The 57,289-nt window shown below is 70.8% G+C and carries 46 protein-coding genes, 1 tRNA gene, 3 rRNA genes and 2 pseudogenes (1 of these 52 cut by a window edge); 21 read left to right on the forward strand and 31 right to left on the reverse strand.

Annotated elements, in window-relative coordinates:
* From ABD54_RS02400 to ABD54_RS02410, 3 genes and pseudogenes are all read right to left on the reverse strand, one after another.
* Positions 1–337 (reverse strand): annotated as a pseudogene (locus ABD54_RS02400) (succinate--CoA ligase subunit alpha); the annotation flags it as partial.
* A gap of 14 nt (positions 338–351) precedes the next feature.
* On the reverse strand, positions 352–1,533 hold the full coding sequence (gene sucC / locus ABD54_RS02405; RefSeq protein WP_047867793.1) for an ADP-forming succinate--CoA ligase subunit beta: 1,182 nt from the start codon (positions 1,531–1,533) through the stop codon (positions 352–354).
* Positions 1,534–1,946: 413 nt separating this feature from the next.
* Positions 1,947–2,357: a cobalamin B12-binding domain-containing protein gene (locus tag ABD54_RS02410; protein WP_047867794.1), complete on the reverse strand. Its 411-nt coding sequence runs from the start codon at positions 2,355–2,357 to the stop codon at positions 1,947–1,949.
* Positions 2,358–2,504: 147 nt separating this feature from the next.
* Between ABD54_RS02410 and ABD54_RS02415 the strand changes: the two genes are divergently transcribed.
* The 4 genes from ABD54_RS02415 (at position 2,505) to ABD54_RS02430 (ending at position 6,473) form a co-directional block, all read left to right on the forward strand.
* On the forward strand, positions 2,505–2,834 hold the full coding sequence (locus ABD54_RS02415; protein WP_047867795.1) for a hypothetical protein: 330 nt from the start codon (positions 2,505–2,507) through the stop codon (positions 2,832–2,834).
* A 156-nt stretch (positions 2,835–2,990) separates the two neighbouring features.
* Complete coding sequence (locus tag ABD54_RS02420; RefSeq protein WP_152691974.1) at positions 2,991–4,592, forward strand: AlkA N-terminal domain-containing protein; 1,602 nt, start codon at positions 2,991–2,993, stop codon at positions 4,590–4,592.
* Positions 4,589–5,206, forward strand: a complete 618-nt coding sequence (locus tag ABD54_RS02425; protein ID WP_047867797.1) for a methylated-DNA--[protein]-cysteine S-methyltransferase — start codon at positions 4,589–4,591, stop codon at positions 5,204–5,206. The genes ABD54_RS02420 and ABD54_RS02425 overlap by 4 nt, the downstream gene beginning before the upstream one ends.
* 199 nt (positions 5,207–5,405) lie before the next feature.
* Positions 5,406–6,473, forward strand: coding sequence for a M23 family metallopeptidase (locus tag ABD54_RS02430; protein WP_082166643.1), 1,068 nt, complete (start codon positions 5,406–5,408; stop codon positions 6,471–6,473).
* Between the two features lie 127 nt (positions 6,474–6,600).
* Here the strand turns inward: ABD54_RS02430 and rrf are convergent.
* From rrf to acs, 9 genes and pseudogenes are all read right to left on the reverse strand, one after another.
* Positions 6,601–6,716 (reverse strand): 5S ribosomal RNA (rrf, locus tag ABD54_RS02435).
* A 103-nt stretch (positions 6,717–6,819) separates the two neighbouring features.
* A 23S ribosomal RNA gene (locus tag ABD54_RS02440) occupies positions 6,820–9,917 on the reverse strand.
* 337 nt (positions 9,918–10,254) lie between these two features.
* Positions 10,255–11,787 (reverse strand): 16S ribosomal RNA (locus tag ABD54_RS02445).
* Together the 16S, 23S and 5S rRNA genes form the textbook arrangement of a ribosomal RNA operon.
* A 571-nt stretch (positions 11,788–12,358) precedes the next feature.
* The gene (locus tag ABD54_RS02450; RefSeq protein ID WP_082166644.1) at positions 12,359–12,832 is read right to left on the reverse strand and encodes a histidine phosphatase family protein; all 474 of its coding nucleotides are present in this window, start codon (positions 12,830–12,832) and stop codon (positions 12,359–12,361) included.
* 200 nt (positions 12,833–13,032) lie between these two features.
* Positions 13,033–15,453 (reverse strand): sodium-translocating pyrophosphatase, encoded by a 2,421-nt coding sequence (locus tag ABD54_RS02455; protein WP_047867800.1) that lies wholly within the window; start codon positions 15,451–15,453, stop codon positions 13,033–13,035.
* A 607-nt stretch (positions 15,454–16,060) separates the two neighbouring features.
* Positions 16,061–16,594 (reverse strand): DUF309 domain-containing protein, encoded by a 534-nt coding sequence (locus ABD54_RS28745; RefSeq protein WP_235431946.1) that lies wholly within the window; start codon positions 16,592–16,594, stop codon positions 16,061–16,063.
* Between the two features lie 96 nt (positions 16,595–16,690).
* A pseudogene (locus ABD54_RS28750) lies at positions 16,691–17,440 on the reverse strand (alpha/beta fold hydrolase); the annotation flags it as partial.
* Between the two features lie 114 nt (positions 17,441–17,554).
* Complete coding sequence (locus ABD54_RS02465) at positions 17,555–18,031, reverse strand: phage holin family protein (protein WP_047867802.1); 477 nt, start codon at positions 18,029–18,031, stop codon at positions 17,555–17,557.
* A gap of 235 nt (positions 18,032–18,266) precedes the next feature.
* The gene (gene acs, locus ABD54_RS02470) at positions 18,267–20,237 is read right to left on the reverse strand and encodes an acetate--CoA ligase (RefSeq protein WP_047867803.1); all 1,971 of its coding nucleotides are present in this window, start codon (positions 20,235–20,237) and stop codon (positions 18,267–18,269) included.
* 229 nt (positions 20,238–20,466) lie between these two features.
* Between acs and ABD54_RS02475 the strand changes: the two genes are divergently transcribed.
* The 5 genes from ABD54_RS02475 to ABD54_RS02495 all read left to right on the forward strand — a co-directional run bounded on the left by ABD54_RS02475 (position 20,467) and on the right by ABD54_RS02495 (position 26,518).
* A complete protein-coding gene (locus ABD54_RS02475) occupies positions 20,467–21,279 on the forward strand; it encodes a hypothetical protein (RefSeq protein WP_047867844.1) in 813 nt (270 codons plus the stop codon).
* A gap of 1,036 nt (positions 21,280–22,315) precedes the next feature.
* Positions 22,316–23,683: a septum site-determining protein Ssd gene (gene ssd, locus ABD54_RS02480; RefSeq protein ID WP_047867804.1), complete on the forward strand. Its 1,368-nt coding sequence runs from the start codon at positions 22,316–22,318 to the stop codon at positions 23,681–23,683.
* Positions 23,680–24,831: a TadA family conjugal transfer-associated ATPase gene (locus ABD54_RS02485; protein ID WP_047867805.1), complete on the forward strand. Its 1,152-nt coding sequence runs from the start codon at positions 23,680–23,682 to the stop codon at positions 24,829–24,831. The genes ssd and ABD54_RS02485 overlap by 4 nt, the downstream gene beginning before the upstream one ends.
* Complete coding sequence (locus ABD54_RS02490; RefSeq protein WP_047867806.1) at positions 24,816–25,496, forward strand: type II secretion system F family protein; 681 nt, start codon at positions 24,816–24,818, stop codon at positions 25,494–25,496. The genes ABD54_RS02485 and ABD54_RS02490 overlap by 16 nt, the downstream gene beginning before the upstream one ends.
* A 311-nt stretch (positions 25,497–25,807) precedes the next feature.
* A complete protein-coding gene (locus tag ABD54_RS02495; RefSeq protein WP_047867807.1) occupies positions 25,808–26,518 on the forward strand; it encodes a type II secretion system F family protein in 711 nt (236 codons plus the stop codon).
* A gap of 44 nt (positions 26,519–26,562) precedes the next feature.
* Here the strand turns inward: ABD54_RS02495 and ABD54_RS02500 are convergent, their stop codons facing one another.
* The 5 genes from ABD54_RS02500 to ABD54_RS02515 form a co-directional block, all read right to left on the reverse strand.
* Positions 26,563–26,745, reverse strand: coding sequence for a hypothetical protein (locus tag ABD54_RS02500; RefSeq protein ID WP_235431941.1), 183 nt, complete (start codon positions 26,743–26,745; stop codon positions 26,563–26,565).
* Between the two features lie 464 nt (positions 26,746–27,209).
* Entirely contained in the window at positions 27,210–27,566 is a 357-nt protein-coding gene (locus ABD54_RS02505) for an Rv3654c family TadE-like protein (protein WP_047867809.1), read from the reverse strand.
* Between the two features lie 5 nt (positions 27,567–27,571).
* Positions 27,572–27,922, reverse strand: a complete 351-nt coding sequence (locus ABD54_RS02510; RefSeq protein ID WP_082166646.1) for a TadE family type IV pilus minor pilin — start codon at positions 27,920–27,922, stop codon at positions 27,572–27,574.
* Entirely contained in the window at positions 27,900–28,037 is a 138-nt protein-coding gene (locus ABD54_RS26905) for a DUF4244 domain-containing protein (protein WP_071623111.1), read from the reverse strand. Before ABD54_RS26905 ends, ABD54_RS02510 begins: the two co-directional genes overlap by 23 nt.
* Before the next feature lie 299 nt (positions 28,038–28,336).
* Positions 28,337–30,631 (reverse strand): DEAD/DEAH box helicase, encoded by a 2,295-nt coding sequence (locus ABD54_RS02515; RefSeq protein ID WP_200904027.1) that lies wholly within the window; start codon positions 30,629–30,631, stop codon positions 28,337–28,339.
* A gap of 232 nt (positions 30,632–30,863) precedes the next feature.
* Here ABD54_RS02515 and ABD54_RS02520 point away from each other — a divergent pair, with 232 nt between their 5' ends.
* A complete protein-coding gene (locus ABD54_RS02520; RefSeq protein ID WP_013156307.1) occupies positions 30,864–31,211 on the forward strand; it encodes an STAS domain-containing protein in 348 nt (115 codons plus the stop codon).
* A 13-nt stretch (positions 31,212–31,224) separates the two neighbouring features.
* Positions 31,225–31,773 (forward strand): ATP-binding protein, encoded by a 549-nt coding sequence (locus tag ABD54_RS02525; RefSeq protein WP_013156306.1) that lies wholly within the window; start codon positions 31,225–31,227, stop codon positions 31,771–31,773.
* Between the two features lie 297 nt (positions 31,774–32,070).
* Here the strand turns inward: ABD54_RS02525 and ABD54_RS02530 are convergent, their stop codons facing one another.
* The 3 genes from ABD54_RS02530 to nth all read right to left on the reverse strand — a co-directional run bounded on the left by ABD54_RS02530 (position 32,071) and on the right by nth (position 35,046).
* Positions 32,071–33,249, reverse strand: a complete 1,179-nt coding sequence (locus ABD54_RS02530) for a MarP family serine protease (RefSeq protein ID WP_047867811.1) — start codon at positions 33,247–33,249, stop codon at positions 32,071–32,073.
* Positions 33,250–33,270: 21 nt separating this feature from the next.
* Positions 33,271–33,924, reverse strand: coding sequence for a CoA pyrophosphatase (locus ABD54_RS02535; protein WP_047867812.1), 654 nt, complete (start codon positions 33,922–33,924; stop codon positions 33,271–33,273).
* A 375-nt stretch (positions 33,925–34,299) separates the two neighbouring features.
* Positions 34,300–35,046, reverse strand: coding sequence for an endonuclease III (nth, locus tag ABD54_RS02540; RefSeq protein WP_200904028.1), 747 nt, complete (start codon positions 35,044–35,046; stop codon positions 34,300–34,302).
* Positions 35,047–35,347: 301 nt separating this feature from the next.
* Between nth and ABD54_RS02545 the strand changes: the two genes are divergently transcribed.
* Positions 35,348–36,022 (forward strand): Crp/Fnr family transcriptional regulator, encoded by a 675-nt coding sequence (locus ABD54_RS02545; RefSeq protein ID WP_200904029.1) that lies wholly within the window; start codon positions 35,348–35,350, stop codon positions 36,020–36,022.
* A gap of 198 nt (positions 36,023–36,220) precedes the next feature.
* Here ABD54_RS02545 and ABD54_RS02550 read toward each other — a convergent pair whose 3' ends face one another.
* The 4 genes from ABD54_RS02550 to ABD54_RS26910 form a co-directional block, all read right to left on the reverse strand.
* A complete protein-coding gene (locus ABD54_RS02550) occupies positions 36,221–37,027 on the reverse strand; it encodes an MBL fold metallo-hydrolase (RefSeq protein ID WP_047867814.1) in 807 nt (268 codons plus the stop codon).
* A gap of 81 nt (positions 37,028–37,108) precedes the next feature.
* A complete protein-coding gene (locus tag ABD54_RS02555) occupies positions 37,109–38,002 on the reverse strand; it encodes an NUDIX hydrolase (protein WP_047867815.1) in 894 nt (297 codons plus the stop codon).
* 71 nt (positions 38,003–38,073) lie between these two features.
* Complete coding sequence (locus ABD54_RS02560) at positions 38,074–38,535, reverse strand: RidA family protein (protein WP_047867816.1); 462 nt, start codon at positions 38,533–38,535, stop codon at positions 38,074–38,076.
* Positions 38,535–38,708, reverse strand: a complete 174-nt coding sequence (locus ABD54_RS26910; protein WP_013156298.1) for a DUF4177 domain-containing protein — start codon at positions 38,706–38,708, stop codon at positions 38,535–38,537. Before ABD54_RS26910 ends, ABD54_RS02560 begins: the two co-directional genes overlap by 1 nt.
* 151 nt (positions 38,709–38,859) lie before the next feature.
* Here ABD54_RS26910 and ABD54_RS02565 point away from each other — a divergent pair, with 151 nt between their 5' ends.
* Positions 38,860–39,906: an ArsA-related P-loop ATPase gene (locus tag ABD54_RS02565; RefSeq protein WP_047867817.1), complete on the forward strand. Its 1,047-nt coding sequence runs from the start codon at positions 38,860–38,862 to the stop codon at positions 39,904–39,906.
* Entirely contained in the window at positions 39,903–41,048 is a 1,146-nt protein-coding gene (locus ABD54_RS02570) for an ArsA family ATPase (RefSeq protein ID WP_047867818.1), read from the forward strand. The genes ABD54_RS02565 and ABD54_RS02570 overlap by 4 nt, the downstream gene beginning before the upstream one ends.
* 14 nt (positions 41,049–41,062) lie before the next feature.
* Here the strand turns inward: ABD54_RS02570 and ABD54_RS02575 are convergent, their stop codons facing one another.
* Positions 41,063–41,386 (reverse strand): WhiB family transcriptional regulator, encoded by a 324-nt coding sequence (locus tag ABD54_RS02575; RefSeq protein ID WP_047867819.1) that lies wholly within the window; start codon positions 41,384–41,386, stop codon positions 41,063–41,065.
* A 440-nt stretch (positions 41,387–41,826) separates the two neighbouring features.
* Between ABD54_RS02575 and ABD54_RS02580 the strand changes: the two genes are divergently transcribed.
* On the forward strand, positions 41,827–44,196 hold the full coding sequence (locus tag ABD54_RS02580) for a penicillin-binding protein (RefSeq protein WP_047867820.1): 2,370 nt from the start codon (positions 41,827–41,829) through the stop codon (positions 44,194–44,196).
* A 106-nt stretch (positions 44,197–44,302) separates the two neighbouring features.
* Here ABD54_RS02580 and ABD54_RS02585 read toward each other — a convergent pair whose 3' ends face one another.
* The gene (locus ABD54_RS02585) at positions 44,303–44,758 is read right to left on the reverse strand and encodes a GatB/YqeY domain-containing protein (protein WP_047867821.1); all 456 of its coding nucleotides are present in this window, start codon (positions 44,756–44,758) and stop codon (positions 44,303–44,305) included.
* A 158-nt stretch (positions 44,759–44,916) separates the two neighbouring features.
* On the opposite strand from ABD54_RS02585, the gene ABD54_RS02590 reads away from it, so the two are divergent.
* Positions 44,917–45,837: a metallophosphoesterase gene (locus tag ABD54_RS02590; RefSeq protein ID WP_047867822.1), complete on the forward strand. Its 921-nt coding sequence runs from the start codon at positions 44,917–44,919 to the stop codon at positions 45,835–45,837.
* Positions 45,838–45,910: 73 nt separating this feature from the next.
* Positions 45,911–45,984, forward strand: a tRNA-Pro gene (locus ABD54_RS02595).
* 229 nt (positions 45,985–46,213) lie between these two features.
* Here the strand turns inward: ABD54_RS02595 and ABD54_RS02600 are convergent.
* Both ABD54_RS02600 and ABD54_RS02605 read right to left on the reverse strand, forming a co-directional pair.
* Complete coding sequence (locus ABD54_RS02600; RefSeq protein WP_047867823.1) at positions 46,214–47,755, reverse strand: serine hydrolase; 1,542 nt, start codon at positions 47,753–47,755, stop codon at positions 46,214–46,216.
* A 250-nt stretch (positions 47,756–48,005) separates the two neighbouring features.
* Positions 48,006–48,524 (reverse strand): lytic polysaccharide monooxygenase auxiliary activity family 9 protein, encoded by a 519-nt coding sequence (locus ABD54_RS02605; protein WP_047867824.1) that lies wholly within the window; start codon positions 48,522–48,524, stop codon positions 48,006–48,008.
* 863 nt (positions 48,525–49,387) lie between these two features.
* On the opposite strand from ABD54_RS02605, the gene ABD54_RS02610 reads away from it, so the two are divergent.
* A complete protein-coding gene (locus tag ABD54_RS02610; protein ID WP_047867825.1) occupies positions 49,388–50,257 on the forward strand; it encodes an oxygenase MpaB family protein in 870 nt (289 codons plus the stop codon).
* 9 nt (positions 50,258–50,266) lie between these two features.
* Here ABD54_RS02610 and ABD54_RS02615 read toward each other — a convergent pair whose 3' ends face one another.
* Complete coding sequence (locus tag ABD54_RS02615; RefSeq protein ID WP_235431942.1) at positions 50,267–53,185, reverse strand: BTAD domain-containing putative transcriptional regulator; 2,919 nt, start codon at positions 53,183–53,185, stop codon at positions 50,267–50,269.
* Positions 53,186–53,385: 200 nt separating this feature from the next.
* Positions 53,386–53,565: a hypothetical protein gene (locus tag ABD54_RS02620; protein WP_047867826.1), complete on the reverse strand. Its 180-nt coding sequence runs from the start codon at positions 53,563–53,565 to the stop codon at positions 53,386–53,388.
* An 865-nt stretch (positions 53,566–54,430) separates the two neighbouring features.
* Between ABD54_RS02620 and ABD54_RS02625 the strand changes: the two genes are divergently transcribed.
* The 3 genes from ABD54_RS02625 (at position 54,431) to ABD54_RS02635 (ending at position 56,451) form a co-directional block, all read left to right on the forward strand.
* Positions 54,431–54,943, forward strand: a complete 513-nt coding sequence (locus tag ABD54_RS02625) for an NUDIX hydrolase (RefSeq protein ID WP_047867848.1) — start codon at positions 54,431–54,433, stop codon at positions 54,941–54,943.
* 197 nt (positions 54,944–55,140) lie between these two features.
* Positions 55,141–55,560 carry a hypothetical protein gene (locus ABD54_RS02630; protein ID WP_047867827.1) on the forward strand — a complete coding sequence of 140 codons (420 nt, stop codon included), beginning with the start codon at positions 55,141–55,143 and terminating at the stop codon, positions 55,558–55,560.
* A gap of 87 nt (positions 55,561–55,647) precedes the next feature.
* Positions 55,648–56,451 carry a DUF2786 domain-containing protein gene (locus ABD54_RS02635; protein ID WP_047867828.1) on the forward strand — a complete coding sequence of 268 codons (804 nt, stop codon included), beginning with the start codon at positions 55,648–55,650 and terminating at the stop codon, positions 56,449–56,451.
* 212 nt (positions 56,452–56,663) lie between these two features.
* Here the strand turns inward: ABD54_RS02635 and dnaN are convergent, their stop codons facing one another.
* On the reverse strand, positions 56,664–57,289 hold the 3' portion of the coding sequence (gene dnaN / locus ABD54_RS02640; protein ID WP_235431947.1) for a DNA polymerase III subunit beta. It continues 517 nt past the right edge of the window; only the last 626 of its 1,143 coding nucleotides appear in the window; its start codon lies beyond the right edge, outside the window; it ends in the stop codon at positions 56,664–56,666.

The raw sequence follows: 57,289 nt of genomic DNA on the forward strand, positions 1-57,289 counted from the left end.
AGAACGCGGCCGTGTCGTGCACCGGGATGCCCTCGGTGATGACCACGGCCAGCCCGATCCCGGCGTCCACGGCCTCGAAGACCGCCTCACGCGAGAACTTGGGCGGCACGAAGATGACGGTGACGTCGGCTCCGGTGGCGGCCATGCCCTCGGCCACCGAACCGAAGACGGGCACCTCGGTGCCGTCGAAGTCGACCTTCTGACCGGCCTTGCGGGGGTTGACCCCGCCCACGACCGTGGTGCCCGAGGCGAGCATGCGCCGGGTGTGCTTGGTGCCCTCAGAGCCCGTCATGCCCTGGACGAGTACCTTGCTGTCCTTGTTGAGGAAGATAGCCATGGTGTTTGTTTCCCCTACTTCGCCGCGAGCTCGGCGGCCTGAGCGGCGGCGCCGTCCATCGTGTCGACCTGTCGCACGGCCGGGTGGGCCCGCTTGGTGAGGATCTCGCGGCCCAACTCGGCGTTGTTGCCGTCCAGCCGCACGACCAGCGGCTTGCTGACGTCGTCGCCGCGGCTCTCGAGCAGCTCCAGGGCCTGGACGATGCCGTTGGCCACCGCGTCGCAGGCGGTGATGCCGCCGAAGACGTTGACGAACACGCTCTTGACCGAGGGGTCGCCCAGGATGATGTCCAGGCCGTTGGCCATGACCTCGGCCGAGGCGCCGCCGCCGATGTCCAGGAAGTTGGCGGGCTTGACGCCGCCGTGGGCCTCGCCGGCGTAGGCGACCACGTCCAGGGTGGACATGACCAGGCCCGCGCCGTTGCCGATGATGCCGACCTCGCCGTCGAGCTTGACGTAGTTGAGGCCCTTGGCCTTGGCGGCGACCTCCAGGGGGTCACCCTCCTCGGCGAAGGTGAGGCTCTCCAGGTCCTGGCGGAACTCGGCGTTCTCGTCCAGGGTGACCTTGCCGTCCAGGGCGACGACCCGGCCGTCCTTGGTCAGGATGAGCGGGTTCACCTCGACGAGGGTCGCGTCCTTGCCGACGAAGGCGTCCCACAGCTTGGTGACGACCTCGGCCGCGCCCTCGGCGGCGGCCTCGGGCAGCTTGCCCGCCTTGACGATCTCCGCCGCGATGCTGGCGGGAGCGCCGGTCAGGGCGTCGACCGGGAACTTGGCGACGGCGTCGGGGTTGGTCTCGGCGACCTCCTCGATGTCCACGCCGCCCTCGGCCGAGCAGATGGCCAGGAAGGTGCGGTTCGCGCGGTCCAGCAGGAAGGAGAAGTAGTACTCCTCCGCGATGTCGGAGGCCTCCTCGATGAGGACGCGGTGGACCGTGTGGCCCTTGATGTCCATGCCGAGGATCTGTTCGGCCTTGGCCTGGGCGTCCTCGGGGCCATCGGCGACCTTGACGCCGCCGGCCTTGCCGCGACCACCGGTCTTGACCTGCGCCTTGACGACGACGCGGGGCTTACCGGCGGCGGCGAACTCATCAGCGATGGCACGCGCCTCAGCGGCCGTGCTCGCCACCTTCCCCTGGGGTACGGGAACCCCGTACTCTGCGAAGAGTTGCTTCGCCTGGTATTCGAACAGGTCCACGAGGGTCCGTCCTTGTAACTCGCTGGCTCAGGATGTCTACCGGGGTGGCCTCGTCCGGATCGGCTGTGACCCACTGACACGTGTCACACGGGGCGCACGAGGCACAACCCCGCGGGCTGCGCCGCTTACAGAAGATCGAGATCGCCGCGGCGTTGCCACCCGCGACATGCGCAAAGCTTAGTCGCCCGAAATCCGGCCGCCAGACACCGGGGGCCGGGTTGACCGGCCCCGGCCCGTCCCAAAAGCCGCTCAGGCGGCGTCGCGGAAGCACCCGCATGGGAAAATATGTGACCAGGGACACGACATAACACCACGGGGGCGCCTTTCGCCCGGATACGCACCCCGCAACGGGTGCGACCAACATCACCCGGCGGAGGCGGGGCCGATCGGAACTCCGCTGGCGCGTGAGGGGCTCAGGCCGCGTGCGCCGGGCGGACGTTCTCCCGCACCCAGTCGGCGATCTCCGAAGTCGGAGCGCCCGGAGTGAAGATCTTGGCGACGCCCAGGCGTTCGAGCTCGGCGACGTCGGCGTCGGGGATGATCCCGCCGCCGAACACCCGGATGTCCTCCGCGCCGTTCTCCTTGAGCAGTTCCAGGACCCGGGAGAACATGGTCATGTGGGCGCCGGAGAGCACGGACAGGCCGATGGCGTCGGCGTCTTCCTGGAGCGCGGCCGCCACGATCATCTCGGGCGTCTGACGCAGGCCCGTGTAGATGACCTCGACCCCGGCGTCACGCAGCACGCGGGCCACGATCTTGACACCGCGGTCGTGCCCGTCCAGCCCCGGTTTGGCTACGACGATCCGTGCTGCGCCCTCGGCCATGGCAAACCCCTCACGAGTGTTCCCCCCGACCGCCCGGCCCTCCTTGTGGGAGGCCCCCGGGCGCGCGGGGACGAGACGATGAACTCGGATGAAGGGTAACGCAGGTCACTGTCGGGTGGCGGGTGCGGGGACGGGTATCGTCCGAACATGGGAGACGATGTCACCGAATTCGACCAGACCAGCACAGAGGACCTGCGGGACCGCGCCGTCGAACTGGCACGGCAGCGGTGGGACCTGCGCTTCTTCTGGCGGCTCCTCAGACTGATCCCGGCGGCCGAGGCGGCGGCGGGCAACGAGGAGGCCAGTGAGGCGAGCGTCGCCCAGTTGTCCGGTTTCGTGTACGAGGCGCTGTCCGCCGAGACCGACACGGGAGTCCAGGAGGCGTTGCGCCCGGTGTACGTGCAGTACCTCCTCGACCACGGTGAGACCGCCGAGGACGTGGCCGAGGACGGGGACGGGGACGCCGGGGCCACCTGAGCCCCTCGTAGGCGGCGGCCATCCGGACCGGTGAGCCCGCGGGGTCGTCCGTCCCGGAGGCGGCGGGCCCCTCCGCACCGGAGCCGGGGAGCACGCGCGTCGATGTCCGAAAACCGCCAGCTTCGGTGTGGCGTGTCGGCGAACATGGATGGCGTGATGGACGATGACCAGCGCTACCGCGCCGTACACAGCAGGGACGCCCGCTTCGACGGCGTCTTCTACACAGCCGTGCGCACCACGGGTATCTACTGCCGTCCGAGCTGCCCGGCCGTCACCCCCAAACGCGCCAACGTCCGCTTCTTCCCGACCGCCGCGGCCGCCCAGGAGTCGGGGTTCCGCGCCTGCAAGCGGTGCCGCCCCGACCTGACCCCCGGCTCGCCGGAGTGGAACCTGAGGGCTGACGTGGTCGGCCGCGCGATGCGCCTCATCCAGGACGGCGCCGTGGACCGGGGCGGCGTCAGCGCCCTGGCCTCGGCGGTCGGCTACAGCGAACGCCAGCTCAACCGGCTGCTGTCGGCCGAGGTGGGCGCGGGGCCGCTGGCCCTGGCCCGGACCGAGCGCGCGCAGACGGCGCGGGTGCTGGTGGAGACCACGGACATGCCGATGGCGGACGTCGCCTTCGCCGCGGGGTTCGCGAGTGTGCGCCAGTTCAACGAGACGATGCGCGCGGTGTTCGGCCGCTCCCCCACAGGGATGCGGGCCATGGGCGGTAGGCGTGCGTCGGCCGGCGCGGGGACGGGTCCGGGGGGCGCCGGCGCTCCGGTCACCGAGCCGGGGACGGTCACGCTGCGGCTGCCCTACCGGGAGCCGATCGACCTTGCCGGGATGCTGAGTTTCCTCGGAGACCGCGCGGTGCCGGGCGTGGAGGAGTACCGGGACGGGGTCTACCGCAGGACGCTGGTGCTGGCGCACGGCCCCGCCGTGGTGGAGCTGTCCGAGGGGGCCGGAACCGGCGGAGGTCACGTGCTGTGCCGTCTGCGGCTGTCGGAGGCGCGCGACCTGACCAGTGCCGTGCGCAGGTGCCGCAGGCTGCTCGACTTGGACGCCGATCCGGGTGCGGTGGCCGAGGCACTGGGCGGCGACCCCCTCCTGGGACCGATCGTGGCCGCCCACCCGGGGCTGCGGTCGCCGGGGCACGTGGACCCGGCCGAACTGGCGGTCCGGGCGGTCCTCGGCCAACAGGTGTCGGTGCGCGCGGCCCGCACGCTGGCGGGACGGCTGGTGGAGCGGTTCGGCGAACCGCTCGCCCCGGGCCTGGAGGCGCCGGGAGGGGGACTCACCCACGTGTTCCCCTCCCCTGACGCGCTCGCCGCCGCCGACCCGGCCGGTTTCTCCATCCCGGTCGCGCGGGGACGCGCCCTGGCTGGGCTGTGCGAGGCGGTCGCCTCGCAGTGGATCGATCTGGGGCCCGGGTGCGACCGGGACGAGGTCGAACGGCGTCTGGTGGAGCTGCGCGGCATCGGTCCCTGGACCGCCGGTTACGTGCGCATGCGGGGTCTGGGCGATCCGGACGTGTTCCTGCACGGCGACCTGGGCGTGCGGATGGCGCTGGAGGCGGGGGGCAGGCGGGCGACCCCCGCGGCCGCCGCGCGCGGGGCCAGGGGGTGGAGCCCGTGGCGGTCCTACGCCAACCACGCGCTGTGGGCGTCGTTGGCCGACAGGGAGCGGGGGAGCACGGCCGTTCGGGCAGCGGTGGTCGCACCGGAGGGCGTACGGGGTGTTTCGAGGCAACGTCGGGAACGGAAGGAATCGGCATGAGCACACGGCAGGCACAGGCGGTCGGCGGACCGGGGCAGGAGGAACAGGGCATGCTGGCGTTCGATTTGGAGCCGAAGGCGCCCCCGAGGGTGGCGGCGGTGGAGTTCCGCGCTCCCTTGCCCGGTCCGACGCGGTACACGACGATGCCGTCACCGGTGGGCGATCTGACCCTGTTCGGTGACGGCGCGGCTCTGGCCGGCGTGCTCACCCCGGCCAAGGACGGGCGGACGCGGATGGTCCCGCAGGACTGGGTGGCCGATCACGAGCCGTTCGCCGACGCCGAGAAGCAGTTGAAGGAGTACTTCGCTGGCGAACTGCGCGAGTTCTCCCTGCCGCTGGCCCCAGTGGGGACCGACTGGCAGTTGAAGGTGTGGGCGGCGTTGACGGCCATCCCCTTCGGAGAGACCGCGAGCTACGGCCAGTTGGCGGAGGAGCTGGGGAGGCCGACCGCCTCCCGGGCCGTGGGCACGGCCAACGGTCGCAACCCGATCAGCATCATCGTGCCGTGCCACCGCGTGATCGGTGCGAACGGTTCGCTCACCGGGTACGCGGGCGGCCTGGAGCGCAAGGAGTTCCTCTTGGGCCTGGAGGGCAGGGTCGCGGGCATCCGCTGATCTGGTGAGGTAGCCGTCGGCCCCGTTCCCGGGTGCGGGAGCGGGGCCTTCAACTGTGAGCGGCACCTGCGGTGGCACTGCGTGAAATGCCGCTCTTGCACCCCTTGTCGGGGTGCGGACTCGTCATTACTCTTCGGTAACTGTGTGCTCTCACCCCTGCGCGCACGGTACCGATGACTCCACCCCACAAGGAGAAGAGTTGCCACCCCCTGCCACCCCCGGTCTCCGTTCCCCGGTGTCCAGAACCCGCCCCCTGAGCGTCGCAGCCGTGGCCGTCACGGCCTCTGCCGTCCTGGCCGTCACCGCCTCCACCGCCCACGCCCAACCGATCACGGCGCAAACTCCGCTCACCTCTGCTGACAACGTCGAGATCACCGTCGACAGCGGTACGGCCGAAGCCCTCCCGGGCGGGTCTGCCGCCGCGTCCGCCGAGGACGTCCTGGCCGAATCGGTGGTCGCCGACGTCCTGCGTGAACGGAATTCGTCCCTCGGCGCGCTCTCCCGCCAGGAGCGCGACGTGCGGGTCGACGTCCGCGAGGCCGCCGACGGCGCGGCGTTCGGCGTAGCCATCGTGACCGCGCCCATGAACGTGGACGAGAGCCCCTACGCCTGGCTGTTCGCCGCCGACTACGAGGGGTCCGCGTGGACGGTGGGGTTGGAGGGGACCGAGGAGTTCTCGTCCATCCTGGCCGACTCCGCGCTGCTGGAGGAGGAGGAACGGGAGACCGTCGCGGCCTCGACGGACCCCTCCGGAGTCTCCACCAGCAGCTACACCGGTGTCGGCCTGCCGTTCGCCATCGGCTCTTCGATGATCATGACGGGAGGACCGCACGGCAACAGCGGCGGCCGTCCCTACAGCTCGGTGGATTTCGCGGGCGGCAGCGGCCAGGCCCGCGCGGCCCGCGGCGGCTACGCCTACAGCCTGTGCACCGGCTGGACGCGGGTGATCCACGACAACGGGTACTCCACGGACTACTACCACCTGGAGAACTACCAGTGGCTGCCCGGCAACAACGTCGGGGTCGGCCACTATCTGGGCACCCAGGGCAACAGCCTCTGCGCCGGCGGCTCGACGACCGGTGCGCACATCCACTTCTCACTGCGGGGGTACAGCGACCCCAACGCCGCCGGCTGGTACGTCGCCCTGCACGGCAGGACCCTGGGCGGCTGGACCTTCGTGGAGGGCGCCGCCTACGGCGGCTACGCCTACCGCAACGGTGTCGGAACCGTCTATCCGGGCGGCTCGATGTACAACTACGGGTTCTAGGCGCCCACTGATTTCACAAGCGCACATGTAAGCTCGTAAAAAAGGGGGGGTCAGGGGCCGCCCGCAGGCACCCCTCCCCCCACACAAAAAAAGAGGGGCCGCCCACAGGCGACCCCCCCAAGAAAAACCGTGGCAGCGACCTACTCTCCCACCCCACCACAGGGCAGTACCATCAGCGCAAAGAGACTTAACGACCGGGTTCGGAAAGAGACCGGGTGTGACCCTCCAGCAATAACCACCACGGAAACCACACACCACCCACCCAACTCCACCCACCCCACAAGGCAGGGAATCACAGCGAGCAGCAAACTCCGTGAACAACGTGCGCGAACATCCAATTATCTGCAGCGGACAAGCCCTCGGCCTATTAGTACCGGTCAGCTCCACCCCTCACAGGGCTTCCACACCCGGCCTATCAACCCCATCGTCTATAGGGAGCCTTACCCCCTCAAGGAGGCAGGAGACCTCATCTCGAAGCAAGCTTCCCGCTTAGATGCTTTCAGCGGTTATCCCTCCCGAACGTAGCCAACCAGCCATGCCCTTGGCAGGACAACTGGCACACCAGAGGTTCGTCCGTCCCGGTCCTCTCGTACTAGGGACAGCCCTTCTCAAGTCTCCAACGCGCACAGCGGATAGGGACCGAACTGTCTCACGACGTTCTAAACCCAGCTCGCGTGCCGCTTTAATGGGCGAACAGCCCAACCCTTGGGACCAACTCCAGCCCCAGGATGCGACGAGCCGACATCGAGGTGCCAAACCATCCCGTCGATATGGACTCTTGGGGAAGATCAGCCTGTTATCCCCGGGGTACCTTTTAGCCGTTGAGCGACACCGCTTCCACACGCCGGTGCCGGATCACTAGTCCCAGCTTTCGCTCCTGCTCGACACGTCCGTCTCACAGTCAAGCTCCCTTGTGCACTTACACTCAACACCTGATTACCAACCAGGCTGAGGGAACCTTTGGGCGCCTCCGTTACTCTTTGGGAGGCAACCGCCCCAGTTAAACTACCCACCAGACACTGTCCCCGAACCGGATCACGGTCCAAAGTTAGATGCCCGAAACAGTCAGAGTGGTATTTCACCAACGCCTCCACCGCCACTAGCGTGACAGCTTCACCGGCTCCCACCTATCCTACACAAACCATCCCAAACACCAATGTCAAGCTATAGTGAAGGTCCCGGGGTCTTTCCGTCCTGCTGCGCGAAACGAGCATCTTTACTCGTAGTGCAATTTCACCGGGCCCATGGTTGAGACAGTGGGGAAGTCGTTACGCCATTCGTGCAGGTCGGAACTTACCCGACAAGGAATTTCGCTACCTTAGGATGGTTATAGTTACCACCGCCGTTTACTGGCGCTTAGATTCCCAGCTTCGCAGGGGCGAACCCCCACTAACCAGTCCTCTTAACGTTCCAGCACCGGGCAGGCGTCAGTCCGTATACAGCGTCTTACGACTTCGCACGGACCTGTGTTTTTAATAAACAGTCGCTTCCCCCCGCTATCTGCGACCCCACCCAGCTCAGGATGCAAGATCCATCACCAGACAGGGCTCCCCTTCTCCCAAAGTTACGGGGACAATTTGCCGAGTTCCTTAACCATGGTTCACCCGAACGCCTCGGTATTCTCTACCTGACCACCTGCGTCGGTTTAGGGTACTGGCCACACACGAACTCGCTAGAGGCTTTTCTCGACAGCATGGGATCACTCACTTCACCAAAAACGGCTCGGCATCACGTCTCAGCCTCCATGGTGTGCGGATTTGCCAACACACCGGCCTACACGCTTACCCCCGGACAACCACCGCCGGGTAGAGCTACCCTCCTGCGTCACCCCATCACTTACCTACTACAAGCTCGGTTCCCAGACCAGTTCACCGGCAGCTCCCGAAGGAACCACCAAGAACCAGCGTGGTTAGCATCACCTGATTCAGTACTGGACGCTCGTGCACGGGTACGGGAATATCAACCCGTTATCCATCGACTACGCCTGTCGGCCTCGCCTTAGGTCCAGACTCACCCTGGGCGGATTAACCTGCCCCAGGAACCCTTAGTCAATCGGCGGCAACGTTTCTCACGTTGCTTTCGCTACTCATGCCTGCATTCTCACTCGCACGCCCTCCACCACACGATCACTCGGCAGCTTCACCGGACGCACGACGCTCCCCTACCAACCCAAGAATCTAGTCTTGAGCTTCACAGCTTCGGCGGTGTGCTTTAGCCCCGCTACATTATCGGCGCAGAACCACTTGACCAGTGAGCTATTACGCACTCTTTAAAGGATGGCTGCTTCTAAGCCAACCTCCTGGTTGTCTCAGCAACTCCACAACCTTTCCCACTTAGCACACGCTTAGGGGCCTTAGCTGATGATCTGGGCTGTTTCCCTCTCGACTACGAAGCTTATCCCCCGCAGTCTCACTGCCGCGCTTCACTTCACCGGCATTCGGAGTTTGTCTGACGTCAGTAACCTTGTCGGGCCCATCAGCCAAACAGTAGCTCTACCTCCAGCAAGAAACACGCGACGCTGCACCTAAATGCATTTCGGGGAGAACCAGCTATCACGGAGTTTGATTGGCCTTTCACCCCTACCCACACCTCATCCCCCAGGTTTTCAACCCTGGTGGGTTCGGGCCTCCACGAGGTCTTACCCCCGCTTCACCCTGGACATGGGTAGATCACTCCGCTTCGGGTCCACAGCATGCGACTCAAATCGCCCTATTCAGACTCGGTTTCCCTACGGCTACCCCACCCGGGTTAACCTCGCCACACACCATGACTCGCAGGCTCATTCTTCAAAAGGCACGCCATCACCAAAGACAAGCTTCAGCTCTGACGGCTTGACAGCACACGGTTTCAGGTACTATTTCACGACCCCTCACCGGGGCACTTTTCACCTTTCCCTCACGGTACTAGTGCACTATCGGTCACCAGGACGTATTTTGGCTTAGCAGGTGGTCCTGCCAGATTCACACGGACTTTCACGGGCTCCGCGCTACTCGGGAATACGTCCAACACCTAGGTTCTTCCTACACCTACGGGACTCTCACCCACTCCGGTACCGCTTCCCAACGGTTTCAGCTACAAGAACCACTCAGCGCTCTGAGTCGGCAGACCCAGACAGACGCATCCCACAACCCCGCAAACGCAACGACTGCCGTCTATCACACGCCTACGGTTTAGCCTCTTCCCCGTTCGCTCACCACTACTAGGAGAATCACTGTTGTTTACTCTTCCTACGGGTACTGAGATGTTTCACTTCCCCGCGTCACCACCAACCACCCTATACATTCAGGTGGCGGCAACCCGACACAACTCGGGCTAGGTTTCCCCATTCGGACACCCACGGATCACAGCTCGGTTGACAGCTCCCCGTGGCCTATCGCGGCCTCCCACGTCCTTCATCGGCGCCTGGTGCCAAGGCATCCACCGTGTGCCACTATCACTTGGCCACTACAGATAATAAGATGCTCGCGCACACTATTCACAAATCAAAACACCAACCGCACACCCCGACACCACACCGGCCACCAGGATCCTCGTCCTGACGACAACCGGGAGTTCTCGAAGGCGGTCCGCGGGAACCAACACCCACTCCACAACGGAGCGGAGGTTGTTTCCTCAGACACCCAACAGCGCGCCCCCGGACGCTTCTAGTCGCCCGAGGTCAAGTTCGATTCATCTTCAGCCACTCCCGAACAGCCTGCACCCGAAGGTGCTGCATACTGCCGGGTCCACTTTCGAGTCCGGCCGGCTGTAGAAGTAACGCCGACCTGTCAAGACTCCTTAGAAAGGAGGTGATCCAGCCGCACCTTCCGGTACGGCTACCTTGTTACGACTTCGTCCCAATCGCCAGCCCCACCTTCACTCACTCCCTCCCACAAGGGGTTAGGCCGCAAGTTTCGGGTGTTGCCGACTTTCATGACGTGACGGGCGGTGTGTACAAGGCCCGGGAACGTATTCACCGCGGCGTTGCTGATCCGCGATTACTAGCGACTCCACCTTCATGGGGTCGAGTTGCAGACCCCAATCCGAACTGAGACCGGCTTTTAGGGATTCGCTCCACCTTACGGTATCGCACGCCCATTGTACCGGCCATTGTAGCATGTTTGCAGCCCAAGACATAAGGGGCATGATGACTTGACGTCATCCCCACCTTCCTCCGAGTTGACCCCGGCAGTCTCCCATGAGTCCCCACCATTACGTGCTGGCAACATGGAACAAGGGTTGCGCTCGTTGCGGGACTTAACCCAACATCTCACGACACGAGCTGACGACAGCCATGCACCACCTGTCACCCGCCAACTAAATGACCTCACATCTCTGCGAGTCCACGGGTGATGTCAAACCTTGGTAAGGTTCTTCGCGTTGCGTCGAATTAAGCAACATGCTCCGCCGCTTGTGCGGGCCCCCGTCAATTCCTTTGAGTTTTAGCCTTGCGGCCGTACTCCCCAGGCGGGGCGCTTAATGCGTTAGCTACGGCGCGGAAACCGTGGAAAGTCCCCACACCTAGCGCCCAACGTTTACGGCATGGACTACCAGGGTATCTAATCCTGTTCGCTCCCCATGCTTTCGCTCCTCAGCGTCAGGTAAGGCCCAGAGACCCGCCTTCGCCACCGGTGTTCCTCCTGATATCTGCGCATTTCACCGCTACACCAGGAATTCCAGTCTCCCCTACCTACCTCTAGCATGCCCGTATCCACTGCAGAACCGGAGTTAAGCCCCGGTCTTTCACAGCAGACGCGACACGCCGCCTACGAGCTCTTTACGCCCAATAATTCCGGACAACGCTCGGACCCTACGTATTACCGCGGCTGCTGGCACGTAGTTAGCCGGTCCTTATTCCCCACCTACCGTCAACCCCCAGAGAACTGGGAGCCTGCGTTGGTGGTAAAAGAGGTTTACAACCCGAAGGCCGTCATCCCCCACGCGGCGTCGCTGCGTCAGGCTTTCGCCCATTGCGCAATATTCCCCACTGCTGCCTCCCGCAGGAGTCTGGGCCGTGTCTCAGTCCCAGTGTGGCCGGTCGCCCTCTCAGGCCGGCTACCCGTAATCGCCTTGGTAGGCCGTTACCCCACCAACAAGCTGATAGGCCGCGAGCCCATCCCTGACCGAAAAACTTTCCACCCTCCACCATGAGGTGGCGGGTCGTATCCGGTATTAGACGGCGTTTCCACCGCTTATCCCGGAGTCAGGGGCAGGTTGCTCACGTGTTACTCACCCGTTCGCCGCTCGTGTACCCCGAAGGGCCTTACCGCTCGACTTGCATGTGTTAAGCACGCCGCCAGCGTTCGTCCTGAGCCAGGATCAAACTCTCCATAAAGGTCACTCAACCCGACCCGGCCGTGCGGCCTGGGCGGGTAAACCTAGAAGTAATCCTGACCAACCGGGTCACCCCGGCTAATCAAAGGAACCTCCGCACACGAACCGGATGGTTCTGTGTGACGGGGCCAAAACAAACATGGCTTAAAGAAAATCAAACACGCGCTGTTGAGTTCTCAAGAAACAACCGCTCTTCGTGTACAAGCTGCTGTGAGCTTTTCCGCCGAAGGCGTTGTGCGTTTCCGCTTTGTTGTGTCTTTACTTTATCAGGTGTTCCGCGCCCCGCCAAATCGGCGGTTTGTGGTGTTCCCGTTCGGGGTAAAGCCCGTTTCCTGTTCCGCTTCCGTGTTTCCTTGGAAGCGCCTCCGAGTTTACCCGCACCGAAGCAGTGCTCGGAACGGTTATCCGCGGAGGAAGGAGGGGTATCCGGCACGCCCGCAGAAAATCGCGTTCGTTTCGCTCGGAAGGGTGTCGCAACCCCTCGCGGCCCTGAGCCGTCCGGTGGCGACTCGGAGTACATTACCCGCGCCCCGGGGGTCTGGCAACTCGAAGTTAGCGTGTCCCGGGTCACACTAGTTGAGCAGTGTGCCGGAACCGGTTCCCGGGGCGGCGTAGAGCCACTCCACCTCCAGCTCGACGGCCGCGACCGTGGCCGGCGGATAGGCGACCGGGTTCCCGAGGAAGGCACCGGCCAACTGGGCCACCGTCGGGTTGTGCGCGACGACCAGGACCGTCCCCGCGTCGGGATCCGCCTGGTTCACCAGCTCCAGGAGTGTGTCCACCCCCGCCGAGTACGCCGCCTCGGAGTAGTCCACCTCCGGGCGGACCCCCGGTTCCATGGCCCCGAGCACACCGTCCAGCGTCTGCCGCGTCCGCCTGGCCGCGGAGCAGATGACGTGGTCGGGCACGTACCCCCGCTCGGCGAGCAGGCGGCCGACCGCCTCGGCCTGACTCCGGCCCCGGTCGGTGAGACCGCGTTCGAAGTCCTCGAAGCCGTTCTCGGCCTGGGCGTGCCGCATCAGCAGCAGCCTCCGCGCGCCGCTCACGGGGACACCGCCGTAGCGACGACGGAGAGGGCCGCGATGAACGCCACCATGACTCCCACGATGACGAACAGTCCCTTCATCCCGGACACCGGGAACCACCCCTTCGCTCGCTCGGCTGTGTTCCCAGGTTAGGCCCCGCCCGAATACGGGCGCGGCCGCCCGGGGGATACCCGGGCGGCCGCGGAGGTCGGTGCTCCCTCCTACTTCCCCTCTCCGGCGCGGGCCTCCTCCTTGCGGTCGTCGGCGCCGTCGGCGGTGTCCCCGCCGACACCGCCGTCCCCGGCCGCGGAGACCCCATCCTTCGGCGGGGCCCCTCCACCGGTCTCCGGTGCGCCCTTGGGCGCGGACCGGCCGCCGGTCTCGGCGAGGTCGGTCTCGGTGCCTCCCCCGCGGCGCTTGGACCACAGGATCGCGCCGACGAGCACGGCGACGGCCGCCACAGCGATCCCCGCCCGCAGGACGACGTTGTCGGCGTAGATCACCACGCTGGGCGCCACGATCAGGGCCACGAGGTTCATCACCTTGAGCAGGGGGTTGATGGCGGGTCCCGCGGTGTCCTTGAAGGGGTCGCCGACCGTGTCGCCGATGACCGTGGCGGCGTGGGCCTCCGAGCCCTTGCCGCCGTGGTGGCCGTCCTCGACCAGCTTCTTGGCGTTGTCCCAGGCGCCTCCCGAGTTGGAGAGGAAGACGGCCATGAGCACGCCCGCGGCGATGGCGCCGCCCAGGAAGGCGCCCAGCGGGGCGTAGCCGAGGGCGAAGCCGACCGCGATCGGCGCGAGGACGGCCAGCAGGCCCGGCGTCACCAGCTCCCGCAGCGAGTCCTTGGTGCAGATGTCGACCACGCGCGCGTACTCGGGCTTCTCCGTGCCGTCCATGATCCCCGGGCGGGTGCGGAACTGGTCGCGCACCTCCATGACCACGCGGCCCGCGGCCCGGCCGACCGCCATGATGGCGAGCCCGGAGAAGAAGAACACCACGCTGGCGCCGATGATGACGCCGACGAGCACGTCGGGCTGGTCCAGTGAGAGCGAGAACGCCTCGTCGGCGTCGCCGAGCTGGGCCTGCACGGAGGTGCGGAAGGCGCCGAAGAGCGCGGTCGCGGCCAGGACCGCGGTCGCGATCGCGATGCCCTTGGTGATGGCCTTGGTGGTGTTGCCGACGGCGTCGAGCCCGGTGAGGATCTCCGCGCCCGGGCCCTCCACGTCGCCGGACATCTCCGCGATGCCCTGGGCGTTGTCGGAGACCGGCCCGAAGGTGTCCATCGCCACGATGATTCCGACGGTGGTGAGCAGGCCGGTTCCGGCGAGGGCGACGGCGAACAGGCTCAGGGTGATGGAGCCGCCCCCGAGCAGGAACGCGGCGTAGACCGCTCCAGCGATGAGGAGGGCGGAGTAGACGGCCGACTCCAGGCCGACGGAGATGCCGGAGAGGATGACGGTCGCCGCGCCGGTCTCGGAGCTGTCGCCGATCTCGCGGACGGGGCGCCGGTCGGTCTCGGTGAAGTAGCCGGTGAGCAGTTGGATGGCGGCGGCGAGCACGAGGCCGATGAGGACCGCCACGACCGCGAGGATCCTGGGGTCCGGGTTGGTCCCGGCCTCCTCGATCTCGGCCAGGACCTGCGGGCTGACTCCGGAGAGCTGGTCGAAGCTGGAGGGCAGGTACCAGAAGGCGGTGCCGACGACGAGCACGGCGGAGATCGCCGCGGAGATGAAGAACCCGCGGTTGATCGCCGACATCGCCGTCTTGTCCCTGGCGCGGGGGGCGACCAGGAAGATGCCGACGATGGCGGTGAGCACGCCGATCATGGGGACGAGGAGCGGGAACACGAGTCCCTCGGTGCCGAAGGCGACGCGGCCGAGGATCAGTGAGGCGACGAGCACGACCGCGTAGGACTCGAACAGGTCCGCGGCCATGCCGGCGCAGTCGCCCACGTTGTCGCCGACGTTGTCGGCGATGGTGGCCGCGTTGCGGGGGTCGTCCTCGGGGATGCCCTGCTCGACCTTGCCGACGAGGTCGGCGCCGACGTCGGCGGCCTTAGTGAAGATGCCGCCGCCCACGCGCATGAACATGGCGAGGAGGGCCGCGCCGAAGCCGAAGCCCTCCAGGACGATGGGGGCGTCGCCCCGGTAGAGGAGGACGACGACGGCCGCGCCGAACAGGCCGAGGCCGACGGTGATCATGCCCGCCACTCCGCCGGTCCGGAAGGCGATGCGCATGGCGGTGCGGTTGGAGGCGTCGTCACCGCCCCGGGCGGCCGCGGCGACCCGGACGTTGCCGCGCACTGCGAGCCACATGCCGATGAATCCGGTCGCCGCCGACAGCAGGGCGCCGAGGGCGAAGAAGACCGAACGGCCGATCGCGATGGCCCACGAGTCGGCGGGGAGCAGGAGCAGCAGGAGCGGGATGAGGACGACGAAGACCGCGAGGGTGCGGAACTGTCGTTTGAGGTAGGCCGCCGCTCCTTCCTGCACCGCGAGCGCGATGCCGCGCATTCGCTCTGTGCCCTGCCCTGCGGCGAGGACCTCACGTACCAGCACGCCCGCGACGGCGAGTGCCAGAAGGGCCACCACCATGACGATGATGACGAGGGTGAAGTCGGTGCCTGCCAGTGATAGGGCCATGCCGCCTTCAGCGGCGAGGTTGAGCCCAGACAATCCGTCCTCCTTGAGACGGGCACGACCTTTTCGGCCCCGTCCACGGGAGAACGCGCGGAACGGCTCGCCCTGTGGGCGCCGGTCCTCGCGGCCGTGGACGTACCGCCGTCCGGAAGGAGCCTGAGCTGGCTCGACGGCACGCTTGGCGGGGTCGAAGCGGTGCCACCTTTGGTTGTGGTGCGTACCGCCCGTGCCGCGTGTTCACGGGCGGTGATCCGGGGAGTCTACGCACGGCGACAAAGAAAGGTGAGAGCCGAGACCGCCATTCCTCAAGAAAATCCGAAGATGTGATCTTCCGGTGATCTCAGGAGAAGGATAAAGGTCTTTTTCAGTGATATGCAGCTTATATAACATCTCATAATGCTGTAATGCTATGTTAACGCTAAAGCGCGCATAAGCCCACAAAAAGGGAATGGGCCCCGCAGGTCACGCGGACCTCACTGGTCACAGGAGGTGCTGGTGCCACAGGGCCCTACGAGGGACCCGCCGCCGGTCTGCGGCGGGAGTCGCGGGCGGCCGCGCCGACGCCCGCCCGGCTCCGGCCGCGTCAGCCGGAGAACGGACTGTTCGGCGGCTACCCGCCGAGCAGCCGCATCCCCGAAGGGTCGATCCCGTCACCCGAACGGGCGCGCCCGGCGTCGAGGTCGTCGGCCAGGGCACGGGCGAACGCCGCCACCCCCGCCACGTCCACCCCGTGGGGGGCGTCCGGTCCGAACGGCTCCACGCGGTCCGCGCCCCGCCTCAGCAGTCGTGCCGCGCCGACCATGTTGCCCCGCTGCGCGTGGGTGACCCCCACCGCTGTCTGGGCGAGGCCGCGCCACAGCTCCCGCTCGGGTCCGGGCGCGGACTTCCACACCGCTTCGAGGACTTCGTGGGCGGTGAAAGCGTATCCGCCGTCGAGCAGCCGCTGGGCCTCCTCCAGGCCTTCCTCCGCGGAGAACTCGGCGTCGTCGGGTACCCGCTCCACCTCGCCCCTGCTCCCGTGCGGCATCGGGCGTCCGTACCGGTCCCGGGGGCGCTGGTTCTGCGCCTGCCCGGTCTCGTTGCGGTCCCGCCCGCCTCCGCGGCCCCCGGACTCCCGGTGCCCGCCCGCGGTCTGCGTCGCCATCAGTACCCCACCGCCGTTCCCCCTCGCCTGCGAGGACTCCGTCCGCCTCCCCGTCGAGACCTCCGCGAGCCACTCGACGAGCGCGCGGGAGACCTCCTCCGGCCGTTCCTCGTGCGGGAAGTGCCCCGCGCCGTGAACCTGCCTCCAACGGTAGGCCCCCGCCACCAGACCCCGTGAGGCGCGTGCCGGTCCGGGCGGGCACACCGGGTCCAGGGACCCGTGGAGCTGGAGGACGGGGACGCGCACGGGGGCACGGCGCATCCGCGCGTTGTAGCGGAGTCCGTCCGTGCGCCAGCGCGACCGGAAGATCCAGCGGTGGCTCTCCAGGGAGCAGTGGGAGACCTTGGGGACGGCGAAGGCGCGGCGGTAGTGCTCCTCGGCCTCGGTGTCGGGCCAGCCGGGGCCCGACCACGCCCGGAGCAGGTCGCCCACGCGTTCGCACCCGTCGCTCAGGAGCCGGTGCTCGGGGAGGACCGGCAGTTGCGCCCTGAGCATGTGGCGGACGCCGGGGCCGCCGGAGGCCAGGACGCGGGCCGCGCGCAGCGGGTGCGGCGACGACACCGCTGCCAAGGCGCGCACCGCGCCGGGATGGTAGGCGGTCATCGTCCAGGCTACGAGGCCGCCCAGTCCGTGCCCGACCACGGCCGCGTCCCGCGAGCCGAGGGCGCGGACCAGTCCGGCGGCGTCCTGGGCGAGGGTGACTAGGTCGTAGCCGCGCGGGGTCTTGTCGCTGGCGCCGTATCCGCGCAGGTCCGCGGCGACCGCGCGGTAACCGGCGTCGGCGAGCGCGGTCAGTTGGGCGCGCCAGGCCCACCAGAACTGAGGGAAGCCGTGGAGGAGGAGCACCAGCGGCCCGTCACCGGCCTCGGCGACGTGGAACCGGGCTCCCGCCGCGCTGACGGTCCTGTGGGTCCAGGGGCCGTCGACGTAGGCGGCCGAGTCGTCCAACAACGCGCGGGCCTACCGGGTCGCGGGAGCGGACGCCTCGGCGGTCTCGACGGCGTTCGAGGGCGGGCGGATGTCGCCGCGCAGGATGCCGGCGAAGCGCGAGGTGGTCAGCGCGGTGCGCTGGAGGCCCTCCCGCTTGCGCAGGGTGGCGATCGCGTACAGCCCGACGGCCGCGGCGAGCAGCAGGTAGACGAGGGTGACGATGCCGAAGCTGGCCCAGCCGGGGAGCCCGGCGACCTCGTACAGGACGAAGGCCCCGGTCACCGAGAGGAGGATGACGAAGATGTGGGCGAGGACCCCGACCACGGCGAAACCGGCGACGCCCTTACCGATCTTGGCCGCGTCGGCCTTGGCCTCCAGCTTGGCCAGCTTGATCTCCAGGCTGACCAGCCGGGAGATGTTGCCCGTGGCGTCTGAGACCAGTTCGCTGATCGAACGGTCGGTGTCCCTGGTGGCGCCAGGTTCACCGGTACCCGGCTTCTCCGCCATCGTGGGGCTTCCCTTCTCTCGGTCCGAACGCACGGATGATCCTCCGCATCCTCGCACATACCCCGTCTCGGACGTCTCTCACGGCACGCACAACGGCGCCGCCGCCTTCGGTCGCACGGGCGGCGGGCGCGGCGGCCACGGGCCCGCGGACCGGAGGACGCGGGGAGACGGTGAACGGCGCCCCGGCCCGGGGCGCCGTTCACCGCTGGGCGAGGGGCCGCGTCGGCCCCTGGGGTCAGTCCTCCCGCTTGGCGGAGGGCAGCTGCTTGGCGATGACCTCCATGATCGAGGAGTCGGTGAGCGTGGAGGTGTCGCCGACGGCCCGGTTCTCGGCGATGTCGCGCAGCAGGCGCCGCATGATCTTGCCCGAGCGGGTCTTGGGCAGCTCGGGCACCGCCAGGAGGCGGGCGGGCTTGGCGATCGGTCCGAGCGAGGTGCCGACGTGGTTGCGCAGCTCCTGGACCAGGTCCTCGGGTACCTCCTCCTCACCGCCGCGCAGGATCACGAAGCCGACGATGGCCTGGCCGGTGACCTTGTCGGTGGCGCCGACGACCGCGGCCTCCGCCACGCGCGGGTGGGAGACCAGCGCGGACTCGACCTCGGTGGTGGAGATGTTGTGGCCGGAGACGAGCATGACGTCGTCCACGCGGCCCAGCAGCCACAGGTCGCCGTCCGCGTCCTTCTTGGCGCCGTCACCGGGGAAGTACAGGCCCTCGAAGCGCGACCAGTAGGTGTCCTTGTAGCGCTGGGGGTCGCCCCAGATCCCGCGGAGCATGGACGGCCACGGTTCGCGGATGACGATGAAGCCGCCCTCGCCGTCGGGGACGGACTCGCCCTGCTCGTCCACGACGTCGGCGACGATGCCGGGGATGGCCCGCATGGCCGCGCCGGGCTTGCCGGAGGTCACGCCCGGCAGGGGGCTGACCATGACGGCGCCGGTCTCGGTCTGCCACCAGGTGTCCACGACCGGGGTGCGGTCACCGCCGATGTTCTTGCGGTACCAGACGTAGGCCTCGGGGTTGATGGGCTCGCCCACCGAGCCGATGACGCGCAGGCTGGACAGGTCGAACTTGGCGGGGATGTCGTCCCCCCACTTCATGAAGGTGCGGATCGCCGTGGGGGCCATGTAGGCGATGGTGACCTTGTACTTCTCGATGATCTCCCAGAAGCGGCCCTTGTGCGGGGTGTCCGGGGTGCCCTCGTAAAGGACGGTGGTGGCCGCGTTGGCGAGCGGGCCGTAGACGATGTAGGAGTGGCCGGTGACCCAGCCGATGTCGGCGGCGCACCAGTAGACGTCGGTCTCGGGCTTGAGGTCGAAGACCGCCCAGTGGGTGTAGGCGACCTGGGTGAGGTAGCCGCCGGTGGTGTGCAGGATGCCCTTGGGCTTGGCCGTGGTACCGCTGGTGTACATGATGTACAGCGGGTCCTCGGCGTCGTGCGCCTCGGGCGTGTGCTCGGTGCTCTGGGACTCCACGGCGTCGTGCCACCACACGTCGCGGTCGGTCCACTCGACGTCCTGGCCGGTGCGGCGGACGACGAGGACGTTCTCGACCGCGGGGCGGTCGGCGACGGCGGCGTCCACGGCGGGCTTGAGGGCGCTGGCCTTGCCGCGGCGGTAGCCGCCGTCGGCGGTGACCACGAGCTTGGCCTGGCTGTCGTCGAGGCGCTGGCCCAGGGCGTCCACGGAGAAGCCGCCGAAAACGACCATGTGGACGGCGCCGAGCCGGGCGCAGGCGAGCATGGCCACCACGGTCTCGGGGATCATCGGCATGTAGATGGCGACGCGGTCGCCCTTGCGCACGCCGAGTCCGGTCATGGCGTTGGCCGCCTGGGAGACCAGGTCCTTGAGCTCGGCGTAGGTGATGGTGCGGGTGTCGCCGGGCTCGCCCTCCCAGTGGTAGGCGACCCGGTCGCCCAGGCCGTTGGCCACGTGGCGGTCCACGCAGTTGACGGAGGCGTTGATCTTCCCCCCGACGAACCACTTGGCGAAGGGCGGGTTCCACTCCAGGGCGGTGTCCCAGGGCTGTTCCCACTGGAGCCTGCGGGCCTGCTCCTCCCAGAAGCCGAGACGGTCCTCTTCGGCCCTGGCGTAGGCGTCGGCCTTGACGTTGGCGTCGGCGGCGAGCGCCTCCGGGGGAGGGAAGCTGCGCGTCTCGTGGAGAAGGTTGGACAGTGTCTCCTGGCTCGCGGGAGTGCTGTCGGCCACTGTGATTCTCCTTACGTAGGCTGGTTCACACCCAATTAATCATGTGGTGCGACGGCCCGTGAACAGCCGGGGTGGCGTCCAGCGGCGGGGAAGGCCGGGCGCGCGACGAACGGGCGGCGAACGGTCGCCCTGCCGCGATGAGCGGTCTCGGGGACCGGTTCGCGCGTTGCCTCCGGCACGGCCCGCCGGTGTGGGCCTCCCGTGTTACCGGCGCGTAGTGTTGTTCCCCGTGAGCGAACCGACTTCTTCCCCCGCGTCCGACCCGCTGGCCCGGATCGCCGAACTGCCCGGTGTGGCCGACGCGGTCGCCGAGACACGGACCCTGGTCGACCGCCTGTTGGGGCACCGCGTTCTGCGCCGCCGCAGCAGCGACGTGTCCATGGAGTCCGCGCTGCGCGGCGCGGTCGCGTCGGCGGCGTTGGAGGGCGCCGAGGTCTCGATGGATGAGATCCGCGAGGGGCATGTGTACGACACGCGCGTCAAGGGCGCGCTGCGGGTGTCCGGAGAGCTGGGGAGCCTGGTGGACACCTGGCCGAGGGCGCCGCGCCAGGCCCTGGCCCGGCTGCACACGCTGGCCGCGGCGGACGCGGTGTCCGCGGACGCGCTGGGGCGACCCCGCAGGGCCGGGGAACGCGTCGAGGACCCCCTGGGACTGGGCCCGGCCCCGGCCCCGGAGACGGCGATGGCCCGGCTGGAGGGGCTGTACTCGCTGCTGGGCGCGCGCACGTCGGTCCCCGCGCTGGTGATGGCGGCCCTGGTGCACGGGGAGCTGATGGCGATCCGGCCGTTCGGGTGGGGCGACGGCCTGGTGGCGCGCGCGGCCGAGCGGTTGACGCTGGTGGAGCGGGGCCTGGACCCCAAGTCGCTGGTGCCCTCGGAACTCGGGCACCGGACGCTGCGGGACGAGTACGGGCCGGCGCTGCGCGAGTACATGGGCGGCACCCCGGAGGGCGTAGCCGGGTGGGTGGCGTACTGCTGCCGCGCGGTCCGCGCGGGGGCACAGGACTCGCTGGCCGCCTGTGAGGCCCTCAAGCGCGGCTGAGCGCGGGGCACCGGCACCCGCTCCCGCACCCGGGCATCCGGTGCGGGAGCGCGGGGCGCACGGACGGGTTCGGACGCCTCCGCGGTACGCGGAGCGCACGGAGAAGTCGGGAAAGGGCAACAACTTTTGACAGCCGACAACTGTGCGTGTCCGAAAGATTGAAGGACAATCGTTTATTTACCGACCGGTAGGTTCAGAAAGAGTATCGGTTCGATCACGCTTGCCGGTTGCACAGGGAAACCGGGATCGCACGGCCCTTGCGCGCGCACACGGCGAACGGCGCCCCGTCCTGTCTCCCGGGGCGCCGCCTCCGACACGTTCCTCCGGGTTAGCAGGCGTCCATTTCCCTAGTCTGAACAGGCAGGACATCGTCCTGTCCGATCTAGACGGGCCTCACGGGGCCAGGTGGCGCGTGGGTTCCCGGTTGCCGTGTCGAGGTGGTTTCCAACCACCGACTGCTTTCTTTCTACGCCGATGTTCCGGCGCCGAAAAGACGGTTGACCCAAATTTTTGCCCTTGATTCCAGAACCGATACGGAACTCCGCGTGGTAACGTCTGTCCCGTCGTTCCCAAGAGGGCGGGCCGCTTCACGCATCCGCCGTACGCGCCCCATTTCGCGTTCCGGTGCGCCCCTCCTCTCCGTATGACGTCCGTGTGCCTTCCGGTGGTCGCGAGAGCACGTCTCTCCGCCGACCCTCACCAGAGAGCGGACCCGGTCCTACCCCCCGGGACCGGACCCCGCGTGGCGGCCTTCCCCCCTGTGGAGGCGAGTCCCCGCGTCCGCTCGTCCCGCCTGTCGGGCAGGGGTGCGTATCCGCCCCCGTATACGCATCCCGCCCGTCAGGTGAACCGGACCGCGAACGGACCCGGCACCGGCTGGTCCGGGTCTCCGGCGAACCCGGTCGCCCGCCTGTGCGACGCCCGGCCTCCCCGCACGGACCCGCCCCGCAGGCGTTGTCCACAGCTTCGAATCGGGGCTTTCGCCGCCGCGCCCGGTCGGCGAAGGTCGAGGAAAGCCCTCGACCCGGGAGGTCCCATGGACGTCCAGCACCGGCCCCTGCTCGCGACCGCCGACCCCCTCCTCCTCGACGACCTCCTCAGGCTGGCCACCGCCGCCTCCACCGAGGTCGCCGTCGCCCACACGCTCGCCCGGGCACTGAGCCTGTGGGCGCGTGCCCCGCTCGTCGTGGTCGGCGCCGACCTGCACGCGCTCCTGCGGTCCGCCGACCCTCCGCCGGGCCGCCACGTGATCGTGACACGGGACCCCCGGGAGACCGCCGCCGCCGGGAACCCGTCCGGGGACGCGCCACGGGGCGCCGCGGCGCCCCGGCCGCGCGTACCCCCGGAGCGGTACCCGCCGGACGTCCCCGCCGAGGACTCCGCCCCGGGCGTCCCGGAGGCGTCCTACCGGCCGGGCACTCCCTCTGGGCGCTCCTCGCCGGGCGCTCCCGCGGAGGCGTATCGGCCGGGCCCCGCCGCGGAGCACCCGGCCTCGGGCACGCGCGCGGCCGGGGACCGGCCGGACGTCCCCGTCGAGGGCCCGGCCCCGGACGCCGCAGGGGAGGAGTCCCCCCGGGGATCGCGGGAAGCGCGCGTGCTCCTGCTGCCCCGGGACGAGGCGCTGCTGGTCGACCTGCTCGCGAGGGCGTCCTACCCCGACCGGGCTCCGGCGCCCACGGTGTCGGTGGTCGGCGGCCGGGGCGGTGCCGGGGCCAGCCTGCTGGCGGTGGCCATCGCCCTGGCCGGTGAGCGCGCCGGACGCTCCACCGCCCTGCTGGACGCCGACCCGTTCGGATGCGGCTCCGACGTCTACCTCGGGTGTGACCGGGGCCCCTCCCCCGGTCCCGAGCGGTGGACCGGTTGGGGAGACCTGCTGCGCAGGCGCGGAAGGGTGCGCTGGCGCGACCTGCGCGCCGGACTGCCGGGGACCTCCCGGGTCTCGGTGCTGACCTGGACCCGCGGAAGGGAACCGACCGGCCCCCTTCCGGTGGGCGTCGTGCGCGCGGTGCTGTCCTCGGCCGGGGACGGAACCGACCTTGTGGTGGCCGACCTGCCGCGCTCCTTCGACCCGGCCACCACCGTGTTCCTGAACCGGTCCGATCTGGTGCTCGTGGTCGTCCCGGCGGACGTGCCCTCGGTGGTGGCGGCGACCAGGACGGTCGCCCGGCTGCGTGAGGAGACGCGGACCGTGCGTCTGGTGGTGCGCGGTGCCCGGGGCGAACTGAGCGCGGACGTGGTGTCCAGGACCCTGAAGGTGGATCTGGGCGCGGACCTGCCGTCCGAGCCCGGGCTGGCCCGGTCGCTGGCCGCGGGGGACGTGCCCGCCCGCCATCACCGTTCGCCCCTGGCCCGGTTCGCCGACCGGGTCGTGGCGGGCCTGCCCGCCACGGGGAAGCTCCGGTGAGCCCCCTTGTGGAGGCAGTGCGCAACCGCCTGGTGGCGTCCGGAGTGCCGGTGAGCCCGTCGAGCGTCGCGGCGGCGCTGCGCGCCGAGGGGGGCCTGCTGGGTGACACCGAGGTGCTGTCCATGACCCGCCGTCTGGCCGCCGACCTGTCCGGGGCGGGGCCGCTGGAGGAGCTCATGACGTCCGGAGTCACCGACATCCTCGTCAACGGCCCCGACGATGTGTGGGTGGACGACGGCGGGGGACTGCGCCGGGCCGGGGTGCGCTTCGAATCGGCGGACGCGGTGCGCCGACTGGCCCAGCGGCTGGCGGCTCAGGCGGGGAGGCGTTTGGACGCGGCCGTGCCCTACGTGGACGCCCGGCTTCCCGGCGGCGCGCGGCTGCACGCGGTGCTGCCGCCGGTGGCGCCCGCCGGAGCGTGCGTGTCCCTGCGGCTACCGCCCCGGCGGGTGTTCACCCTGGAGCGGTTGGCCGAACGGGGAACGGTCACCCCATGCGGGGCCGAGCTGCTGCGGTCCCTGGTGGCCTCGCGGGTGCCGTTCATGGTCAGCGGGGGCACCGGCACGGGCAAGACCACCCTGCTGTCGTGCCTGCTCTCCCTGGTGGACCCGGGGGAGCGGATCGTCCTGGCCGAGGACTCCCCCGAGCTGCGGCCCGAGCATCCGCACGTGGTCCGGCTCCAGACCAGACCGCCCAACATCGAGGGCAGCGGCGAGGTGTCGCTGGAGGTCCTGGTGCGGCAGGCTCTGCGGATGCGCCCGGACCGGCTGGTGGTCGGCGAGGCGCGCGGGCCGGAGATCGTGTCCTTGCTGGGCGCCCTGAACACCGGGCACGAAGGTGGTTCGGGGACCCTGCACGCCAACGGCGCGGGTGACGTGCCCGCGCGGGTGGAGGCGCTGGGGTGCGCGGCCGGGCTGGACCGGGCCGCCGTGCACAGCCAGTTGGCCGCCACCAGGGTGGTGGTCGTACACCTGGTCCGGGGCTCCGGCGGGCGGCGCCTGGCCGAACTGCGGGTGCTCAGGCGCGGTTCGGACGGGCTGGTGGACGCGGTGCCGGCGGTGTCCTTCGGCCCCGACGGCAGCCGCCGGGAACACGCGGGAGCGGACGAGGTGGCCGACCGCCTGGGCGGGGGGTGGCGCCGGTGGTGACCGCGGTGGCGGCATGTTCGGGAGGCCTGGTGCTGCTGTGCCTGGTCCCCGGTACGCGGCGCAGCCGGTTGGCGTCCCTCCTCCCCCGGCCCCGGCGTCCGGTGTCGTGGTCCGTGGACTGGCGGGCGCTGGCGGCCCGTGCCGGTGAGAGGACCCGGCGCCGCGCCGCGGTGGTGGTGCTGTGCCGGGTGCTGGCCGCCGAGCTGCGCGCCGGGCAGCCGCCGGAGGAGGCTCTGCGGATCTCCGCCGCCGAGGCGGGCCCGCTGGTGGGTGCCCTGACCGACGCGGAGTCGTTGCGCCGCGAGGCGGAGCGCGAACCGGACCTGTGGGCCCTGGCCTACCTGGCGGTGTGCTGGGAGGTGGCCGCGGACACCGGAGCGGGTCTGGCCGAGGTGGTGGACGCGCTGGCCGCGAACCTCACCGAGCAGGAGGAGCAGCGCACGGAGGCCGCCGCGCGCACCACCGGTCCGCGCACCACCGCGATCGTGCTGGCCGCCCTGCCCGCCGTCGGGCTGCTGCTGGCCTCGGGACTGGGCGGATCGCCCCTGGTGTTCCTGTTCACCACACCGCTGGGGTTGGCCTGCCTGGCGGGCGGGGCGGCCCTGGACGTTCTCGGTACCTGGTGGACGCTGCGCATGGTGCGCTCGGCGACCGCCTTTCCCTGACGGGGCCCGGGCGGCGGGACCCGGTCCGGGGTGCTGGCCGCAGGCCCGTCCGAGAGCCTGGTCCGGGCGCCTGTCGGCGGACTCCGGTCCGAAGACCCGGGCCGGACTCCCGGGCAGCGGACCCGGAAGCTTGGCCGAGGAACCGACTGGAGGCCCGTCCGGGCTCCTCGGCCCGGAGCCAGGGTCCGGGATTCGGTACCCGGGGCCTGGGGCGCCGGCCGTCGAGCCGGGCCCGGGGGAGGAAGGGCTGGACACGGTCGGCACCGCTCCGGCCGCTGTGGAGCACACGAGAGAAGAAATAGGGAGGACGGATGTTCCCGACGGCCGCCGCGGTCCTGGGGGCCGCGTGTGTGTGGGTACTGCTGGGCGGGGGGACGGGGCGCGAACTGCGTCCGCCCTCCCGCGCTCCGGCCGGGCCGGGGCTGCCGGTCCGGCTGCTGGGGCCGACGCTGGCGGCGGCGTTCGCGCTGACCGTCGCGGTGGCACTGTTCGGCGCGGTCGGGGGCGTCGTCGTGGCCGGGGTGTGCGCCGCCCTGTGGGTACGCGCCCGCGGGAGCGCCGGTTCCCGTTCGCGACGGCTGCCGGTGTCCGCCGACCTGCCCGTGGTGATCGGTCTGCTCGCCTCGGGGATCCGCGCCGGGGCGACGGTGCCCGCCTGCCTCACGGCGGTGTCCCGGGCGACGCGGGGAAAGCTGGGGGAGGAACTGGCGGCGGTGGCCGAACAGCTGCGTTTGGGCGCCGCTCCCGCCGAGGCGTGGCGGCGCCCGGCGCTGCCCGAGCCCCTCGCCCCGGTGGGGCGCGACCTGGCCCGGGCCGCCGACACCGGGGCACCGGTGGCCGACCTCCTGGACCGGCACGCGGTCGATCTGCGCCGGACCCTGCGGGCCCGGGGGGCGGCCCGGGTGGAGCGGCTGGGTGTGCTGGTGGTGGCGCCCCTGGGTCTGTGCTTCCTGCCCGCGTTCGTGCTGATCGGCATCGTGCCGATGGCCGCCGAGCTGCTGTCCCGGGCCCTGGGCGGTTGAAGCCCCGGGCCCGGGCGTGTGCGGGGTCGCGGTGGCGGTCGGGGTCACCCGTCCCCGGAGCCGCGCCGCCGCTGGCCCTCGTAGGGAACGGGGAAGCGGGGCCAGCCGACGGACAGGCGCAACACCGGCACAACGACGCACAGCACCGCCAGGATTCCGGTCGAGACGTTGCCGACGATCCGCAACGCCGTACCGGTCGGGGTCGGCGCCGCGGCCGTGCGGTACACCACCGTTTCGCTGACGGGCGAGGGCGCGTCCGTCGCGCGGCGTGGACTCTCCCGCGAGGGGCGGGAAGGTTCCGGGGAGGCGGGGGCCGGTGAAGGTTCGGCGCACCGCTCAGGGTCGGTGGGAGGAGCCGTTCGGCCGGAGTCCGCGAGGGGTCCGGAGCCGACGGGCGCGTCGGAGCGGAGGGGGGCGCCGGAGCGCGCGGCATCGGTGCTCCCGATGGAGTGGACCGAATCCGCCGCACCGGTGGTGTCCGTGCTGTCTTGAGGTCCGACGGCGTGGACGAGACCGGCGGAACCACGGCCGTGCACGGGGTTCTCCGGAGCGATGGAAACACTGGAGTGGTCGGCACCGACGGGATCTGTGCTCTGTGGCGCGGACGAGGCGGGGCAGGGCGGCGCGCTCCCGGGCTGGGCGGGGGCACCCAGCAGGAGAGCGCACATCAGCACGGAGACGGGGGCGGGACTCATTCCACTTCCTCGGGGGAGACGGCGGCCGGTCCGGCAAGGGAGCGCGCCCGGACGGGCCGTTCGATGAAAGACGAGGGCAGTGCGACCACCACCTCGACGGTGGAGCCGGTGAGGACGCAGGATTCGAGGGAGGCGCGGTTGGCCTCGGCGGTGTCGCGGGCCCGCGCGCAGGCCCGTTCTGTTCCGTGGACGGCCTCGGCGGCGGCGGCGAGCGCGGCCAGGTCGGCCGCGGTGGCGGCGCGGTCTCGGTCGAGCCGCGCCGCGGAGGTCGCGAGGACGGCGAGGGTGACGAACCAGAGGAGCGCCCCCAGGGCGACCCACCAGACGGTGGCGGAACCGGAGTCGGAGCGCACCGGGATCAGCTCCCGGGTTCGATGGGGACGGCGGCGCTGCCGTCCACCGGCAGGGAGATCCCCGGTCCGAACAGGAGCCGGGCACGTACGGTGACGCGGGCCATGCCCCCTTCCTCGGACAGGTGCGCGTCCGCCCCGTCGGGGGCGGCGGTCAGCGCCAGGGAGCGGGCCCGGTCGTGGGGTTCGCCGCGGGCCAGAGCACGGGCGCCCACGCGCGCCGCGTCGGCACAGGAGAGCTGGGCCGACGCGGCCTGGACGGCACCGAGGGCCACCGCCAGGACGAGCAGCAGGGAGGGCAGCACCATCGCCGCCTCCGCGGTGGCCGAGCCCCGGTCAAAAACCCGAGCCGAGCGCATTGACCACGAGATCGGTGAGGACGTCCTCGACCGCACCGCTGGTGAGCACGGCGTAGAGGACTCCGGCGAAGGCCACCGCCGCGATGGTGCAGAAGGCGTATTCGGAGGTCGTCATCCCGGCGTCCGGCGGGGGCGGCGCGGCGGCGGGCGAGGGTACGGGTGCGGACGTGATTTCGGGAGCGGACGTGTGCGCGGGAGCGGACGTGTGCGCGGGAGCGGACGTGTGCGCGGGAGCGGACGTGTGCGCGGGAGCGGACATGGCGGCCTTCCTGGTGGGGGCCGACCGGTCCGGCCCTCTTCCTCCAGGTTCGGCGGGCCGGAGCCGACACGAAAGCCCCTTCCCCAGCCTGTGGAAAACTTCCTCCGCGCCCCCGCTCTCCGCCCACAGGCCGTGGACGGCACCGGACCTCTTCCTCAGTCCTCACCGCCCGCGAGCACCTCGTCGAGCAGGCGCAGCGCACCGGCCTTGCTCAACGGCTCGTTGCCGTTACCGCACTTGGGCGACTGGATGCACGACGGGCAGCCCTGGTCGCACTCGCAGTCGGCGATGACCGCGCGGGTCGCGGACAGCCACTCTCGCGCCGCCGCGTACCCCCGTTCGGCGAAGCCCGCGCCGCCCTCGTAACCGTCGTAGACGAACACCGTCAGCCCGCCGGTGTCAGCGTGCATCGAGGTGGACACCCCGCCGATGTCCCAGCGGTCGCAGGTCGCCAGCAGCGGCAGCAGTCCGATCGCGGCGTGCTCGGCGGCGTGGGCGGCGCCCAGCAGCCCCACGTCCTCCCGGCGCAGCCGCTCCTCGCCTTCGGCGGGCAGCGTCCACCAGACCGCGCGGGTGTCGAGGGTGCGCTCGGGCAGGTCCAGCGACTGCTCCCCCAGGACCGAACCGGTGCGCACGTCCCTGCGCAGGAAGCCGACCACCTGGCGCACCACCTGCACCTCACCGAAGTACACGGTGGCACCGCCCGGCCACTGCTCCCGGCGCAGCACCGAACGGACCGTGATGTCGGTGGTGTCGCGCGCCCACGTGCTGTAGGGCGGCTCCGCGGGGCGGACCAGGGCGACGCCCTCGTCGAGGTCGAGGTCGTCGACCAGGTAAGTGTCCCCCTGGTGCAGGTACACCGCGCCGGGGTGGACGGTGCCGTGGGCGGCGGGCTCGTCCACCTCGCCGAGCAGTTGGCCGCTGCCGGTGTCGACGATCTGCACGGGCGGCCCGCCCGACCCGCGGATATCGGCCAGGTCGCTGGCCCGTTCATTACTTGTCCAGAACCAGCCCCGTGGACGCCTCCGCAGCAGGCGGCGCTCGACGAGTTCGGCGAGCCGTCCCTCGGTCGTCGCTCCGAAGAGGTCGAAGTCATCCTTGGTGATCGGCAGTTCCTGGGCGGCCGCGCACAGGTGCGGCCCCAGGATGTGCGGGTTTTCCGGATCGAGGACGGTGGCTTCTACGGGCCGGCCGAAAATGGCCTCCGGGTGGTGCGCCAGGTAGGTGTCCAAAGGGTCGTCGCGGGCGATGAACACCGCGAGCGCGTCCTCGCCGCGCCGCCCGGCGCGGCCGGCCTGCTGCCACAGCGACGCGAGGGTCCCCGGCCACCCGGCGATGAGCACCGCGTCCAGGCCGCTGATGTCCACCCCCAGTTCCAGGGCGTTGGTGCTGGCCAGGCCGAGGATCTCACCCGAGCGCAGGGCCTCCTCCAGCTCGCGGCGCTCCGAGGCCAGGTATCCGCCCCTGTAGGCGGCGACCCTCCCGGCCAAGGCGTGGTCGCCGCGCTCGGACAGCAGGCGCTGGGTTGTCAGCGCGACCACCTCCGCACCCTGACGGGAGCGGACGAACACCAGGGTGCGCACACCGTCGCGTACCAGGTCGGCGAGCATCTCGGCGGCCTGCGAGGGCGCCGTCCTGCGGATCGGCGCCCCGTGCTCGCCAGTCAGGTCGGTCAGTTCCGGCTCCACCAGCGCCACGGACACCCCCGGACGCGGGGAACCGTCCCGGCTGACCGCCGTGACGGGCACACCGGTCAGCCGGGTGGCGCTCTCGGCGGGACTGCCGGAGGTGGCCGAGGCGAGCACGAACACCGGACGCGACCGGTAGCGGGCGCACACGCGGCGCAGCCGACGCAGGATCTGCGCGACGTGTGAACCGAAAACCCCCCGGTATCGGTGCGCCTCGTCGATCACCACGTAGCGCAGCCGGCGCAGGAAGCGCGCCCACGCCCCGTGCCGGGGCAGGATGCCGTGGTGCAGCATGTCCGGGTTGGTGAGCACGTAGTTGCCGTGCTCGCGCACCCAGGAGCGCTCCTCCGACGAGGTGTCGCCGTCATAGACGGCTGTCCGCATCCCAGGCAGGGAGAGGTCCGTTATCCACCGCAGCTGATCCTGGGCGAGCGCCTTGGTCGGGGAGAGGTAGAGCACGGTTCCGCCCGCGTCAACCGCGTCCACAGCGGGTAGGAGGAAGCCCAGTGACTTTCCCGAGGCGGTGCCCGTGGCTATGATCACATCACGGCCCGAACGTGCGAGGTCGGCGGCTTCGGCCTGGTGGGACCACGGTCCCGTGATCCCCCTGTCGGCGAGCCGTTCGACCAGGTGGGGCGCGGTCCACACCGGCCAATCCCCGCTCACCCCGTCGTTGCGGGCCACGTGCTCGATGTGGGTCACCTGCGGGTACCGGGTATCGTCACGCCACACACCGGGAAGCACGGGCTCCGGTCGGCTCATCCGAGACCCTCCTCACTGGTACGCGTTCGAGGCCCGCAGGCGCCTCCCACCCAAGGGTGGAGCACTGGGACATTGGTTTCAGTGTGACATCCGGGGGAACAGTGGCGCGGTGTCACGGTTTTTCTGTGCATCACAGGAAGACGCACTCGACACGCGTGGTTGAATGCGTGCTGGTGGGGTAACGCCCGGCAGAGATCATTCGCGTTTTTCGCGGTTCGGCGCTGGAGGACTAGTGGACTTGAAGCTTGATCATTACACCGAGGGCGACACCGAGATCGTCGTCGTTGAGGGTGAGATCGATGTCTATACCGCGCCCCGGCTCCGCGAGCTGCTGATCGACCTGGTCAACAAGGGCAACTTCCACCTCGTGGTCAACATGGAGAAGGTGGAGTTCCTGGACTCGACGGGCCTCGGTGTGCTCGTGGGCGGGCTCAAGCGCGTCCGGGCCCACGACGGGACCCTCGACCTGGTCTGCACCCAGGAGCGCATCCTGAAGATCTTCCGGATCACCGGTCTGACCAAGGTCTTCGGTATCCACGACTCGGTGCAGGAAGCCATCGACAAGCGTTCCGCGAAGTAGCCCCGAGCGAGCGATGGCAACCATCACGCTCACGATCAGCGCGCTCCCCGCTCACGTGCGCACGGCGCGGCTCATGGCCGCCACCGTGGCGCGGCGGGCGGGTATCGCCGCCTCAGCGATCGACGAGATCAGGCTGGCGGTCGGTGAGGCGTGTTCCCGGGCGGTGGCGGCGCACAAGCTGCACTGCCCCACACAGCCGATCCTGCTCCAGCTGATCGACGGCAGCGGGCCTGATCCGGCGTCGGAGTCCCGCACCGATGCCACGAGCAGCATCCTGCGCGCCAACGGGAGCGCGACGCAACGTTTCGAGGTCGTCGTCTCCGACCGTGCTCCCGCCAAGGACACGGAGGAGCCCGCCAACCCTTCCCTGCTCGACGGGCTCTTCCTGGACGGTGAGGACACGCCTCCCGGCGGGATCTCCGGGTTCTCCCCGGGACTGGGCCTGGCGGTCATCACGGGCCTGGCCGACGAGGTGAAGATCGACCCCAGCGACCGGGGGACCGTGGTGCGGATGAGCTGGCCGCTGGCCACGGAGCACTCGCCCGACCCGAGCTCCAACTAGGGCCGACCGGGCCGGTACCCGAACGCTCACGAGGGCGCCTCCCCGCGGGGAGGCGCCCTCGGTGCGTCACGGGGCCGCCCGCCGCGCCGACGGGCGCGTGGTGACCGCGGGGCCCGCGCCGACGCGCCCGGGGGTCCCGGGTCGGCCGTAGGGCCTGGATCGGCCGTAGGGCTCGGGGGCCGGAAGGCGGGCACCACGGTGCCGACCCGCACCCGGGGGCCCTGTACATCCAGTCAACCGCCTCCCGCACGCCCCCGAAAGCCCCGGACGCGCCCTGTGGACGACGGAGCCGCGCGGTCAGTCGCAGGCCTGGGAGGAGACCAGCTCGTTGTTCTCCAAGCCGCTCAGGGCGTTCTCCGCGACCTCGTCGGCGGTGAGCACGTAGCCCGTCTCGGGCTCGTTCGTGGCTGCGGCGAAGACCACCCCGTACACGGTGCCGTCCGGCGACAGCAGCGGGCCGCCGGAGTTGCCCGGGCGCACCACGGCGCGCACCTGGTAGATCTCCCGGCTCACCTGCTGGGAGTGGTAGAAGTCCGGCCCCTGCGCCGTCTGGCGGGCGCGGACGCGCGCCGGGACTGCCGTGAAGCCGCTGTTGCGCGGGAAGCCCGCCACGACCGCGTCGCCGCCCTGCGGGGCCTCGTGGTCGAACTCCAGCGGCTCCAGGTCCAGGCCCGGCACGTGCAGCACGGCCAGGTCCTGCTGGGCGTCGAAGAGCACCAGTGTGGCGTCGAGCTGGTATCCCTCCCGGGTGACCACCCGCAGGTCGTCGGTGACCCCGGCGACCACGTGCGCGTTGGTCATGATCCGGTCCTCCGCGTAGGCGAAGCCGGTCCCCTCCACCCGGCGCTGGCAGGAGGGCGCGGTGCCCAGCACCTTGACCACGCTGCGGCTCGACTCGATCAGCTCCGGGGTGGTGAGCACGTCCGGGTCCGGCGGCTCCACCTCGGCGAGCTCACCGGTGCCCAGGCCGCTGAACACCTGCGGGAAGGCGCTCTGGTCCACGATCCGGCGAAACGTGGAGAACCCGCTGTGGGCGGCCTCGGGCATCAGCGTGTCCACCGAGTGGAGGATGCGCGAGTCCCTGACCTGTCCCGCGACGAACGGCAGCGCCGAATTGGCGACCGTGCTGCCGATGAACCAGGCCACGAGCAGCACCGACAGGCCGCTGACCAGTGCGCCGCCGATGGCGTCCAGGACCCGCGCCGAGTCCCACGTCACCTTGTTGCGGACCAAGGTGCCCAGGTAGGAGAGCAGGAACTGGCCGAGCGCCGCGGACAGGAACACCACGGCGATCGCCAGCAGCGCCTGCCTGCCGGGGTCGTCCACCCACGCCTGGATGGGCTGCGGGGCCGTCAGGGCGGCGAGGACGCCCCCGCCGACGAAGCCCGCGAAGCTGAAGACACCGACGATGAAACCCTGTCGGTACCCCGTCACCGCGAACAGCAGCAGCAGGACGACCAGGATCACGTCGAGCACATTGCCCTCCAAGAGTGAGCGCTAACCGACCGGCCGCAGGCCCTGCGGGGTTGCTTCGAACACATCGGTGAGACCCCCGTCGCGCCAGGGGAGTTCCCAACCGCCCAGGGCGAGCAGGCTGTCGATCACCGCGCCCGTGAAGCCCCACACGAGCATCCCCTCCACACGGAAGCCGGGCCCCCAGCGCGGCCCGGCCCCGTAGCGCACCTTGACCCGGTTGGCCGGGTCGGCGAGGTCTGCGACGGGCACGCGGGAGACCGCGGCGACCTCGCCCAGGTCGGTCGGCCGCACCTCGCTGGGCTCGCGCCACCAGCCCAGGACGGGCGCCACCCGGAAGTCGCTGAAGCTCAGGTACAGCTCGGGGAGGCGACCGACGACGTCGACCCCCTCGGGGAGGAGCCCGGTCTCCTCGGCGGCCTCGCGCAGCGCCGCGGCCTCCGGGGAGGCGTCTGAGGGCTCGATCCGGCCGCCGGGGAAGGCGGGCTGTCCGGCGTGGCGGCGCAAGCCCTCACTGCGCTGGATGAGGAGGAGGTCGGGGCCCCCGGGCCCCTCGCCGAAGAGGATGAGGACGGCGGACTCGCGCCCTCCCTCGGCGGGCGGCCGCATGGGCGGCGGCACGGTCATCGTCTCGGCGGCGTCCGCTAGCGCGGCCAGCCAGAGCGGGGTCGAGTTCATGCGGGGAACCTGTTCCGGGAGTCGTCGCGCCGTCGGTGGGTCGGAGGGGCCGTGCGCCGGGCTCCTCGCGGGGCTGCGGGGCCCGCGCCCGGGGGAGCGCCGCGCGAGGGAGCGCGTCGTTCCCGGGGAGTCGTCACGTCGTCGGACCTCCCCCGGCACCGGCGGGCGGGGGTACCGCCGTCATGCGGGGCGCCGCGGACCGGGATGCCCGCCACGGGGCCGAGGGGCTCACACTCACGTGCTCAGGGTACAAACCTCCGACGCCTGCTCCCGATGCCCGCCCGGCAGCCCCGAGCGTTCGGCGCACCACCGGGCTTACGGAGGGGCCGCCCGGCACCGGGTCGGCGCCCCGCGCGCCCGGGCGGCCCCGGGGTCTCAGGAGAAGGAGCGCATCCGCAGCAGCTTGGTCGCGGTGGCGGTGTCCGTGGGCCCCTCGCCGAAGGAGGGGCACAGGCGGGCCAGGCCGCAGGCCCCGCACGCGGGCTTGCGGGAGTGGCAGACGCGGCGGCCGTGCCAGATGACGCGGTGGGAGAGCATCGTCCAGTCCCGGCGCGGGAAGAGCGCGCCGATCTCGTGCTCTACCTTGACCGGGTCCTCCTCGTCGGTCCACCCGAAACGACGGACAAGCCGCCCGAAATGGGTATCAACGGTGATACCGGGCACATCGAAGGCGTTACCGAGCAGTACGTTTGCGGTCTTTCGCCCTACACCGGGTAGTTTGACCAGGTCGGAGAGTTTCCTCGGAACCTCTCCACCGTGTCGTTCGCACAGTTCCTGCCCGAGTCCGATGAGGCTGTTGGCCTTGGCCCGGAAGAAGCCGGTCGAGCGGATCATCTCCTCCAACTCCGCCCGCCGCGCCGAGGCGTAGCCCTCCGCGTCGGGGTAACGGGCGAAGAGGGCTGGGGTGACCTGGTTGACCCGCTTGTCCGTGCACTGGGCGGACAGGATCGTCGCGACCAGCAGTTCCAGGGGGGTCGTGAAGTTCAGTTCGCAGTGGGCGTCCGGGTACGACTCGATGAGCTCCCGGTACATCCTGCGGGCGCGGCGGACCAGCGCGAGCCGGCTCTCACCGGTGGGCGTGGGCGTCGGCTCGGTCGCGTCTGGTGTGTCACGGGGCATCATCACAGGGTAGGCGTCCCGTTGAGGGGGCGGCCCCCGGCCCGGCGCCCGTGTCCGCGCGGCCGCCGGAGGCGGGGCCGCGCCGCCGGCGACGAACGGAGCTATGTAACCAATGTCCGGTAGCGCGGCGCGGACAGCCCTGGTACAGAACTGATGACGGCTAGGATCGCAGGGGCTGACGTCGGCTGTTGTGGGCAGTTGTCTCTCGGCGGACAAGCCGGGATCACGACCCGGTTTCACACCCGGGTGCGATATACGTCACACTGTTGGCGGTCAGGTTTTAGGAGGACGTGTGGTGGACGAGATCAACGAGGTGCTGCGGAAGGCCCCTCTGTTCGAGGCGCTGGACGAGGAGGACACGGCCGCACTCCGCTCCTCGGTGAACGAGGTGCGTCTCGGCCGCGGCCAGACCCTGTTCGGCGAGGGTGACGAGGGCGACCGCCTGTACGTCATCCTCAGCGGGAAGGTGAAGCTGACCCGCACGGCCGTGGACGGCCGCGAGAACCTGCTCGGGGTGCTCGGCCCCAGCGAGATGTTCGGCGAGCTGTCGCTGTTCGACCCGCGCCCGCGCACCGCGAGCGCCGTCGCGGTCACCGACTCGGTGCTCGCGGGGCTGGGCCACGACGACCTGCGCCCGTTCCTGTCCAGCCGCCCGCAGGTGTCGCTCCAGCTTCTCAAGGCGCTGGCCGCCCGGCTGCGCCGGACCAACGACGTGATGGCCGACCTCGTCTTCACCGACGTGCCCGGCCGCGTCGCCAAGGCGCTGCTGGAGCTGGCCGACAAGTTCGGCAAGGAGGGCGAGGACGGGCTGCACGTCCACCACGACCTCACCCAGGAGGAGCTCGCCCAGCTTGTCGGCGCCTCCCGTGAGACGGTCAACAAGGCCCTCGCCGAGTTCGCCCTGCGCGGCTGGCTGCGGATCGAGGCCAAGGCCGTCGTCCTGCTCGACGTCGAGCGGATGCGCCGCCGCGCCCGCTAGGTCGTGCCCCTCGGGCGGGGACTCCCGGGGGCGCCGACGTTCGCGCCCCGTGCCGGGGCTCCCCGGGCCTGAACGCTGTGTGGCCGCTCCCCCTGCGGGGTGGGCGGCCACAGCCGTGTCCGGAGCCCTCCGCGCCCGGCGCCACGAAGCACGGGGGCCGCAGCGCCCCGGCCCCCGGACCGGGGGAGCGCGCGCCGCTCAGGCCTCGACGCCCTCGGGCAGTTCGCCGCGCGCCGAGAGGTAGCGCAACTGGGCGCGCACCGACGAGGCGGCCGCGAACCGGATCTGCTCGGTGACGTCGGGGTAGACGCGGTCGACGATCTGCTCGACCACGGTCGCCCCCGCGCGCACGGCGTCCAGGACCTGCCCGAGGCGCGACTCGCGATGGTCGACGTAGGAGTCCAGCACCGTCGACGGGGCCGTGATGATCGGGCCGTGGCCGGGCAGCAGGGTGCGCACGTCGTGCTGGCGCACCAGGGAGCGCAGCCGGTACAGCGACTCCATGTAGGGGCCCAGCCCGTCGTCGCCGTCGATCACCGTGGTGCCGTGGCCCAGGACCGTGTCGCCGGTCAGGATGGTGTTGTCGGCCTCCACCATCAGGCAGACGGAGTCCTCGGTGTGACCGGGGGTGGCGATCACCCGCACTCGCAGGCCGTCGGCCTCCAGGACCTCTCCGTCGGACAGGCCGCGTCCGCCGACCCTGGCCCCCGGGTCGACCGCGTGCACGGGGGCTCCGGTCAGCTCCGAGAAGTACCGGGCGCCCTCCCCGTGGTCGGGGTGGCGGTGGGTCACCACGGCCATCAGCACCTGGGCGCCCTGCTCCTGCACGGTCCGCGCCACGCGCTCCAGGTGGCGTTCGTCGTGGGGGCCGGGGTCGACCACCACGACCCCGCGCGCGCCCGGCTCCCGCAGGATCCAGGTGTTGGTGCCCTCCAGCGTCATCGGGCCGGGGTTGGGGCACAGCACACAACTGGCGCGCAGTGTCCCGGAACCGTCGATCCTCATCGCACCTCGCTTCGCTCGCCGAACCGGTCCGGGGCGCGGCCGGGGGATCCGGCACGCGCGGCCCCGCCGCCCGGCGGCCCCTCAGGGGATGGCGTCGGGCCTCGGGAGGGGGTAGTCCACCCCGTTCGGCGCCAGGACGCGCAAATGGCCGCCGATCTTCCGGACAACCGGCTCAATGGGGACGATATCCCGTCGGGCCTCCCGCACTCCCCGGAGGGTCCGGCACTCCGCGAGTTCGGCGCAGTTCACGACCGTGGGCGGCAGCATCGGCATCCGGCCCGCCTCCCACTCGCCGCGGACGGCGACGGGGTCGGTCCACCGGGTGAGGTCGGCCTCGCCGCCGACGTCGCGCGAGGCCTGCCCCGGGGGGAGCTCGGCCGCGAAGAACCAGGTGTCGTAGCGGCGCGGTTCGGCCCTCGGGGTGATCCAGCGCGACCACGCGCGCAGCCACTCCGATCGGAGCACGAGGCCGCGCCGGGTCAGGACCTCGGTGAAGGACCGGGAGCGGTCGACCAGCCCGAGCCGGTCACGCTCCCAATCCTCGGAGGTGGTGTCGAGCGTGACGGCCTCCTCGCCCGCGCGCCCGGGTTCGCCGGCCAGCAGGACGCCGGTCTCCTCGAAGGTCTCGCGGACCGCGGCGCACACCAGCGCCCGGGCCATGCGCACGTCGGTGCCCAGCGTGCGCGCCCACTCCTCGGGGCCGGGGCCGGTCCAGGGCAGGTCGCCGTCGGCGTCGCGCGCGTCCACCCCGCCGCCCGGGAAGACGTAGGCGCCCGGGGCGAACCCCATGGAGCGGACCCTGCGCATGAGCAGGACCTCCACGGGTCCGTCCGCGCCCCCGTCCCGGACGCCGCCGCGGGGGCGCAGGAGCATGACCGTGGCTGCCGGGCGGGGCGCGACGGCGCCGCCGGGCACGGAGCCGCCCGGTGCCGCACCCCCGTGCCCGCTGCCCTCGCCTGCCGGGACGTCGCGCATCGGCGTACCCTCCTCCTCGGGGACAGAGCGCCGCGAAACGGGGGCCGCCGCCCCGGAAGGGGGCGACCCGCTCAGCGGACCTCGACGATCATCTCAACCTCGACCGGCGCGTCCAACGGCAGGGCGGCCACGCCCACGGCGGCGCGCGCGTGAACACCTGCGTCGCCGAAGACCTCGGCCAGCAGGTCGCTGGCCCCGTTCAACACGCCGGGCTGTCCGGTGAAGTCGGGGGTGCTGGCCACGAAGCCGCCCACCTTGACCACGCGGACCACGCCGGACAGCTCGCCGATCTCGGCGCGCACCGCGGCCACCGCGTTCAGCGCGCACCGCGCGGCGAGCTCCTTGGCCGTCTCCGGGGTGACCTCGGCGCCGACCTTGCCCGTGGCGGGGAGCTTCCCGTCCACGAACGGGAGCTGGCCGGACACGTAGACGTGGTCGCCGCTGCGCACCGCGGGCGTGTACGACGCGACCGGCGCGGCCACCTCGGGCAGGGTCAGGCCCAGCTCGGCGATCCGCTCCTCCGGGGTGGCCATCACAGCTCCCGCTTCATGTACGCGACGTACTGCTGGTTGCGGGGGTCGGTGCCCTCCGGCAGCGGAGCGGGCACGACGGAGACGAGCTCCCAGCCGTCGGCGCCCCAGTTGTCCAGGATCTGCTTGGTGGCGTGCGACAGCAGCGCCACCGTCTGGTACTCCCACTTGCTCATGCGTCCCTCACCCTTGCTCTCTCACCGGCGGACCGCCCCACGGCGGGGCGCCGCACGTCAACGCCGCCACCTTACTCATCCGCGCGCCCTCGCGTACCCACCGCGGCACCGCTCCCGGCCCCGCTTGGAACGCCCGCATAGACTGCCTGGAGTGAGCGAGAGCGAGCACGGACCCAAGCCTCCGGGAGAGGCCTGCGCGGGAGCACGACTGCACATCGTCACCGGCAAGGGCGGGACCGGCAAGACCACGGCCGCCGCCGCGCTGGCCCTGGCGCTGGCCTCCGGCGGCGCGAGGGTGCTCCTGGCCGAGGTGGAGGGCCGCCAGGGCGTCGCCACCCTCCTCGGCAGCCCGCCGCTGCCCTACGAGGAGCGGGAGATGATGGCAGCGCCCGGCGGCGGCAGTGTGAGCGTGCTGGCGGCCGACGCCGAGGCGGCGCTGCTGGAGTACCTGGAGATGTTCTACGGGATGCGCCGGGCGGGCCAGGCGCTGAACCGGCTGGGCGCCGTGGACTTCGCCACCACCATCGCCCCGGGGCTGCGCGACGTCCTGCTCACCGGCAAGGCCACCGAGGCGGTGCGGCGCCGCCGGGGCGGCCGCCGCAGGTCCGCCGAGGGAGCGCCGACGGCCCCCTTCCACTACGACGCGGTGGTGATGGACGCACCGCCCACCGGCCGGATCGCCCAGTTCCTCAACGTGAACTCCGAGGTGGCGGGGCTGGCCCGCGTGGGGCCGATCCGCAACCACGCCGACAGGGTCATGGAGGTCATCCGCTCGGGGCAGACCCGTGTGCACTTCGTGTCCCTGTTGGAGGAGATGCCCGTCCAGGAGACCCGGGACGGGATCGCCGAGGTCGGCGGGCTGGGGCTCAACGTCGGCGCGGTGCTGGTGAACATGGTGCGGCGGACGCTGCTGGACGAGGCCGACCTCGTCGCCGCGGCGGATGGGGAGACCGACCTGGACGCGCTGGCCGCCGGGCTGAAGGAGGCGCGTGTGGATGACGCGCGGGAACTCGCGGCGTCCCTGGCCGCCGAACTGCGCGCCCACGCCCTTCGGGTGCGGCTGGAGCGCCGGATGCGTTCGGACCTGGAGGGTCTGGGCCGCCCGCTGCTGGAGCTGCCGCTGCTGGAGGGCGGTGTGGACCGCGCCGCGCTGGACTCCATGGCACGGCGGCTGGTCGAGCAGGGGGTGCGGCTGTGAGCGCGGCGGTGGAGGCCGGGCGCCTGGACGTGGACGCCCTCGTGGACGACCGCGGCACGCGGATCATCGTGTGCTGCGGCGCGGGCGGGGTCGGCAAGACCACGACGGCCGCGGCGCTGGGGCTGCGCGCCGCCGAGCGCGGGCGGCGGGCCGTGGTGATCACCGTGGACCCGGCGCGGCGGCTGGCCCAGTCCCTCGGGTTGGAGTCGCTGGACGACACGCCGCGGCCGGTCCCGCTGCCGGAGGGGTCGGGCGGCAGCCTGCACGCGATGATGCTCGACATGAAGCGGACCTTCGACGAGGTCGTCAGGGAGCACGCGGACCCCGAGCGGGCCCGGCAGATCCTGGCCAACCCCTTCTACCAGACCCTCTCCACGAGCTTCTCGGGTACGCAGGAGTACATGGCCATGGAGAAGCTGGGCCAACTGCGCCAGTCGGGGGACTGGGACCTGATCGTGGTGGACACCCCGCCCAGCCGGTCCGCGCTGGACTTCCTGGACGCGCCGAAGAGGCTCGGCCGCTTCCTGGACGGGCGTCTGATCCGCTTCCTGAGCGCCCCGGCCAGCACGGGTGCCTTCCGGCTGATCGGCGCCGGGTTCAACCTGGTGACCTCGGCGGTCAGCAAGGTCGTGGGCGCCCAGCTCCTCGACGACCTGCGGTCGTTCGTCGCCGCGTTCGACACGGTGTTCGGCGGTTTCCAGAAGCGCGCCGAGCGCACCTACCGGTTGCTCCAGGCACCGGGGACGGCCTTCGTGGTGGTGGCCGTGCCGGACACGGACGCGATGCGCGAGGCGGCCTACTTCGTGGAGCGGCTGGCCACCGACGCCATGCCGCTGGCCGGGCTGGTGGTCAACCGGACGCATCCGCTGCCGGAGGGGGCGGGCGGAACCCTGGACACGCGCGAGGCGGTCGCCGCTGCGGAGGCGCTGGAGCGCTCGGGCACGCGGACGCCGGCCTCGGCGGCCCTGCGGCTGCACACGGAGAGGGTGCGCACGCGCGGGCGCGAGGTACGGCTGAGGGACGCCCTGCTGGCGGAGCACGGCGGTGTGCGCGTGGCCGAGGTGTCGGCCATGCCGGAGGACGTGCACGACCTGGCGGGGCTGCGCGACGTCGGCGAGGAGCTGGCGGGCCGGGGCCGTTAGGGCGTTGCCGGAACTCAGGCCGCCGAGGTGCGCTCGGCGTGCTCGGCGGCGTAGCTGGCGAGGTCGACGTCACGCTCCCTGAGGGCCGCCGCCAGGAGCGGGCCCCAACTGGTGACGCCGGGGTGCTTGCGCAGCAGGGCGCGGCGCTCGCGTTCGGTCATGCCGCCCCAGACGCCGAACTCGACCCGGTTGTCGAGGGCGTCGGTCAGGCAGTCGGTGCGTACCGGGCACTCCCTGCAGATGAGTTTGGCGCGGTGCTGCGCCGCGCCCTGGACGAACAGCGCGTCGGGGTCCACCCGTCGGCACAGCGCCCTGGTCGTCCACTGGTCGGTCCACATGCCTCTACTCCCCTGTGCGCACCCGGTCCCCGCGCCAGCGGATCCGGCCCCGGGGCACGCGCGTGCCCCGGCCGGAGGGGAGAACACCGTGGGCTCCCGCTGCCGCGTGGGGTGCGGTGGTCGACGCCCGCCCCTGTTGCCTAGAAGTTACGGATTCGTTCGCCGCGCCAACAGAACCCGATGGGCCCCCTTCACGTCTCACCAATATGGCCCGCTCGGGCCATTGCGTGGGGGCCCGGTGGCTCTCCGCATCGGACGGGGTGGGCGTGCCGCGCCGCCGAACCGGTCAGTGCCCGGCCTGCGACAGGCATGAAAAGATGGCATGGGGGCACAGCCCGCGGTACGCGGGTCATTTCGGCGCGTTCGCGCACTATCCGTTCCACATCGGACCACTTAGCACGTACGTGGTCACCTAGTCTGATGGGGTGGGTCAGGGGACATTGCTTCAAAGAATCAGCCAACTGGTCGTCGTCGGCGTCGTCGCTGGACTCCTCGTCGCCGCGCTCGCCCTCCCCGCCGTCGGGGGACTGGGCATCACGGCGCGCAACGTGGCCAGCGGCTTCCTGGAGATGCCCAGCAATCTGGAGACTCCGCCGCCTCCTCAGAGATCGACGATCTATGACAGCGAGGGCGGCGTCATCGCGGAGATCTTCGACCAGAACCGCGAACTCGTCGAAATCGAGGACATCTCGCCGGTCATGGTCGACGCGATCCTCGCCATCGAGGACGCCCACTTCTACGAGCACGGCGGCATGGACGTGTCGGGCACGCTGCGCGCCGCGCTCCGCACGCTCAACGGCGACACCCAGGGCGCGTCCTCCATCACCCAGCAGTACGTCAAGAACGTCCAGATCGAGGCGGCCACCACCCAGGAGGAGCTGGAGGAGGCCTCCGAGACGACGATCGCCCGCAAGATCCGGGAGCTGCGCTACGCCGTCGCCCTGGAACAGCGGATGAGCAAGGACGAGATCCTCGAGGGCTACCTCAACATCGCCTACTTCAGCGACGGCGCCTACGGGGTCGAGTCCGCCGCGCAGCACTTCTTCCAGGTGCCCGCCAGCGACCTGGAGCTCCACCAGGCCGCCACCATCGCGGGCCTGGTCCGCTACCCCTACCTCTACAACCCCCGTTTCTTCCCCGAGCAGACCACCGACCGCCGCAACGTCGTGCTCGACCGCATGGCGGCCACCGGTGCCATCACCGAGGCGGAGGCCGAGGAGGCCAAGCAGGTCCCGATGGAGGTGGAGGTGTCCACCCCGCCCAACGGCTGCGTGCCCAGCGACCAGCCGTTCTTCTGCGACTACGTGGTCCAGGAGATCGAGAAGGACGAGCGCTTCGGCCAGAACGAGACCGAGCGGGCGCGCTGGCTGCGCACCGCCGGACTCCAGATCCACACCACGCTCGACCCGCAGACCCAGGTGTCGGCGCAGGAGGCCGTGGACGAGTGGGTCCCGCGCGAGAACGAGTCCCGCAAGGTGGCCGCCGAGGTGGTCATCCAGCCGGGCACCGGCCACATCCTGGGCATGGTGCAGAGCCGCAACTACGGGCCCGACGAGAGCAAGCTCGGCGAGACCTCCATCAACTTCGCCACCGACGCGGACCGGGGCGGCAGCAGCGGCTTCCAGGCGGGTTCCACCTTCAAGGCGTTCACACTGGCGGCGGCGCTGGCCGAGGGGATGCCGTTCGGCACCTCGTTCAACTCACCGGCCAGTGTGACCGTCTCCGGGCAGCGCAGCTGTAACGGCGGCAGCCTGAGCCCCTGGTCCCCCAGCAACTCCGGTGACACCAACTCCAACACCACGCACAACATGATGACCGGGACGAGGGCCTCGTCCAACACCTACTTCGCGCAGCTCCAGGCGCGGGTGGGCATCTGCGACGTGATGGAGATGACCGAGGACCTGGGGCTGCGGCGCGCGGACGGCACTCTGTTCACCGAGAACGAGAGGACGCTGGCCAACAGCAGCTTCACTCTGGGCAGCGAGGAGGTCTCCCCGCTGCGGGTTGCCAACGCCTACTCGGTCTTCGCCTCGGGCGGAATCCTGTGCGAGCCGCAGGCCATCACCAAGATCATCGACCAGCACGCGCACGAGACGATCGAGATCGAGCCCGAGTGCGAGCGGGTGATCGACGAGGAGGTGGCCGACGGGGTCAGCTACCTGCTGGAGCAGCCCTTCAACGGCGGCACCGCGGCATCACTGGGCATCGGCCGTCCGGCGGCGGGCAAGACCGGTACCACCGACGGCTCGGCCGCGGCCTGGTTCGCCGGGTTCACACCGCAGATGGCCGGTGCGGTCTTCGTCGGCGACCCGCGTGGCCCGCAGCAGTACCCGCTGCGCAACGTCACCATCGGCGACCGGTACTACGGGGTGGTGTACGGGGCGACGATCCCGGGCCCGATCTGGCAGGAGACCATGCGCGGCGCCCACGAGGGCCTGGACGTCGAGCAGCTTCCGTCGCCGCCGTCGCAGTTCGGCTCCACGTCGGCCCCGCGCACGGAGGAGGACGCCAGCCCGGCCAGTGACGACGGCGGCGTGCCGGACGTGATCGGCCGATCCGAGCCGGAGGCGGTGAGCGCCCTGGAGGCGGCGGGCTACACGGTGAACGTGTCCTCGACCCGGGTCCGCTCCCCCGAGCCCGAGGGGACCGTGGCCGCGGTCAACCCGGACCCGGGGACGCGGCTGCCGGAGGGGGCCACGGTCAACGTGTTCCTCAGCAGCGGGGGCGGAACCGCCAGCGGGCCGGAGGACGACGAGGACTGGTTCCCGGTCGCGCCCGCGTCGAACTCCCCCGGCCGGGAGGACGACTGAGGCCTGACACGCGAAGGGGCGGCGGTGCGTGCACCGCCGCCCCTTCGCGTTCCCGCCGTTCCCGCGTGGGGCACGGCCCGTCCAGGCCTTTTCCGGCCGATTCAGGTCATCCGGCGAGCTGGCGCTTGACCTCGGCGGCCACGCGGGCGCCTTCCGCCCGACCGGCGATCCTGGGGTTGACGACCTTCATGACCTGGCCCATGGCGCGGGGGCCGTCGGCGCCGGTCTCGGTGACGGCCTCGGCCACCAGAGACGACAGCTCCTCGTCGGTGAGCTGCTTGGGCAGGTAGTCGGAGATGACCTCGCTCTCGGCCCGCTCGGCCGCGGCCTGCTCGGGCCGGTCTCCCTTGTCGAACGCCTCGGCCGCCTCACGGCGCTTCTTGGCCTCCCGGGTGAGCAGACGGGTGATCTCGTCGTCGCCGAGGGAGCGCGAGGTGCTGCCGGCGGCCTCCTCGGTGGAGATGGCGGCCAGGACCATGCGCAGGGTGCCGGTGCGCACCTTGTCACGCGCCTTGATGGCGGTGGTCAGGTCGTTCTTGAGACGGGCTTTGAGTTCGGACATGAGCCGATCCTACGGCGGGGCGTCACGGGGCCACCAACGGTTTGCGCGCGCGGACGCCGTTCGGGCAGAGCTCACATCCGTGCGGCGGCCCGCGACGGGGATTCGCACACGCGTGCTCCGTGGATCTGCGACGATCTCTGTGACGACGAAGGAGGGCGATGGGCGCCGACAACAGACGAATCCTGCGCCGAGTGGGGCGCGCGGCCGCGATCACGGGCGCCGTCGGAGCGGCGGGGCTGGTCTACGCCTCGGTCATCGAGCGCAACTGGTTCCGGCTGCGCCGTTACGAGCTGCCCCTGCTGCCCCCCGGCAGCCCGCGACTGCGGATCCTGCACCTGTCCGACGCGCACCTGACGCCCGGCCGGAAGATGCTCATCGAGTGGATCCGGGGGCTGGAGGCCCACGAGCCGGACCTCGTGGTCAACACGGGCGACTCGCTGGCGCACCCGGACGCGGTGGGGCCGTTCACGGAGGCCCTGGGGCCGCTGCTGGACCGGCCGGGCGCGTTCGTGTACGGGTCCAACGACCTGTTCTCGCCGCAGCCGAAGAACCCGGCCCGCTACCTGTGGCGGACCAGCAAGACCGACTACAACAAGCGCCGGACGCCGGACCTGCCCTGGCGCGAGCTGGGCGAGGCCATGTCCGCGGCCGGGTGGCTGGACCTGAACAACCGCAGGGGCGGGCTGAAGGCGGGCGGACTCGACGTCGCCCTGGCCGGGGTGCACGACTCGCACATCAAACTGGACAGGTACGAGGAGGTCGCCGGACCTGCCGACCCGTCGGCGGACCTGCGCCTGGGCGTGCTGCACTCGCCGGAGCCGTCCAACCTGGACCGGTTCGCGGCCGACGGCTACCAGCTCCTCCTGGCCGGGCACACGCACGGCGGCCAGCTCTGCCTGCCGTTCTACGGGACCCTGGTCACGAACTGCGGGATCGACCGCAAACGCGCCTGGGGACTGCACGAGTACGGGGACGCGTGGCTGCACGTGTCCGGCGGCCTGGGCACCTCCCCGTACGCCCCGGTGCGGTTCTGCTGCCGCCCGGAGGCCTCACTGCTGGACCTCGTGGCCTCCTCCTGACCCCCCTCGGCGCTCCGGCCGGAAACCGTGCGCGAGCACTCCCGGGCGTCCGCTAGACTTGTGGACGTTGCTTCGGGGTGTAGCGCAGCTTGGCAGCGCGCTTCGTTCGGGACGAAGAGGTCGTGGGTTCAAATCCCGCCACCCCGACAAAGGAACGGGTGTCCACACAGGTGGGCACCCGTTCTTCGTTTTCCCGGGTCCAGTGCTCCCCCTACGGTCCGCTCCCCCAGCGCACACGGCCGGAACCGTCGGCTTGCGGGCTTCCGTGCGTCACCGTTGCGCCAGAAGCGAGAGCCCGGGTCCACGCGCTGGGCGCCTTCGTTCCCGCGGTCCCGGTGGCCCCGATCCGGCCGGACCGACCGCCGCCCCGCCTCCGCTAGACCGAGGCCAGCAGGACGAGGAGGACCGCGCTCCCCGCGGCGACGGGAGCCGTCAGCGACCACCGCACCCACGGCCGGGCGCCCCTCGCGGTCGGGAGTCGCGGCCACCGGTACGCCCCCACCAGGACGGAGGCGGCCAGGAGGAGCAGACCCGCGACCCACGCCCACGGGGTCACCAGATGCCAGAACCCGGCGAGGAACGCGTACGTGAGCGCCGTGGCGCCGCCGGCCCAGTGGGACACCAGCCCCAGGCGGTCGGTGGGACGGCGCCACCAGCGGCCGGGGCGCCGCCGTGAGGCGAACCCCAGGGCGAGGAGACCGGGGGTGAGAGCGAGCAGGACCGTCGCGGTCGCGTAGATCCTCTCGCCCGCCGCGTTGTCGGGGCTCGGTTCGTCGACACCGAGCAGGCGGATGCCGATGTCCTCGCTGAACCGGTGCGTGTTGGACAGGACCACGGCTCCCCGGTCACCGGTGTAGCCGATCCACGCCGTGTGGCCGTTGGTCGTGGCGTTGCCGCCGTGGCCGGTGATCGGCACCCCTGCCAGCGTCTCCACGTACCAGCCGAGGCCCTGTTCGCGGCGCTCGACGTCCCCCGGCGCCACGGGACGCACGGCCGCGGCCCCCGGGGCGGTGCCCTCCATCACCGACGCCAGGAGCAGGCCGAGGTCGCCCGCGGTCGTGACCAGCCCTCCCGACGGACCGGAGGCCTCCGAGCCCTCCGGGACGAGGGGACGCCCGAGATCGGCGTTGTGCACCTGGAAGGGGGCACCGTCACCGGTGGTCCGGATCGCGCTGTCCTCCATCCCCAACGGGTCGAGGATCCGTTCTTGGACGAGCCGGGCGTAACTGGTCCCGGCGTGCGCCGCCAGGGCGTGCCCGAGCAGGTCGATCCCGGTGTTGGAGTAGTGGTTGCCGCCTCGCAGCGCGGGATCGACCCGCACGTCCTCCGCCACGGTCCGCAGGAACTCCTCGACCGACCCGGGCGGGTCCGGGTGGCGTTTGGCCGCGAACTGCCACAACGTCTGGAGCAGGCTGGTCTCCTCCCTGGAGAGGCCCGCGGTGTGCGTGGCCAGCTCCTCCACCGTGACGTCGGCGAGTACGGGATCGGCGAAGTCGACGTCTTCCAGGAGATCGCCGACCCGGGCGTGCGGAGCGAGTTCACCGCGGTCCACCATGTCGGCGAGCAGCATGCCGGGCAGCACCTTGGCGACCGACGCGGAGCCGAACCGGGTGTGTTCCCCCACCGGTTCCCCGTCGGCCCCGGTGCTGCCCAGCCCCGCCGTGCGCACGCGGAGCCCCCCGGCCCCGTCCGTCTCCACCAGCGCGACCGACAGACCGTGGTACCCCGTGGTGTCGGCGATCCCCCCGCGCACGCGCTCGACCAGCTCCGCGTCCCCGTCGGACTCCGCGCCGAGCTCGTAGGGGCGCGGAGCGAGGGCGGCCGCGCCGACGGTGACGAGGACGGCGGTCAGTGCCGTGATCGCCCACCGTCGCGGTCCGCGCGGACGGTGTCGGGCAGAGGGGTCGGACGCGGTCACTCGGGTCTCCTCGTCTCCGGCCGGGTCGTCGGTGATCCGGGCTCGCCCGAACCTACGGCCGCGGACCGCGGCGGAGCACTACGGGTGCGCCCCGTTCCGGAGGTGGGGCGGGGCCCACCCCGGCCAGCACGAAGGCCGGTCCTGCGGGACCGGCCTTCGTCGTGTCCGGGGGCGGACAGGGGGCCTTGCGGGCCGGGAACGCCGCGACCCCGGCCCGGGTGCGGGGAACCGGGCCGGGGTCGTCGGTCCGCTAGCGGATGTTCACGTCCACGCAGGCGTAGAAGGCGTTGTCGGTGTCGGCGACGTTCCAGCGGGCCAGGATCGTGTGGCGGCCGTTGTAGCCGGACAGGTCCACGTTGTGCTGGACGGTCGAGTCGGGCCGCGCCCCGCCGTCGTCGAAGTTGGCGATGCGGTGTCCGCCGATGAAGTACTCCCAGTTGGCGGTGGCGTGCGTGACGGTCAGGGTCCAGGTGAAGTTCACCGAGGTGCCGACCTGGGTGACGTGCCAGCCGTGGTTGTCGTCGTCGAGCTCGGAGAACCGGGAGTTGCCTCCGGAACAGCTCATCAGGCCCTTGGGGCCCTCAACGCTCTGCGGCTCCCACTGGATGCCGCCGCACTCGACCATGCCCGCGGCGCACTGCGCCTGGCGGCTCATGGGAGCCGAGACGTAGCCGTGCGCGCTGGCCGCGCTGGCGGGCATGAGGGTGAAGATCAGAGCGGTGGCCGCGGCTACGGCGGAGGCGGAGCGGATCCTTCTGAGGGTCTTCATTGAACGGGGCCCTTCTCTTCGGGTCACGATCCCGTCCGGCCTCGCGGCACGGTGCGGGGGATTCGTAGCGGGGTGACCCGGACCGTTTCCGGCCCAGGAAGTGGAGTGCGTCCGTGAGGGCTCGGATATTTCCCCCGCGGACACCGGACGTCGTTGTCCCGGCCATTCCGGGCGTCCCCGGAATTTCCTTCCACCTGTTGTCGGTAGACCGTAAAGACCCTGTCACTACACGTCAATACCCCTGCTGCACGCGGGTACGGCGTACCACCGAACCGGTGGCTCGGCCGGTCGGACGCATTCCGGCACTGGTACTGACGGCACTTCCTCCGTTATTCGCGCCGCGAACTGGAAAGACACCTTACAGTAACTATCCCCGGTCTGTTTTAAAACGTCGTGACCCACCGGGCGCCCGAACCGCCTGCCGGACCAGGTCTAACCAGATAGATAGATTCTCCTTACCTCCGCTCCAGCGTGGAACGACGGCGGTCCGCCGGCGGCCCGGCAGCGGCCCCGCGACGGCTCGGCCGCGGGCCCCGACCGGTCGCGCACGCCGCCGCGCGGCCGCCGGTGGGCGCGGTCGACCGTTTCGCGGACAACACCGACGCGCTGACCCGGCCGGAGGTGTTCCGCACCCTGGGGCCGTGAGCCGCGTCCCGGCCGACGGAGCCACCCCCGTGGACGGACCCCCTCACTCCCGCCCCGGGCCCCGGGCAGGAGGAAGCCCGCCGCCAAGCGGGTCGACCGCTCCCCTTCCCGACCGTCCTCGGGCGCCGCGCACGCACGGCCCGCCCCGTCACCGCGGGTGCGCCCGCGAAGGCGCGGCCCGCCCGCACGCGCGGGCGGGGTGCCGTACGATCCCAGGCATGGGCAGACCGTCCGACCGATCACCTCTGCGACGGATCAGCGCGGAGGCCTGCGTCCTCGGCGGCGCGGCGTACGCCGTCCTGCTCCAGATCGCCCACCCCAGCGTCGCCCGCGGGGTGCACGACCACAGCGACTTCTCCTCCCGGCCGTTCGACCGGCTGCTCGGCACCCTCTACTTCGTGTACGGCACGGTCTACGGCACCGAGGAGGAGAGGGAGCGCCTGCACGCCGTCGTGCGGGCGCTGCACCGCAAGGTGAACGGCCCCGGGTACCGGGCCCTGGACGACGACCTCCTGCTGTGGGTGGCCGCCACCCTGTTCCAGACCGCCTCGCGGCTGGACGCGATGGTGTTCGGTGAACTCGGCGAGGAGGATCGCGCCCTGCACCTGCGCGAGGCGTCGGCGTTCGCCACCGCCCTGGGCCTGCCCGAGGAGAAGTGGCCGTCGTCCCCCGAGGAGTTCGCCGCCTACTGGGACGGCGCCCTGGCCCGGCTGGACGTGGGCGAGGAGGCCCGCGCCATCACCGATCGGCTGTTCCACCCGGAGAGCGCCCTCCTTCGCCCGCTGATGCGGGTCCAGCTCCTGCTCACCGGCGGGCTGCTCCCGCCCGAGCTGCGCGAGCGGTTCGCGATCCCGTGGTCGCGGGCGCGCCAGCGCCGCTTCGACCGGATCCTGCGGACGACCCGCGCGGTGTACCCGCACGTCCCCCGGCCGGTACGCGTCCTGCCCGCCACGCTGTGCCTGTGGACCATGCGGCGCGGAACCCTGGGCCCGCGCTGGCTGGGACCGCCGCGGCGCCGTTCGGGTCCGGCGGCGGGGACCGGGACCGGTCCCCGCCGCGGGGCGGGGGGAGCCGTCGGCCGGGACTGACCGCGACGGTCAGCCGAGGGCGGCGGGCGGGTGCTCCTTCAGGGCCTTCCTGGCCTGTTCCGCCTCGGCCAGCCCAAGTTCGGTGAAGATCTCCTCGGCCTGGCCGAGGAACCCCCTCGCCCGGTCCGCGGCCATGACCGGTGCGGGCAGGCGTCCGAGGGCGAGCGCGGCGCGGGCGACCATGTAGCGCTCGTTGCGCTCGACCGCGATGGCGTGGGCCCTCTGCAGCTCGTCCAGGGACTCGCCGTGGCGTCCGGCGGCCGCGTAGGTCATCCCCAGGTCGACTCGGATCTCGGCGTCACCGCTGCGGCGTCCGTGCTGCTCGGCCAGGTCCAGTGCCGTGGCGTGGGCCTCTATCGCCCGGTCCCACTGGTCCGCGGCCCGGTGGGCCAGCCCCAGGGAGTTGTGGACGTAGACCTGGTTGCCCACCAGCCGCAGCTCGTGTGACAGCTCCAGCGCCTCGTTCAGGTCGTCGAAGGCCGCGTCCAGCTCTCCGAGTCCGATACGGGCCTCTCCCATGACGCGCTTGGCGTACGCCCTGGTCTCGTCCCGGTCCTCCCCCACCGACTTCTCCAGGGACCGCCCGGCGCAGTGGAGCGCCTCCCCGTATGCACCGAGCGTCTGTTTCAGGACGGCGAGGTTGCCCCACTGCAACGCCTCCACCTGGACGTCCTTCAACTCGATCGCGTGGTCCAGCACGCCTTGGATGGCCTCCGCGGCGTCGGCCAGGCGGCCGACACGCTCGTAGACCATCCCCAGGTTGGACAGTGCCCGGATGATCCCCCTGCTGTCGCCGATCGCGGTCAGCAGGCCCCGGGCCTCCGTGAGGAGGTCCAGTGACTCGTCGAAGCGTCCCGAGAGGCAGTGGGCGATGCCCAGACCGATGAGGGTCACCGCGCGACCGCGCCGGTTCCCCTGTTTGTCACTGACCTGGAGCGCCCTCTGGTGGGAGCTGATCAGCAGGCCCATCTGGCCGTGCAGGGCGTAGAAGCGCCACACCGCGTCGGCCATCCGCCAGGCGTACTCGCCGTTGTCGTGCGAGGCGAAGTACTCGATCGTGTCCGCCAGGTTCTCCTGGTGCAGGGTGAACCAGTCCCCGGCGTCCTCCCGCCCGGAGAGCTCCGTCCTGTACCCCTGGTTCACCTCGACCGTGTCGTCGTGTGCGCGGGGACCCAGGAGGTCGGCGGCGTGCTGGGCCGTGGCCATGTACTGCTCCGCCAGACGAAGCCTCGCCGCGTCGATATCCCCGGCCGCCAGGAGCATGGCCGCGCGGTCCCGGGAGAAGGCGCCGATCAGGTCGTGCAGGCGGTACACGTCTCCCTGGGGTTCCTCCAGCAGGCACACCCCCACCAGCTCCTGGAGGGTGTCGTCCGCGTCCTCCACGGTCATGTCCAGGAGGGCGGCCGCACCGCCGAGGTCGATCGTGCTGCCGATCATCAGGCCCAGAAGGAGGAAGGTCCGGCTCTGGTCCCGGTTGAGGCTCTGGAACGACAGGTCGATGGCGGCCTCGACGCTCTGCCCCTCGACCTGGAGTTCACGGAACTTCCGGTTCTGCTCACCGAGGCGGCGGGCGACGTGCGCGAACGACCACCTGGGGCGGCTGAGCATCCGACCGGCCACCACCCGCAGGGCGAGGGGGAGGCCGCCGCAGATCCGGATGATCTCCCGGGCCTGGTCCGGTTCGCGCCGTACGCGTTCGTCCCCCAGGACTCGCCCGAGCAGCTCCAGGGAGGACTGCTCGTCGAACACCCCCAGCGACAGGAAGCGCGCGCCGCTGAGCCCGGAGAGCTCGTTGCGGGTCGTGATGAGGGTCATCGACCCCGGAGAGGAGGAGAGGAGCGGGCTGACCTGGGCGTAGCTGAGCGCGTTGTCGAGGATGACCAGGACCCTGCGCCCCATGAGGGTGGCCCTCCACAGCGCCGACCGCTCGTCGAGGGACTCGGGCACGGCCTCGGGGTCGATACCGACCGCGCGGAGCAGGGCGCCGAGCGCGGAGGCGGCGTCGAGCGGCTCCCTGTCCGTCGTGTAGCCGTACAGGTCGATGAACAACTGTCCGTCGGGGTAGCGCTTGGCCGCCTCGTACCCGAAGCGGACCGCGGTGGTCGTCTTCCCCTCGCCGCCGCTGCCCGTGATGACGCAGACCTGCGCGCGGTCCTCACCGGTGCGCGCCACCTCGTCCAACTGGCGCAGGGAGTCGCGGCGCCCCGTGAAGTCGGGCAGGTCCCGGGGGAGGTCGTTGCGCACCACGAAACGCGTTCCGGGTTCTCCGGCCGTCGGGTCCTGGACAGCTTCCTGGAAGTCCTCCTGGAGGATCCGGGTGTGCAGGGCGGTCAGTTCCGGCCCGGGGTCGACGCCCAGTTCGTCGGCGAGCCTGGCCCGGAACTCCTCGTAGACGGAGAGCGCCCTGGCCCGCTCGTTGTCGCGCCACAGTGCCGTGATCAGCAGGTGGTGCGGACGCTCCCTGAAGGGTTCCTCGCTGACCAGGGGCGTCAGCCGGGAGACCACGTCCGAGTACCTGCCCAGCTCCAGGGCGCAGACGGCCCAGGCGACGACGCAGGACCAGCGCTCCTCCCGCAGGGGTGCGACGACGGAGTGGTCCAAGTACTCCGAACCGACACCGGAGAAGGGCAGGCCCCGCCAGCACTCCAACGCCTGTTCCAGCATCTCGACGGCCGCCTTGGGCTCGGCCGAGGCGGCCCGGTCCCGGAGGCTCCGGAAGCGGTGCAGGTCGACCGAATCCGGATCCACGTCGAGGACGTAGCCGCCGGAGGTCGTGGAGATGCTGTCCGGAAAGGCCCTGCGCAGATGGGAGATCTGCACCTGGATCACCGACCGCGCGGTGCGGGGCGGGTCGTCGCTCCAGAGGTAGCCGATGAGCTGGTCGACTGTGACCTCGCGGCCCAGGTGGACCAGCAGCGCTCCCAGCACACAGCGCTGGCGCGGACCGCCGACCGGAACGGGTCGACCGTCTGACCAGACGGTGATGGGGCCAAGTACGCCGAATTCCACAATCAGCAACCCTAGCAAGGGCTATTAGCATGAAATAGGGAATGCGGGCACGCCAACGGCTCCGAGTACCCCCTCCGCCCAGGTACTCGGAGTCACCGTTGGGCTACCCGGAAAAGAGGCTAATTCTCCTGGGCGGGCTTCTCCTCGAGGGGCACGGTCTCCACGGGAGCCTCCTCCTCGGGAGAGGGCTTCGACGGGTCCGGCTCACGGAGGGGACGCATCTTGTCCGCGCGGACCTCGCGGAGGTCGCCGGCGACGATCGCCTCGAACTCCTCGTCCACGGTCAGCATCTTCGGCACTCGGACTCCTCTTCTCACGGCACTGGCGTAGAGCCGCAAGGTAGCCCTACGTCTACGAAGCATCAAGGGACCCCGCCTTCCGGCGGACTGGCCACCCGTGGCGGGTTCCGCCTCAAAGCACACCACGGGTGGCGTGTGTCCAACGAACGTCGCACTGTGTCGGACCCGCGAGCCGTCCTCTCGCGGGTACGAACGCGTCGAACGTGTTCCACACTAGAGAGATCCTCTTCCACCGCGCTTTCAGTCTTCTTTCAGCGCCGAGACCGGTGCGGCGACGGAGGTTCGGGGGCCGCTCCATCATCGACCACCGGGGGCCGCCGGGGCCAGAGATTGGCCGGTTGCGGACGGTCAGTGTCCGTTCACCTGGTGTGCGAAGGCACTCGCGCACGAAGCGCCCGCGGCCCGCGGGTGCGCTTCGACCGGGGAGGAAACCCTGCGTCGGGCCGCTCCCGCTCCCTCTCGGGCCTTCCGGAGAACGGCGGGAACGGACCGAACGTTCCCCTCATCGCCGAAATCCGGAAAATCCCCGTTCCCAGGAGGTCGGGTTTGTTCCCGTCCGCCGGGAAACCCGCGTCCCGGACGCGACGGGTGTTCCCTTGCGAAGCCTTTCGTGCCTCTTGCGTTCTTCCTTTGCGTCCGTGTACCGAACGCTCCCCCGGGCCGGCGCCCCTCCGGAAGAGCACGACACGCCCGGAAGGACACGACGGCCCGAGTGCGCACGCCCTCGGCCGGGAACTCCCTGTGGCACCGGGCACGTACACCGGGAGGAGGGCTGCGCGGGCCCGGTGTCGGGTCATAGGTTGCTAGTGAGCGTGCCGATTGGACGGCACCTGCGGTCCCGGAGGGCGCGAAGTTGGAGGACGTGATGCTGGAGGGCGACGGAAACGGCTGGGTGAGCCTGCCGGACGGAACCCGCAGGTGGGGGATCTACGGCGCGGCCGGGCTGCTGCTGTACGCCACCGACGCCGCCGGAGCGGGCCACGTGCTGCTCCAGCACCGGGCGGGCTGGACCCACATGGGAGGCACCTGGGGCATCCCCGGGGGCGCCCGCAACCGGGACGAGACACCCCTGGAGGCCGCCGTGCGGGAGTTCGAGGAGGAGGTCGAGGGCGATCTGGGCGGGTACAGCCTCCTCGGCGTCCACGAGGAGGACCTGACCGTGTGGCGCTACGACACGTTCATGGCGAGCCTGCCGGAGCTGACACCGTTCCGGCCGGGCAACACCGAGAGCAAGGAGGTGCGCTGGGTGCCGGTGGACTCCGCCGACTCGCTCCCGCTGCTGCCGCCGTTCCGCGCCGCGTGGCCGCACCTGCAAGCGAACCTGGCCTCGGTCTTCTCGGAGAACGGCCGCGGTTCGGGCACTTCCGCGACCGGTTGAGCGTTGGACCCTGTGCAGGGGCCTTCCGCGCATCCGCTCCCCCGGGCCGCACCGGGGGCCCGGGCGGGGTACCGGAGGGCGGTCTCGGGGGAATGTCAGGGGCGGACCCCTGATGCGCTCCGGGCGCCGGCCCCGCATGCTGAAGGGGACGGCCCGGCGCAGAGCGGTCGTCACGCTATTCGACTGGAGCAGTGGACATGACGCTGGAGCGCGGTAACGCATTCACTCCCGTCGCCTCGGCGACGATGATCTGGCCCTGGACCACCTCGGTGCTGGGGGGTGCCGCCGGCGGTGCCCTCTTCTTCCTCCTCAACCTGGGCTCGGGCCTGGGCGCGATCGCCTCCGGCCTGACCGCGGCGGTGATCTTCTTCTCGCTGATCGGCGGCGTGGGCGGCGTGATGAGCGGCAAGGCCGACCGCCGGGGCAAGCGCTACGCCGCCACCTACCCGTTCCGGTACGCGGCCGTGCCCGCCGGGATCGGCGGCGCGGGGTACGCCCTGGTCAGCATCTTCACCGGCTCGATCGTCGGCGGTCTGTTCGGCGGACTGTTCGTCGCGGCGGCGATCTGGATCACCGTTGGCCTCATCGCGATGGTGGTCGGCAACAAGAACGCCTAGGCTCGGTATCTTCCGCCGATGGTGGAAGGCAGATACTCACCTAGGGGAGACAACCGGGCGCCGATGACTGAATCTGCTCGTCAGAAGATGGTCGAGCGGGTCCGCGGGCTCCTCCGCATGGCGGAGGACCCCGCGGTTACTGATGCCGAGAGCCAGGCGTTCACCGCCAAGGCCGCCGAGCTGATGACCCGCCACGCGATCGCCGAGGCCGAGGCCCGCGCCGAGAGGGGCGAGGCGCCGGACGCGATCAGCCGCATGGACTACACCATCTCGGGGGTGGGGGGCCACGGCAAGGCACGGGTGCGCGCGCTGGCCGACATCTCAGCCGCCTACGGGTGCCAGTCCGCGGTACGGGGCAACAACTCCGAGAACACCGAGCGTGTCATGATCCTCGTGGGCACGGTGAGCGCGCTGGACGCGCTGCGGATGCTGCTGCCGTCGATCTCCATGCAGATGGAGGCCTCCGCGAAGTTCATGAGTTCGTCGCACGTGGCCGACATCCGGGAGCTGCGCAACTACACGCGCTCGGAGCTGGAGACCGAGCGCAAGCGCTACTACCGGTCGTTCGTGCGCGCCTACGGGCAGGCGGTGGCCGAGCGCATCCGCGAGTTCCGCGCGCGGTTGCAGGAGATGGCCTCGCCGGGCGGCTCGGGCGGGTCGGGGGAGAGCGTGGACGCCTCCCGCGGCGCGGAGCTGGTGCTGCTCAACGACGTGCACCGGGTGAGCGAGGAGTTCCAGAAGCAGTTCCCGCAACTGCGCAAGCACCGGCCCGAGCGCACGCACAGCGCCGCGGGGTACCGGGCGGGCTACCGGCGGGGGGGCCAGGCCGAACTGGGATTGGACACGCCGGTGGGGAGCGGTGGTTCGTCCGCGCTGAACGAGAACGAGTAGGCCGCTCTCGGCGAAGTTGTCCACAGGCTGTGCACAGCACCGCCCCGATTGCTGTTCTCGCATGTCAGAGGGGAAATGCGAGGGTTCAATCGGGGCGGTTCGTGTGTGCCTGGGGACGATTACCCGGGGTTATCCACAGGAAGGGCGGCCTCCTGTGGATAACTCTGTGGATAAGGTGGCGGCTCGGTTGAGAATGGGTCCATAACCTCTTATCAGGACACCCGCAAAGGCTGAACCAGGTAGCGGAACGAGGGGTTCTCCCCCTCCTTGACCGGCACGTCGGTGAACACGGCGGGTTTGGTCGGCTCGGTGAAGTTGAGGTGGGCGGTGTCGGTCTCCACGCCCGCCAGCCCGTCCATGAGGTAGTCGGGGCGGAAGGCCAGCCGCAGGGGCTCGCCCTCGTAGCCGACCTCGATCGCCTCCACGGCCTGGGCGTCCTCTCCCGACCCCGCCTCCAGCACGACCTCACCCTCGGAGAAGGCCAGCCGCAGCGGGGTGTTGCGGTCGGCGACCAGCGCCACGCGCCTGACCGCTTCCGCCAGGGGCGTCACGGCCACCTCGGCGCGCGCGGAGAACTCCTTGGGGAACCAGGCGGCGTACTTGACGAACTCGCTGTCGATCAGCCGGGTGGTCGTGCGGCGCTCGCCGTTCTCGAAACCGATCATGCCCTCGCCCGGGGAGAGGCTGGCGCCCTCGCCGCCGCTGGCCGTGGACAGGGCGATGTCCACGTTGGACTTGGTGAGCAGACCGCGTACGGTGTCGCTCAGCGTGCGCGCGGGCACCAGGGCGGCCGTGTCCAGGCCCTGGTCCTCGGGGCTCCACCACAGTTCGCGCACGG

It is taken from the genome of Nocardiopsis sp. RV163 (assembly GCF_001029525.1).
GTDB classification, from domain to species: domain Bacteria; phylum Actinomycetota; class Actinomycetes; order Streptosporangiales; family Streptosporangiaceae; genus Nocardiopsis; species Nocardiopsis dassonvillei.

Bases quoted from the DNA above. Each gene is read 5' to 3' on its own strand.
- ABD54_RS02425 (WP_047867797.1), top strand. From the start codon at position 4,589: ATGAGCACACGGCAGGCACAGGCGGTCGGCGGACCGGGGCAGGAGGAA.
- ABD54_RS02515 (WP_200904027.1), bottom strand. From the start codon at position 30,631: ATGAGCCGACCGGAGCCCGTGCTTCCCGGTGTGTGGCGTGACGATACC.
- ABD54_RS02535 (WP_047867812.1), bottom strand. From the start codon at position 33,924: ATGAACTCGACCCCGCTCTGGCTGGCCGCGCTAGCGGACGCCGCCGAG.
- ABD54_RS02495 (WP_047867807.1), top strand. From the start codon at position 25,808: ATGTTCCCGACGGCCGCCGCGGTCCTGGGGGCCGCGTGTGTGTGGGTA.
- ABD54_RS02525 (WP_013156306.1), top strand. From the start codon at position 31,225: ATGGCAACCATCACGCTCACGATCAGCGCGCTCCCCGCTCACGTGCGC.
- ABD54_RS02555 (WP_047867815.1), bottom strand. From the start codon at position 38,002: ATGCGCGACGTCCCGGCAGGCGAGGGCAGCGGGCACGGGGGTGCGGCA.
- ABD54_RS28745 (WP_235431946.1), bottom strand. From the start codon at position 16,594: ATGGCGACGCAGACCGCGGGCGGGCACCGGGAGTCCGGGGGCCGCGGA.
- ssd (WP_047867804.1), top strand. From the start codon at position 22,316: ATGGACGTCCAGCACCGGCCCCTGCTCGCGACCGCCGACCCCCTCCTC.
- ABD54_RS02550 (WP_047867814.1), bottom strand. From the start codon at position 37,027: ATGAGGATCGACGGTTCCGGGACACTGCGCGCCAGTTGTGTGCTGTGC.
- ABD54_RS02410 (WP_047867794.1), bottom strand. From the start codon at position 2,357: ATGGCCGAGGGCGCAGCACGGATCGTCGTAGCCAAACCGGGGCTGGAC.
- ABD54_RS02605 (WP_047867824.1), bottom strand. From the start codon at position 48,524: ATGAAGACCCTCAGAAGGATCCGCTCCGCCTCCGCCGTAGCCGCGGCC.
- nth (WP_200904028.1), bottom strand. From the start codon at position 35,046: ATGATGCCCCGTGACACACCAGACGCGACCGAGCCGACGCCCACGCCC.
- ABD54_RS02415 (WP_047867795.1), top strand. From the start codon at position 2,505: ATGGGAGACGATGTCACCGAATTCGACCAGACCAGCACAGAGGACCTG.
- ABD54_RS02455 (WP_047867800.1), bottom strand. From the start codon at position 15,453: ATGGCCCTATCACTGGCAGGCACCGACTTCACCCTCGTCATCATCGTC.
- ABD54_RS02625 (WP_047867848.1), top strand. From the start codon at position 54,431: ATGCTGGAGGGCGACGGAAACGGCTGGGTGAGCCTGCCGGACGGAACC.
- ABD54_RS26905 (WP_071623111.1), bottom strand. From the start codon at position 28,037: ATGACGACCTCCGAATACGCCTTCTGCACCATCGCGGCGGTGGCCTTC.
- ABD54_RS02510 (WP_082166646.1), bottom strand. From the start codon at position 27,922: ATGCGCTCGGCTCGGGTTTTTGACCGGGGCTCGGCCACCGCGGAGGCG.
- ABD54_RS02575 (WP_047867819.1), bottom strand. From the start codon at position 41,386: ATGTGGACCGACCAGTGGACGACCAGGGCGCTGTGCCGACGGGTGGAC.
- ABD54_RS02610 (WP_047867825.1), top strand. From the start codon at position 49,388: ATGGGCAGACCGTCCGACCGATCACCTCTGCGACGGATCAGCGCGGAG.
- ABD54_RS26910 (WP_013156298.1), bottom strand. From the start codon at position 38,708: ATGAGCAAGTGGGAGTACCAGACGGTGGCGCTGCTGTCGCACGCCACC.
- ABD54_RS02635 (WP_047867828.1), top strand. From the start codon at position 55,648: ATGGTCGAGCGGGTCCGCGGGCTCCTCCGCATGGCGGAGGACCCCGCG.
- ABD54_RS02560 (WP_047867816.1), bottom strand. From the start codon at position 38,535: ATGGCCACCCCGGAGGAGCGGATCGCCGAGCTGGGCCTGACCCTGCCC.
- ABD54_RS02465 (WP_047867802.1), bottom strand. From the start codon at position 18,031: ATGGCGGAGAAGCCGGGTACCGGTGAACCTGGCGCCACCAGGGACACC.
- ABD54_RS02420 (WP_152691974.1), top strand. From the start codon at position 2,991: ATGGACGATGACCAGCGCTACCGCGCCGTACACAGCAGGGACGCCCGC.
- ABD54_RS02630 (WP_047867827.1), top strand. From the start codon at position 55,141: ATGACGCTGGAGCGCGGTAACGCATTCACTCCCGTCGCCTCGGCGACG.
- ABD54_RS02585 (WP_047867821.1), bottom strand. From the start codon at position 44,758: ATGTCCGAACTCAAAGCCCGTCTCAAGAACGACCTGACCACCGCCATC.
- ABD54_RS02590 (WP_047867822.1), top strand. From the start codon at position 44,917: ATGGGCGCCGACAACAGACGAATCCTGCGCCGAGTGGGGCGCGCGGCC.